The organism is Prevotella sp. DNF00663 (assembly GCF_001553265.1).
Lineage (GTDB): Bacteria > Bacteroidota > Bacteroidia > Bacteroidales > Bacteroidaceae > Prevotella.
On record NZ_KQ960620.1, the window covers coordinates 1 to 57,671 of the forward strand.

General features: G+C 39.5%; 48 protein-coding genes, 7 tRNA genes, 1 other RNA gene and 2 pseudogenes (1 of these 58 running past the window's edge). 25 read left to right on the forward strand and 33 right to left on the reverse strand.

Translation table 11 applies throughout. From position 1 onward, the window contains the following. Positions 1-61: 61 nt before the first annotated feature. From HMPREF3034_RS06010 to HMPREF3034_RS06065, 10 genes and pseudogenes are all read right to left on the reverse strand, one after another. Positions 62-676, reverse strand: a complete 615-nt coding sequence (locus HMPREF3034_RS06010; protein ID WP_062434030.1) for a hypothetical protein — start codon at positions 674-676, stop codon at positions 62-64. Between the two features lie 58 nt (positions 677-734). Then, positions 735-1,965, reverse strand: a pseudogene (locus tag HMPREF3034_RS12275) (RHS repeat domain-containing protein); the annotation flags it as partial. Positions 1,966-2,152: 187 nt separating this feature from the next. After that, positions 2,153-2,602, reverse strand: coding sequence for a hypothetical protein (locus HMPREF3034_RS06020; protein WP_156431055.1), 450 nt, complete (start codon positions 2,600-2,602; stop codon positions 2,153-2,155). Next, a pseudogene (locus HMPREF3034_RS12280) lies at positions 2,586-4,124 on the reverse strand (RHS repeat domain-containing protein); the annotation flags it as partial. The gene HMPREF3034_RS06020 and the pseudogene HMPREF3034_RS12280, both read right to left, overlap by 17 nt. A gap of 14 nt (positions 4,125-4,138) precedes the next feature. Then, a complete protein-coding gene (locus tag HMPREF3034_RS06030; protein WP_036900505.1) occupies positions 4,139-4,690 on the reverse strand; it encodes a hypothetical protein in 552 nt (183 codons plus the stop codon). After that, positions 4,677-6,833 carry an RHS repeat domain-containing protein gene (locus HMPREF3034_RS06035; RefSeq protein ID WP_231725617.1) on the reverse strand — a complete coding sequence of 719 codons (2,157 nt, stop codon included), beginning with the start codon at positions 6,831-6,833 and terminating at the stop codon, positions 4,677-4,679. Before HMPREF3034_RS06035 ends, HMPREF3034_RS06030 begins: the two co-directional genes overlap by 14 nt. After that, positions 6,814-7,257, reverse strand: a complete 444-nt coding sequence (locus HMPREF3034_RS06040; RefSeq protein WP_231725618.1) for a DUF6078 family protein — start codon at positions 7,255-7,257, stop codon at positions 6,814-6,816. The genes HMPREF3034_RS06035 and HMPREF3034_RS06040 overlap by 20 nt, the downstream gene beginning before the upstream one ends. A gap of 405 nt (positions 7,258-7,662) precedes the next feature. Continuing rightward, positions 7,663-8,010 (reverse strand): DUF2019 domain-containing protein, encoded by a 348-nt coding sequence (locus HMPREF3034_RS06050; protein WP_062434034.1) that lies wholly within the window; start codon positions 8,008-8,010, stop codon positions 7,663-7,665. Further along, on the reverse strand, positions 7,998-8,255 hold the full coding sequence (locus tag HMPREF3034_RS06055; RefSeq protein ID WP_197421738.1) for a hypothetical protein: 258 nt from the start codon (positions 8,253-8,255) through the stop codon (positions 7,998-8,000). Before HMPREF3034_RS06055 ends, HMPREF3034_RS06050 begins: the two co-directional genes overlap by 13 nt. 875 nt (positions 8,256-9,130) lie before the next feature. Continuing rightward, a complete protein-coding gene (locus tag HMPREF3034_RS06065; protein ID WP_062434040.1) occupies positions 9,131-10,750 on the reverse strand; it encodes a family 10 glycosylhydrolase in 1,620 nt (539 codons plus the stop codon). Between the two features lie 103 nt (positions 10,751-10,853). Here HMPREF3034_RS06065 and HMPREF3034_RS06070 point away from each other — a divergent pair, with 103 nt between their 5' ends. From HMPREF3034_RS06070 to HMPREF3034_RS06105, 8 genes are all read left to right on the forward strand, one after another. Continuing rightward, positions 10,854-12,371: a carbon starvation CstA family protein gene (locus HMPREF3034_RS06070; protein ID WP_036900525.1), complete on the forward strand. Its 1,518-nt coding sequence runs from the start codon at positions 10,854-10,856 to the stop codon at positions 12,369-12,371. A 12-nt stretch (positions 12,372-12,383) separates the two neighbouring features. Then, complete coding sequence (locus HMPREF3034_RS06075) at positions 12,384-12,869, forward strand: outer membrane beta-barrel protein (RefSeq protein ID WP_036900527.1); 486 nt, start codon at positions 12,384-12,386, stop codon at positions 12,867-12,869. Then, positions 12,869-13,480, forward strand: coding sequence for a recombination mediator RecR (recR, locus tag HMPREF3034_RS06080; protein WP_036900529.1), 612 nt, complete (start codon positions 12,869-12,871; stop codon positions 13,478-13,480). Before HMPREF3034_RS06075 ends, recR begins: the two co-directional genes overlap by 1 nt. A gap of 8 nt (positions 13,481-13,488) precedes the next feature. Next, positions 13,489-13,920 carry a hypothetical protein gene (locus HMPREF3034_RS06085; RefSeq protein WP_036900531.1) on the forward strand — a complete coding sequence of 144 codons (432 nt, stop codon included), beginning with the start codon at positions 13,489-13,491 and terminating at the stop codon, positions 13,918-13,920. Beyond that, positions 13,917-15,110: a glycosyltransferase family 2 protein gene (locus HMPREF3034_RS06090; protein ID WP_036900533.1), complete on the forward strand. Its 1,194-nt coding sequence runs from the start codon at positions 13,917-13,919 to the stop codon at positions 15,108-15,110. The genes HMPREF3034_RS06085 and HMPREF3034_RS06090 overlap by 4 nt, the downstream gene beginning before the upstream one ends. After that, entirely contained in the window at positions 15,103-15,606 is a 504-nt protein-coding gene (locus HMPREF3034_RS06095) for a GNAT family N-acetyltransferase (RefSeq protein ID WP_062434042.1), read from the forward strand. The genes HMPREF3034_RS06090 and HMPREF3034_RS06095 overlap by 8 nt, the downstream gene beginning before the upstream one ends. A 75-nt stretch (positions 15,607-15,681) precedes the next feature. Beyond that, a tRNA-Asp gene (locus tag HMPREF3034_RS06100) sits at positions 15,682-15,755 on the forward strand. A 27-nt stretch (positions 15,756-15,782) separates the two neighbouring features. Next, positions 15,783-15,856 (forward strand) — tRNA-Asp (locus tag HMPREF3034_RS06105). A gap of 44 nt (positions 15,857-15,900) precedes the next feature. Here HMPREF3034_RS06105 and HMPREF3034_RS06110 read toward each other — a convergent pair. From HMPREF3034_RS06110 to lon, 6 genes are all read right to left on the reverse strand, one after another. Next, positions 15,901-16,719, reverse strand: a complete 819-nt coding sequence (locus tag HMPREF3034_RS06110) for a FimB/Mfa2 family fimbrial subunit (RefSeq protein ID WP_062434046.1) — start codon at positions 16,717-16,719, stop codon at positions 15,901-15,903. A gap of 231 nt (positions 16,720-16,950) precedes the next feature. Then, the gene (locus HMPREF3034_RS06115; RefSeq protein ID WP_036900712.1) at positions 16,951-18,285 is read right to left on the reverse strand and encodes an NADP-specific glutamate dehydrogenase; all 1,335 of its coding nucleotides are present in this window, start codon (positions 18,283-18,285) and stop codon (positions 16,951-16,953) included. Positions 18,286-18,759: 474 nt separating this feature from the next. Beyond that, positions 18,760-20,349, reverse strand: a complete 1,590-nt coding sequence (locus HMPREF3034_RS06120) for a DEAD/DEAH box helicase (RefSeq protein WP_062434049.1) — start codon at positions 20,347-20,349, stop codon at positions 18,760-18,762. 8 nt (positions 20,350-20,357) lie between these two features. Next, positions 20,358-21,629 (reverse strand): LptF/LptG family permease, encoded by a 1,272-nt coding sequence (locus HMPREF3034_RS06125; RefSeq protein ID WP_036900714.1) that lies wholly within the window; start codon positions 21,627-21,629, stop codon positions 20,358-20,360. 13 nt (positions 21,630-21,642) lie between these two features. Then, positions 21,643-22,770, reverse strand: coding sequence for a tRNA guanosine(34) transglycosylase Tgt (gene tgt, locus HMPREF3034_RS06130; protein ID WP_062434052.1), 1,128 nt, complete (start codon positions 22,768-22,770; stop codon positions 21,643-21,645). Position 22,771: 1 nt separating this feature from the next. After that, on the reverse strand, positions 22,772-25,243 hold the full coding sequence (gene lon / locus HMPREF3034_RS06135) for an endopeptidase La (RefSeq protein ID WP_062434055.1): 2,472 nt from the start codon (positions 25,241-25,243) through the stop codon (positions 22,772-22,774). 171 nt (positions 25,244-25,414) lie between these two features. Between lon and HMPREF3034_RS06140 the strand changes: the two genes are divergently transcribed. Next, positions 25,415-26,113 (forward strand): tRNA1(Val) (adenine(37)-N6)-methyltransferase, encoded by a 699-nt coding sequence (locus tag HMPREF3034_RS06140; protein WP_062434058.1) that lies wholly within the window; start codon positions 25,415-25,417, stop codon positions 26,111-26,113. 3 nt (positions 26,114-26,116) lie between these two features. On the opposite strand, the gene HMPREF3034_RS06145 is transcribed toward HMPREF3034_RS06140, so the two are convergent. Beyond that, positions 26,117-27,148, reverse strand: a complete 1,032-nt coding sequence (locus HMPREF3034_RS06145; protein WP_036900297.1) for a diacylglycerol/lipid kinase family protein — start codon at positions 27,146-27,148, stop codon at positions 26,117-26,119. Positions 27,149-27,335: 187 nt separating this feature from the next. Between HMPREF3034_RS06145 and HMPREF3034_RS06150 the strand changes: the two genes are divergently transcribed. The 6 genes from HMPREF3034_RS06150 to HMPREF3034_RS06175 all read left to right on the forward strand — a co-directional run bounded on the left by HMPREF3034_RS06150 (position 27,336) and on the right by HMPREF3034_RS06175 (position 35,801). Beyond that, on the forward strand, positions 27,336-28,523 hold the full coding sequence (locus HMPREF3034_RS06150) for a serine palmitoyltransferase (protein WP_062434061.1): 1,188 nt from the start codon (positions 27,336-27,338) through the stop codon (positions 28,521-28,523). Positions 28,524-28,951: 428 nt separating this feature from the next. Continuing rightward, on the forward strand, positions 28,952-32,155 hold the full coding sequence (locus tag HMPREF3034_RS06155) for a TonB-dependent receptor (RefSeq protein WP_036900288.1): 3,204 nt from the start codon (positions 28,952-28,954) through the stop codon (positions 32,153-32,155). Between the two features lie 214 nt (positions 32,156-32,369). Next, positions 32,370-32,444, forward strand: a tRNA-Arg gene (locus tag HMPREF3034_RS06160). A gap of 82 nt (positions 32,445-32,526) precedes the next feature. After that, positions 32,527-33,873, forward strand: coding sequence for a tRNA (N(6)-L-threonylcarbamoyladenosine(37)-C(2))-methylthiotransferase MtaB (gene mtaB / locus HMPREF3034_RS06165; RefSeq protein ID WP_062434063.1), 1,347 nt, complete (start codon positions 32,527-32,529; stop codon positions 33,871-33,873). Next, a complete protein-coding gene (locus HMPREF3034_RS06170; RefSeq protein ID WP_062434066.1) occupies positions 33,870-34,880 on the forward strand; it encodes a glycosyltransferase family 2 protein in 1,011 nt (336 codons plus the stop codon). The genes mtaB and HMPREF3034_RS06170 overlap by 4 nt, the downstream gene beginning before the upstream one ends. Before the next feature lie 285 nt (positions 34,881-35,165). Continuing rightward, positions 35,166-35,801 (forward strand): gliding motility protein GldB-related protein, encoded by a 636-nt coding sequence (locus HMPREF3034_RS06175; RefSeq protein ID WP_369793992.1) that lies wholly within the window; start codon positions 35,166-35,168, stop codon positions 35,799-35,801. Here HMPREF3034_RS06175 and HMPREF3034_RS06180 read toward each other — a convergent pair. Then, entirely contained in the window at positions 35,791-36,729 is a 939-nt protein-coding gene (locus tag HMPREF3034_RS06180; RefSeq protein ID WP_036900275.1) for a tRNA modification radical SAM protein MnmL/YtqA, read from the reverse strand. The genes HMPREF3034_RS06175 and HMPREF3034_RS06180 overlap by 11 nt on opposite strands. Before the next feature lie 71 nt (positions 36,730-36,800). Between HMPREF3034_RS06180 and HMPREF3034_RS06185 the strand changes: the two genes are divergently transcribed. Next, positions 36,801-39,005 carry a S9 family peptidase gene (locus tag HMPREF3034_RS06185; RefSeq protein WP_062434070.1) on the forward strand — a complete coding sequence of 735 codons (2,205 nt, stop codon included), beginning with the start codon at positions 36,801-36,803 and terminating at the stop codon, positions 39,003-39,005. A gap of 88 nt (positions 39,006-39,093) precedes the next feature. On the opposite strand, the gene HMPREF3034_RS06190 is transcribed toward HMPREF3034_RS06185, so the two are convergent. The 9 genes from HMPREF3034_RS06190 to rnpB form a co-directional block, all read right to left on the reverse strand. Continuing rightward, positions 39,094-39,360 (reverse strand): PqqD family protein, encoded by a 267-nt coding sequence (locus HMPREF3034_RS06190; protein ID WP_036900300.1) that lies wholly within the window; start codon positions 39,358-39,360, stop codon positions 39,094-39,096. A 5-nt stretch (positions 39,361-39,365) separates the two neighbouring features. Further along, on the reverse strand, positions 39,366-39,851 hold the full coding sequence (locus HMPREF3034_RS06195; RefSeq protein ID WP_062434073.1) for a S24/S26 family peptidase: 486 nt from the start codon (positions 39,849-39,851) through the stop codon (positions 39,366-39,368). After that, the gene (locus tag HMPREF3034_RS06200; protein WP_231725619.1) at positions 39,818-40,645 is read right to left on the reverse strand and encodes a hypothetical protein; all 828 of its coding nucleotides are present in this window, start codon (positions 40,643-40,645) and stop codon (positions 39,818-39,820) included. The genes HMPREF3034_RS06195 and HMPREF3034_RS06200 overlap by 34 nt, the downstream gene beginning before the upstream one ends. 144 nt (positions 40,646-40,789) lie before the next feature. Next, complete coding sequence (locus HMPREF3034_RS06205; protein ID WP_062434076.1) at positions 40,790-41,278, reverse strand: hypothetical protein; 489 nt, start codon at positions 41,276-41,278, stop codon at positions 40,790-40,792. A 22-nt stretch (positions 41,279-41,300) separates the two neighbouring features. Further along, positions 41,301-42,164 carry a sigma-70 family RNA polymerase sigma factor gene (locus tag HMPREF3034_RS06210; protein WP_062434079.1) on the reverse strand — a complete coding sequence of 288 codons (864 nt, stop codon included), beginning with the start codon at positions 42,162-42,164 and terminating at the stop codon, positions 41,301-41,303. Positions 42,165-42,336: 172 nt separating this feature from the next. Continuing rightward, positions 42,337-43,803 carry a Do family serine endopeptidase gene (locus tag HMPREF3034_RS06215; RefSeq protein WP_036900257.1) on the reverse strand — a complete coding sequence of 489 codons (1,467 nt, stop codon included), beginning with the start codon at positions 43,801-43,803 and terminating at the stop codon, positions 42,337-42,339. Between the two features lie 197 nt (positions 43,804-44,000). Next, positions 44,001-44,408 carry a YkvA family protein gene (locus HMPREF3034_RS06220; protein ID WP_036900255.1) on the reverse strand — a complete coding sequence of 136 codons (408 nt, stop codon included), beginning with the start codon at positions 44,406-44,408 and terminating at the stop codon, positions 44,001-44,003. A 27-nt stretch (positions 44,409-44,435) separates the two neighbouring features. Next, positions 44,436-44,861, reverse strand: coding sequence for a hypothetical protein (locus HMPREF3034_RS06225; protein ID WP_036900252.1), 426 nt, complete (start codon positions 44,859-44,861; stop codon positions 44,436-44,438). Positions 44,862-44,902: 41 nt separating this feature from the next. Continuing rightward, an RNA gene (gene rnpB / locus HMPREF3034_RS06230) (RNase P RNA component class A) lies at positions 44,903-45,267 on the reverse strand. 270 nt (positions 45,268-45,537) lie between these two features. Here rnpB and HMPREF3034_RS06235 point away from each other — a divergent pair. From HMPREF3034_RS06235 to HMPREF3034_RS06275, 9 genes are all read left to right on the forward strand, one after another. Continuing rightward, a complete protein-coding gene (locus HMPREF3034_RS06235) occupies positions 45,538-46,182 on the forward strand; it encodes an HAD family hydrolase (RefSeq protein ID WP_062434081.1) in 645 nt (214 codons plus the stop codon). Between the two features lie 115 nt (positions 46,183-46,297). Beyond that, a tRNA-Gly gene (locus tag HMPREF3034_RS06240) sits at positions 46,298-46,370 on the forward strand. Positions 46,371-46,411: 41 nt separating this feature from the next. Continuing rightward, positions 46,412-46,493, forward strand: a tRNA-Leu gene (locus HMPREF3034_RS06245). A 28-nt stretch (positions 46,494-46,521) separates the two neighbouring features. After that, positions 46,522-46,608: transfer RNA gene (locus HMPREF3034_RS06250), tRNA-Leu, on the forward strand. A gap of 9 nt (positions 46,609-46,617) precedes the next feature. Then, a tRNA-Gly gene (locus tag HMPREF3034_RS06255) sits at positions 46,618-46,690 on the forward strand. 30 nt (positions 46,691-46,720) lie between these two features. Then, positions 46,721-47,272 carry a hypothetical protein gene (locus HMPREF3034_RS06260; RefSeq protein ID WP_062434088.1) on the forward strand — a complete coding sequence of 184 codons (552 nt, stop codon included), beginning with the start codon at positions 46,721-46,723 and terminating at the stop codon, positions 47,270-47,272. Between the two features lie 31 nt (positions 47,273-47,303). Continuing rightward, positions 47,304-47,717 (forward strand): single-stranded DNA-binding protein, encoded by a 414-nt coding sequence (locus tag HMPREF3034_RS06265; RefSeq protein WP_036900893.1) that lies wholly within the window; start codon positions 47,304-47,306, stop codon positions 47,715-47,717. Between the two features lie 16 nt (positions 47,718-47,733). Then, positions 47,734-49,059, forward strand: a complete 1,326-nt coding sequence (gldE, locus tag HMPREF3034_RS06270) for a gliding motility-associated protein GldE (RefSeq protein WP_082721713.1) — start codon at positions 47,734-47,736, stop codon at positions 49,057-49,059. 4 nt (positions 49,060-49,063) lie between these two features. After that, complete coding sequence (locus HMPREF3034_RS06275) at positions 49,064-49,687, forward strand: 4'-phosphopantetheinyl transferase family protein (protein WP_036900891.1); 624 nt, start codon at positions 49,064-49,066, stop codon at positions 49,685-49,687. 40 nt (positions 49,688-49,727) lie between these two features. Here the strand turns inward: HMPREF3034_RS06275 and pgk are convergent, their stop codons facing one another. The 6 genes from pgk to HMPREF3034_RS06305 form a co-directional block, all read right to left on the reverse strand. Continuing rightward, positions 49,728-50,981 (reverse strand): phosphoglycerate kinase, encoded by a 1,254-nt coding sequence (pgk, locus tag HMPREF3034_RS06280; protein WP_036900889.1) that lies wholly within the window; start codon positions 50,979-50,981, stop codon positions 49,728-49,730. Between the two features lie 263 nt (positions 50,982-51,244). Further along, the gene (locus tag HMPREF3034_RS06285) at positions 51,245-51,763 is read right to left on the reverse strand and encodes a hypothetical protein (protein WP_156431056.1); all 519 of its coding nucleotides are present in this window, start codon (positions 51,761-51,763) and stop codon (positions 51,245-51,247) included. A gap of 105 nt (positions 51,764-51,868) precedes the next feature. Further along, complete coding sequence (locus tag HMPREF3034_RS06290) at positions 51,869-53,242, reverse strand: nucleobase:cation symporter-2 family protein (protein ID WP_231725620.1); 1,374 nt, start codon at positions 53,240-53,242, stop codon at positions 51,869-51,871. Continuing rightward, entirely contained in the window at positions 53,235-53,807 is a 573-nt protein-coding gene (gene xpt / locus HMPREF3034_RS06295) for a xanthine phosphoribosyltransferase (RefSeq protein ID WP_036899830.1), read from the reverse strand. Before xpt ends, HMPREF3034_RS06290 begins: the two co-directional genes overlap by 8 nt. Before the next feature lie 52 nt (positions 53,808-53,859). After that, positions 53,860-56,733 (reverse strand): PD-(D/E)XK nuclease family protein, encoded by a 2,874-nt coding sequence (locus HMPREF3034_RS06300; protein WP_036899827.1) that lies wholly within the window; start codon positions 56,731-56,733, stop codon positions 53,860-53,862. Positions 56,734-56,738: 5 nt separating this feature from the next. Next, positions 56,739-57,671, reverse strand: the final stretch of a protein-coding gene (locus HMPREF3034_RS06305) for a UvrD-helicase domain-containing protein (RefSeq protein WP_062434109.1). It continues 2,271 nt past the right edge of the window; only the last 933 of its 3,204 coding nucleotides appear in the window; its start codon lies beyond the right edge, outside the window; its stop codon occupies positions 56,739-56,741.

Sequence of the window (57,671 nt, forward strand, 5' to 3'; positions counted from 1 at the left end):
TCTATAAATGAAGGTTTTGCAGAGGTCTCAATATGATTACTACAGATCTTCTCATTCTCATTTATGGTCTAGTCATTGTACTCATTTTTATTTGTAGATATTCCCAATATAAATCATTATTTTTTTTAATGCTGCTTTTTGATTCCGTCCACATATACGTTTGATATGTATTGCCATAACCGAATCCGCTTTCCCCCCTTTCTTTATTATTAATGAATGGAAGATGGTAAAATAGTGAAATATTTGATTTTGAATCCACCATCATAAACAAAACTTTATTTCCTAAATCGTACCAAGAAATATTTGCCTCGCCTATCATTTGTTCCCACATATCAAGCCCTGCTGTAAGAGGATTAGCATACAAACTAGTTACCACAACTGAATTTTTGCTTTTATTCGATTTCAACACATCAGAACGAGCTGCTAAGCCATATACAGAATTGAATTTAGATAAAGAGGAAAATACTCCTTCTTTACTTTCAGAAAAGTCACTTAAAAGACTCTTCTTCGGTCCTTCTTCTTTAACGAATTCCTTTGTTATATCCTTCCATGAAATAGAATTGTTACGATGTGTATAATTGTATATAAATTTTTTACCTTTGCTTATAGTATTTGTATGCCCATTCTCTTTGTTTACTATTTTAACATCTCCATTTTTTTTGATGTATAAAATCAATTTTGTTACCCCCTAAATCACTAATTACAGTTCCGTCTGTATCATATTCTTTCATACTTTTCCCATTGGGATCAATATATTTAGTTGGATTGTTTGAGGTATAACAATAACTGCTTATACTCGGGTATTTTTCTTGCAACGGATCTGTATCCATCCACAAACTAAGCCTCGGCTCATAGTATCTCGCACCATAGTAGTACATACCTGTCTCCTCGTCAAATTCTTTCGCATTGAAGAGATAGGGCGTATTCCAAGTGTTGTTTCTTTCCTCAATGAACACCTCGCCGAACGGTACATACTCAATGTGCTGCATGACCTCACCGTCCAAGTTGGTGATGTAGCTTGAGCTACCCAAGTGGTCAGGGTGGTAGTAGAACTGCAACTTTTCGTTAGTGCCACCAGCTTCACTTGCTCTTGTTCTGACCATCGCCCTTGCCTGTGCAGCCTCAGGGGTATTGTCATCACAACAGAATCCCTTCCCGTTCACATAGTCGGTATTATCCAGACCGTTGTAGGCGATGTCAAAGGTACGATAATTATCCTTAATAACCTGCAATTGCTGACCATATTTTGTCTTATAATCAACTTTTAGACCGTCAGCCTCATTACCTGCGTATGGAATTCTTCGTGGGTCGGCACCGTAAGATGACAAGTCACCCAACATAGATACAATGCGCTGGCTACCGATGTAGATGTGCTTGGTATACTTACCACCCTGTCCTGCAACAAGATATGGACTGACATACAGTGAGAAGCGTGAGGTAGCGGTGTTGCCACCGGAGAATTCTGAAGTTAGTTACTCTGATTATCGGCTGCGCCTCGGCAATGTTTAAACAAGTTTGTCATTGCGCTCGACTTGCACGATAATTGACAAAGATAGCTTCGTTTTCGCCCGAGGTCTTCACCGTGCGCTCGCCATCAGCATCATACCAATAGTTGCTTACAAAGCCGTTCTCATCGGCTGCCAACAAGCGGTTTCCCTCGTCCCAACGGTACTTCTGCTCGCTTGCCTTGTCATTTTCCTTGCCGTCCTTTTTCACACGGCTGGTATTGATGTAGACAAGATTACCGTTAGCATCATACTCATACTTATGACCGTTGTTGATGGTCGTGCTGTCCGTAGGAGTCTCCTCTGTGCGGTAGTTCATATCACGAACATTGTCAAGCTGGAACTTGTGACCGTCTTCCTTCTGATATGCATAGGTCAAGTCGTAACCTGCATGGAGTGTTCCCTCGAACTGGATGGCACTCTGCGTCACCTGTTGTTTCTTGCTAGTGATACGATGCATGTTGTCATACCCCATGGCAAGCGTGTAGGTAGCCGACTTGTTGTCTGCACCCTGATAAAGTCCCAAAACATTCTTGCTGGTTCATGATTTCGTTGTTTTTTCTTGTAAAGATAGCAAAAGGCAGAGACTTTATCCCTGCCTTTATGCATATTATTAAAGAAATCTTTTGAAAATCAAGTGATTATTTTTACAACTCCCTTTTTGGAGCATTACCCACATAAAAGACTGTTGAATATCTAACAAGAGATAATCGATCTGGAGAAGTTCCTACATGAAATAAAAATCTATATAAATTTTTATTTTTCTTATGATACATATTATTTTTAATTTTCCAATATTCATTTCTTTTCTCTAAGCTATTCAAATATAAAATATTCTTTACCATAAAAATACTATCTTTTTGAAAAATATCAGATAAATATAACTTCCACTCCCTTCCCCTTTTTTTCTCTAAAGAAATCAACATATAAATTTTTTCACTGCTCTTATTATAAAGGGAAAGTGAAATAGTGTCTGAAATAGAATAAACTTTGTTGATAGGTTTAATCTTTATACTATCTAAATCTACTTGTGAATAAGAACTATTGAAATTAAACAATAATAATAACAATAACAATAAATTATTTGTTTTTCTCATTTTTCTTTGTTCCTCCATTTGTTGAATGATTTGGACCAAGGTATTTCACTATTACATCAATTCTATCATGTCCTGCTTTTCGATAATCATTAAGCTTATTAAACAACTCTGTTTCTACTTCTGTACAACCATGCGAATATCCTTTTTGAGAATCATGAAAATAATATGAGTTATTATCTCTTTCTTCATTTGTAGCACCTGTTACTTTGTCTGGAGTTAACGAGGCTCTATTCTTTCCCCATTCTTCATATGTCCAGCCATATCCACGTTTATTGGGATTTTCTACAAAATCAGGAATTTTCTCTATGCCACCACTAGGATTCTTTTTTAATGCACCAGTCTTAGTATCAGTTTCTGCTACTCGATTAGGATCTGGTTTGAGGTTTATGTGATATGTACCTTCAGCTGTAGGCCCCCCATTCCTAACATTTTGATATTTGGCTTTTTGAAGATTCCAATAAGTTCCTTTCGTATCTAACCCCTTATATCCAGATGTGGCTTTAAAAGTGTACATTAAATGTTTTTTATTTCCAACTTTTCCTCCATACCAATAAACTCTGTTACCTACTGATAGTATCCAGTCTCTTCCATCCAAATCCACAAATTTCACAGGATTATTTACACAATATACATATCCTCCAATATTGGGATATTTTTCTTCCATCGGATCCACACTTATCCAAAGACTCAACCTCGGCTCATAGTACCTTGCACCATAATAGTACATTCCCGTCTCCTCGTCAAACTCCTTGGCATTGAAGAGGTAAGGTGTGTTCCAAGTGTTGTTGCGCTCTTCGATAAATATTTCGCCGAATGGCACATATTCGATATGCTGAGCCACCTCACCGTCAAGATTGGTGATGAAGCTTGAACTGCCTAAGTGGTCAGGATGATAGAAAAACTGGAGGTTCTCGTAGTTATCGGGGTCTTTGAAGGACTTGGCAACCGCGCGGCTCTGGGCCTTCCTCATTGCCTTGGCCTGTGCAGCCTCCAATGTGCCGTCGTTGCAGCAGAATCCCTCACCGTCGGCATAGTTGTTATTGTCCGATCCGTTGTAGGGAACATCAAAGAACTGGTAGTGGTCTTTGATAACCAATTGCTGTGCGGCGTACTTGGACTTGTAGTCAACTGACAGTCCGTCAGTCTCGCTTCCGGCATACTCTATGCGGCGCGGGTCTGAACCGTAGGAGGCGAAATCGCCTACTTTCGACACGATTCGCTGCGAACCTGCGTAGATATGTTTGGTATAGCGGCCACCCTGATTTGCGACAAGGTAAGGACTGACGTAGAGCGAGAACTTGGCTGTGTTGGTCGAGCCGCCGGAGAATACTCCGTTGACATATACCTGGTCGCTTTCGCCGGAGGTCTTTACGGTACGCTCACCGTCGGCGTCATACCAATAGTTGGACACGAAGCCGTTGTCGTCCACTGAAAGCAGGCGGTTCTCCTCGTCCCAGATGAGCTTGCGCTCACCGACGCTGTTGTCCCTATGTCCGTCGTTCATCATACGGCTCGTGTTTATTGCCTCATCATCGTTCATACAATGGGATAAGCAATTAAAACATACGTATTTAATGGCGAATCAGATCGAATGAATTGCAGTGCATCTATTGAAGAATGTTTTTTGTTATAATAAGCTATATTTAAGGCGACTAAGATAAAGCGTTTTGGATGCGTCTTGAAATATAATATATTATAATTTTTTCTATTTGAATCAATGACATACTCACAGACTTCATCATTATAAAACTTAATGACTTTGTCATATAGAAAGTTTGGAAGATCATAAAATATATTATCTCCTAACAAGTAATGGAAGGTAGAGTCTAAATAGGCATATATATCCTTTTGAGGTATAGAGTCTACGTTTGGAGTGTCAACAACATATCGAATATTGTTATATTCAATAATGACTGGATTATTAATATGAATCGTATCTAAAACAAAAGCACATGCTTCTTTGGGTGGGATGTTTTGATTGATGTTGTATTGAGTAGATACACATGAGTTTAATATGATGGCACTGAAAAGTGCCATCATATTAATAAGTGCATTGGAGAAGCCTTGCATAATATTATTTTTTTTCATTAACTTTTCCTTTTTTTAGCTGCTGGACAGTAAATTTGGAATTATTTATAAGAGTACCTTTACCAGTTGGGATATCTGCTCCTTTATGTGGGTCATACTCACTGTTAACCTTCCCTTTTAGGGGATAGCTAATCATATCCTTAACACTGCCTCTGTCTAAATTTCTGCTTCGTGAAGGATTAGACGATTCTGCTGTCATAAGACCTTTTGAAGAGTGTTTAAGGCCCATAGCATGACCTATTTCATGAGCACCTGTTTCAGTCCCTTGTCTGGATTCCTTTACTTCTATATAATTTCCTCCCATAGTACTTCCATTGACAAGTTCTTTTAGTTTATCATCGGAAACTACTTGGAATGCATTCAGGCAAGTTCTATCCGAACTTGTCAATGCACTTTGAAGCGCAGCTTTCGCAGGATAGCCCTCTTGTGGCTCAACTAATTCCACAGTAACATCAAATTTAATATCAAGGCTATGCTCCTCTTTAACAGATCCGTTCTTTACAGTAAAATCATATGTCCACTTACCACTTTGGTTATTGAGAATCCCAGCCGAAACTTGCGCTTCTTTATATGAATCCTTTGTGGCAAAAATTACCGCTCTTAGGGTGATAGAGTTATCATCAACTACTTCATCATATTCCTTCCCATTTGGATCAGAGTAACGAATTGGATTATTTGTTGTGTAACAATAACTCGAAATCCAAGAATATATCAACTCCATCGGATCTGTTGACATCCAAAGGCTTAGACGTGGATCATAGTAGCGAGCACCGTAGTAGTACAGACCTGTTTCCTCATCAAACTCTTTTGCATTGAAGAGATAGGGCGTGTTCCATACACTGTTGCGCTCCTCGATGAAGACCTCGCCGAAAGGAACATACTCTATATGCTGCACCACCTCACCGTCAAGGTTGGTAATGTAACTACTGCTACCCAAGTGGTCTGGGTGGTAGTAGAACTGCATCTTCTCGTATGCATCGCCTTCTTGGAAGTTGTTCTTCGCTGCTCGTGCCATAACACGTGCCTGCGCCGCCTCCAAACTGCCGTCATTGCAGCAGAAGCCTTTGCCATCGACATAGTCGTTGTTGTCCTCGCCATTGTACGGCACTGCAAAGGTTGCATAATTATCCTTGATAACCTGCAACTGTTGAGTATATTTAACCTTATAATCAACAGACAGGCCATCAGTCTCACTACCTGCATACAGGATGCGGCGTGGATCAGAGCCGTAAGAGTCGAAGTCGCCAATCTTGGAAACGACACGCTGACTACCGATGTAGATGTGCTTGGTGTACTTGCCGCCCTGTCCTGCAACGAGGTAAGGGCTGACGTACAATGAGAACTTTGCCGTATTGGTGCGTCCGCCTGAGAAGTCGGAGTTCACGTAAATCTCTTCGTTCTCACCGCTTGACTTCACCGTGCGCTCACCATCTGCATCATACCAATAGTTAGCTACAAAACCGTTCTCATCAGTAGCAAGAAGACGATTCTCTTCATCCCAGCGGTACTTCTGTTCGCTGGCCTTTTCGTCTTCCTTGCCGTCCTTCTTCACACGGCTCGTGTTGATATAGACGAGGTTGCCGTTGGCATCGTACTCGTACTTGTGACCGTTGTTGATGGTCGTACTGTCGGTAGGTGTTGCTTCCGTGCGGTAGTTCAGATCACGCACGTTATCCAATTGGAACTTCTTGCCCTCACTGCTACCGTAGATATAGGTCAGGTCATAGCCTGCATTGAGCGTGCCCTCGAACTGCACACCTGTCTGTGAGAGATGTTGCTTCTTGCTCGTGATACGGTGCATATTGTCGTAGCCCATAGATAACGTATAAGAAGCGGCTTTATTGTCCGTTCCCTTATAAGTACCTGTTGCGCTTGCCAAACGATACAATGGGTCATACGTATAGCTGTAGCTCATCTGTCCGCCAGCCTTGCCGCTCTGTGGGAGTGGAGCATTGTTCTTTACGCCAAGCATGTTACTCGCTATGTCGGTTACTTTGACGAGACGGTCGATACTGTCATTATGAGTACCAAGATACGGTACTGTTACTACCGCAATGTGGTACTGGTAATATAACAATACGGTATCGACAGTACCAGGGTGCGGTAGTCTATCTCGGAAATAGTTAGGAGAAATCGTAAACATCCTCGTAGTGATCAAATGTGAGATTGTCCGTATATCCATAGTTGCGGAAAAGACTGATAATCCACTCCTGCTGTTCGGGAGTGAGCAGGCGGCTGCCATTGTAGTAGCGATAATAGGTGCCATGTCCGCCCAAGAACTGCTTGATGTCGTTGCGCAGCCTCGTGCTGTCTTTTTGTTTCACTTCAGCAAAGATGGTATCAAATCCCCATGCTCCGCGCATGATCCGCAACGGTTTGAACTCGGCGCATTTTCCAGTGTTCAATGCTGTGGGATAGACGGCAGAACCCGTGTGAATGACACTGGGTATGAATGTTCCTGCAAAATGTCTTAGGCAGGTGGGCGCCTGCGGACAGCCTTCGATGAAGCAGACTGCAAAAAGGGGCGGTACCATGTTGTATGTAAAACTCTTGTATTCCATTGTCATTTGTCTTTCATTTCCTGACAGTTGCTTTGCAAGCGTTTATTTATATTTGCCGATACCGGCAAGGATATTGATGTGATTTCCGACTTATCCATAGACCTCCATATTGATGGTTATCAACTATTTAACGTCATCCTTTCCGATTTATTGCTCTCATCTTTTTTGTTCATGCTATTCTTCGTACTTTTGATAATTTCCGTTGAACTGCAATGCGGACATAGGAACTCGACTCCCAATCTGGCGCATAAAGTGCCGAAGCGTTCTCGTAAGGTCATTTCTTCTTTGTATTGGGTTACAAATATTGCAAAAGGCAGAGAATCTTATCCCTACCTTTATACCTAATTATTTAGAACCAAATTGATTATCGAGTAGTTATTCTGACAACTCCCAATTTGGAGCATTACTGGGTTATAATACTAGGGTCCCTTTTTCCCACTCATCTATAGTCATTTTAGCTGTTAGCGAGTGAATATTATTACTACTTGCAATACTTTGCAATATTTGCATAGCATTGCGTTCAAAAATAGCCAAAAGATATGTTGCAGCCCACATGCGAGCACCAACAGATTCGCTATATAGAAGTTTAGACAATTGCTTTAGGCTATTTGTCTCTTTTAAATAACGAGCACTTTTAGCTATTACCTGATAGCTTTTGTTTGCTTGTGCGTAATTACCTGTTTCTGTTGCTTCAGCATGCTTTATTGCAGCTTCTTCAAACTTCCTATAAGCCGTTTCTATTTTTTTTAAGGATTCCATCCAAATTTCTTTAATGTTTCAATTCCAAATTTATATTGAGCATCATAACTTTGAGTACTTAGCCATTGGCGTACCGTTTTACCACCAGTAAATGGCTGGATAGAAGAATAATACCCTGAAACTTTTGCATGAATGCTGCCTGCACCATGTGGAAGTTTTATTAAGTTATTGGTATTATGTATCTTATTTTCAGGGTAAGACAATGTCAAGGGGGCTGAAATTGGTAAAATCAACGTTGTCTTCATAAGCATGAACGTTTAAGTTGTTTTTTCCTAAGCGCTAATATAGGTTATTCTTCTTTAATTTGCAAGGAATTGCACAGAAAAATTTTATTTTTAACACACAAAAGGATGATGAAGACAATAAAAAGGAAGTTTTTAACAGCAAATTCACGATGAGATGGGCTTTGGGCATAAAACGGCAATTCAAGTGCGGAAAAATGAAACGGACTGATAAAAGTGTGGATTTCTCTTGTTTTCATCGAAAATAAAGACTACCTTTGCAATGTTAGGTAAGTGGTCTTTGAGGCATTGCAGAATAAAGAGAGGGAAAGAAACTCGCTCGTTTCCAAATCGTTCACCTTTTATTATTCTATATTATGTTTTCCTTTTGTAATCAGCCGATTACATTCGCTCCTATTACTTTTATGCGGAAGGTTGGGAGATGTTTCTTATCCACGGACTTTCGAAAGAATATTTCCCATGTTATATCAACTCTTGGACAGAATTCAATAGGGATTTATATTTTTCAGTGTTATTTATTCATTGTAGTCCATAGGTTAACAGCAGGATTAGATTATTCTTTACCGAGAAGTGTAGGATGCTGTATTGTGGTTATATCGGTATGTATGCTTTGCACTTCTATCACAAAACGGTCAAAGTATTTAAGTATTTTAATCTTAGGTGTCTAGAGACATAAACAAACAGATAAACTTATAACCTTCATTTGCTGCAAAAGCTTGTCAACATTGCTGTTGGTGCTTTTCAGTATTACTGCGGAGTCGGGGCAGCGATGTTGCCAGGCCATTGCAGTTTTGAGGTTAACAGGTAAATGGGTAAATAAATAGGTGAGAGGCTATCTCATATCTGTGGGATTGGGAGGATAGAAATGTATCTGCCGATTATCTATTAATCGTAAAATAACCGATACGATGGCTTTGACCGTTGGCACTAAGGGTACGTAAGATGTATGAACCATTAGCGAGTTGATGCACATCAACATTGTTGGTACGCACTGTGGCAGTTGAGAGGATGACACCAGTGAGGCTTGTAATTGCCACGGTGAGATTAGGGGAGTCTTGTAAATAGAGTGCAGGAATGGTCACTTTCCGCCCATCGCATGGTAGCGAAACGTTTATATCTTGTTTGGGAGAAACTTGTCTTATGGTACTTGGCCGACTCTCTATGCCGTATCTATCCATTGCTGTGACAGCATAATACATGTTTGTATCTTCTATTTCCAAGTAGTCGGTGGCTATCTTTGCGGCTAAAAGATTGTCTCCATTCTGTATGTCTATAGGCCAAGTGCTACTGCTATATATATTATAATAGGTGTCGTCGGCTTTCTCCCATTTTAGTATCTGTTTCTCCAATCGGAGATTTTGAGGTGCCGGGGGAGTTTGTTTGGAGGCCCATGTCATTGGCGGAACCAAAGCCGGATGTCGGTTGAATTTCGCTGTGAAGTCGTAAATATCTTTCAGATTGTCGGTGAAAAACTTGCTACGGAAAAAGGCGTAGCCCAATTTATAGCTGCGTAACATGTGCATTTCACGTTCAATGACGCTGGAATCCCAGTTTTTTTCTGCCGGAGACATGAAGTAGATGCCTAGTCCGGATACAATTATTCGACCACTAGCTTGTTCAGACCAATCGATAGCAAAAGGGTAGAACTGGTTTCCACGGAAGTACATCATGGGGAAAAGTTCGTCCATCAGGCCGTCGCGTAGCCATCCTTGTGCATTTTGACATACCTTATTATAAGCATTCCAGTCGTAGCTATAGTATCTTGTCAAGTCGTCGGCTTTTCCCACAGGAGAACAACTGAGTTTCACCCAAGGTTTTCGGCTTTTGACGGCATCGTGTATGCGACTTACAATATCGGTGATATATTGACGTGCACGGTCTTTGGGAATCTTGATATTCCATGTCTCCGGATAGCGAATGTAGTCGAGGTGGATACCGTCAACATCGTAGTTCTCTACTATCTCGCTACATATCCGACTCAGGTACTCGCCTGTACGGGCATCCTCAGGACTCATGTATCCATCGGCACCTATCTTTTTGAGTGTCGTTACTCTTTGATTTTTAAGGTTCTTGATACCCAGTCCATTCCACTTCCCGATGGGTATTGTCACGACCCATGCTTGCAATTCCATGCCGCGTTTATGGCATTCGGAGATGGCAAATTGTAATGGATCGTAGCCCGGAGAGCGCCCCGGAATGCCACTCATGCACCCATCCCAAGGCTCATAGCGTGATGGATAGATGACGGTTCCGCGAATACGAGTTTGCAACAATACCGTATTGATACCTGCTTCTTGCAACTTGTCAAGGATTTGAATGAGTTCTTGTTTTTGTGCTTCGATAGAGGTAGATGAACGAGCATAGCGATGTGGCCAGTCTAGACCGCCAATGGTGGTAAGCCATACGGCTCGAACCTCGTATTTACTTTTTTGAGCCACGATCGTGCTGTCGAAACATAAGAGAAACAGCGTTATAATGATTGCTATTATTCTATTCATTTATTGGGTGTTTATTGTTGCAAATTAGTCACAAAGGTACTTATATTTTTTCTCTTTTCAAATTTAATGTTTACTTTTGCAATAGGCTTAAATTCATATTATAATGATATCTTTTACACTTAGTCTATTGGCTTTAATAGTGGGTTATCTCATTTATGGGCGTTTTGTAGAGCATGTTTTCGGACCGGATAATCGGCCGACGCCTGCTGTAGCAAAGGCCGATGGAGTGGACTATGTGGTGCTTCCGGGGTGGAAGGTATTCATGATTCAATTTTTAAATATTGCCGGTACCGGTCCTATTTTCGGTGCTATCATGGGAGCATGGTATGGTCCTTATGCCTATTTGTGGATAGTGTTGGGATGTATATTTGCCGGAGCTATGCATGATTATTTTTGTGGTATGTTGTCGGTTCGGCATGATGGTACAGGTTTGCCCGACTTGGTTGGAAGATATTTGGGATTAAGGACGCAGAAGGTCATGCTTGTCTTCTCAGTATTACTATTGATGATGGTGGGCGTGGTATTCGTATATAGCCCGGCTATCGTTCTGTCTAATATTGTGGGTAGCAAACTTCTTTGGATTCTGCTTATCTTCATTTATTATATCATAGCGACGTTGTTGCCTATAGATAAGATTATAGGTAAGATATATCCACTTTTTGCTTTCTCGCTTCTTTTTATGGCTGTAGCTCTCTTGATAGGTCTGTTTTTGAAGATGCCTACACTGCCAGAGCTATGGAGCGACTTGCCTACGAGCAATTTGAATGCTGTCCCGGCTTGGTTGGGCGTATCTCAATTTGCCGAAACCAACCCTATATTCCCCTGTTTATTTATAACGATTGCATGTGGAGCTATTAGTGGATTCCATGCGACTCAGAGTCCATTGATGGCTCGTTGTATGAAGAGCGAGAAGCAAGGGCGTCCAATCTTCTATGGTGCAATGATAACCGAGGGGATCGTAGCATTGATTTGGGCTACGGTATCTATCTACTTTTTCTATCATGGAGGATGGAAAGAGGTGGTTTCACCGGAAGTTGCCAATCAGTTTATTGCCCAGTTTGAAGGTGGTAAGACGCTTGTACAATATTTCGATGCACCTTCCGTTGTCAAGTATATCTGTGAAGGATGGCTGGGTGTTGCCGGTGGTATATTGGCTTTGTTGGGTGTCGTGGCTGCACCGATTACGAGTGGTGATACGGCTTTTAGAAGTGCTCGACTTATCGTAGCAGAGTCTTTAGGGCTTGAACAGAAGGCCCTGCATAAGCGTCTGTATATTGCTGTGCCGATGTTTGTGTTAGCTCTTGGGCTGCTCATTTGGCAGATGGAGAATCCTAATGGATTCAATGTCATTTGGCAATATTTTGGCTGGGCAAACCAAACACTGGCAGTATTCGCTCTTTGGACGACGACGGTGTATCTAGTTCAACGTAAGAAACCCTTTGTCATTAGTTTGGTTCCGGCTGTCTTTATGACAGTAGTGTGCTCGACGTTTTTGCTGGTTTCAAAGCAAGCGTTCGGACTAAGCCAGTCAAAATCTTATGTAGGGAGCATTGTAGTATTGGTTGCTTCGTTGGTATGGTTCTTCGTATGGTATAGGAAACAGTATAATATTAATCAATAATATCAATTTGTAATGAGAAAAAAAATAGTTTTAATGATTGCTGCTTTGCTTATGACGGTAGCAGCAAATGCCCAGTTTGAAGGTGGCAAGACGTATATAGGAGGTTCATTGACAGGCTTGAATATGAGTTATAATGGCTTGAGTCATTTCAGTTATGGCCTTCAGGCACAGGCCGGATATATGATTGTCGATGATTTGATGGCTTATGGTACGGTCGGATATTCGCACATTGGTAATGACGGGATAGGCGATAGCTACAGTTTGGGTGTAGGTGGTCGCTATTATATTGAGCAGAATGGTATCTTCCTCGGAGTAAATTGTAAGTATAAACATGCACCTCATTACAATGATTTGATGCCGGGTGTAGAGGTTGGATACGCTTTCTTTTTAAGTCGTACGGTGACAATTGAGCCTGCCATTTATTATGACCAGTCGTTCAAGAAGCACAGTGATTATTCCACGATTGGTCTTAAAATCGGTATAGGAGTCTATCTGTAATGTACGAATCATACCCATCTTCGCTACTTGAAAAAGCAGTAGATGAGTTCTCTAAGTTGCCGGGCATAGGGCGTAGAACGGCTCTACGTCTGGTTTTGTATCAGCTTAGACAATCTTCACAGTCGGTGGATAGCTTTGTTGAAGCGATTCATCGACTGCGTCATGAGGTGAAATATTGTACCGTATGCCATAATATCAGCGATACGGATATTTGCTCTATATGTGGAGATCCTAAACGAGATGCCTCCATGGTTTGCGTCGTTGAGAATGTACAAGATGTGTTGGCTATAGAGAATACACAACAATATCGAGGGTTATATCATGTATTGGGTGGTGTTATATCACCCATGGATGGTGTCGGTCCTAGCGATTTGGAGATTGATTCATTGGTAGATAGGGTACAACAAGGCGATGTAGAGGAGGTGATTTTGGCTTTGGGGTCGACCATGGAAGGCGATACCACCAATTTCTATATATCGAAGAAGCTCGCACCTTTCGATATTCATATCTCTGTTATTGCGCGTGGTATCTCGGTAGGAAATGAATTGGAGTATACGGACGAAGTAACATTGGGGCGTTCTATCGTGAATCGTATACCGTTTAAAAGTTAGTTTATAGCATGAGAAGAACCTGTAATATATTATTAGGATTGTTCTGGGGAAGTATCGTACTGTCTCTGCTGATGGTTGTTTTGTTTGAGAGCGACTTGTTGTTACCGGGTGATTGGACTACAGATAAGAGTGCTGAATTTCTTTGGGCGGTTGTGATGGAGTTGCTAACCATCTGCGTGATTCCACTAGCATTGAGATTGTTTCATTTCACAAAAGTAGAGAAGCAGATTATTTCTAGCTCTTCTGAGACATCGGGCGCTTATAGGCGATTGGCTATCCTTCGCCTATTGTTATTAATGATTCCGCTAGTTGCTAATACATTCTTATATTATATGTTTATGAATGTAGCTTTCGGATATATGGGAATCATCCTCTTATTGAGTGCTTGTTTTATTTATCCATCTTTGTCGCGTTGTCTCTCTGAAACCCAAGAAGTTTGAAATTATCGGTTATTATCGTCAGTTATCAAGTCAAATACTATCTTGCGCAGTGCCTTCTATCATTGTCTAAGGCTTTGCAAGAGATAGAGGCAGAGGTGTTTGTGGTGGACAATCATTCTACAGATGGTACTGTTTCATTGCTGAAAAAAAACTTTCCTTGGGTTAAAATCATACAGAATAGTGATAACTTAGGATTTTCCAGAGCCAATAATATAGCTTTTAGACAAGCTGTGGGAGAGTATGTCTTATTGCTCAATCCCGATACAATCGTAGGGGAGGACGTACTTCGTGAAGCCTTGAAGAAGATGGACGAAGATCCGAAAATAGGTGGTGCTGGTGTCAGAATGGTATCAGAAACCGGACAAAAGGCGCCAGAATCGCGACGTGGAATTCCTACCCCCATGACTGCGTTCTATAAGTTGATTGGACTATGTAGTCGTTTTCCGGCGCATCATCGGTTCGGACATTATTACATGGGGTATCTTTCTTGGGATGAAGTTTGCGAAATAGAGATTGTCAGTGGGGCTTTCTTTTTGGTAAGAAATGGTGCCATCAAAGATAAAGACTTGCTAGATGAAGCCTTCTTTATGTATGGTGAAGACATTGATTTGTCCTATCGACTGTTGCAGAATGGCTGGAAGAACAATTATTTGCCATTGTCTATCTTGCATTATAAAGGTGAGAGTACGAAGAAATCTTCTTTTCGTTATGTCCACGTATTCTACAAAGCAATGCTTATCTTCTTTCGAAAATACAACCAAAATCTTTGCTTTTTGGTATTCTGGGCTATACAATTAGCCATTGGACTGAAAGCCGGGCAGGCTTTAGTAGGGCTATTGATTGAACAGTTGAAAAAGAAGTTGGGATTGTTGCCGAGCATTGTTGCGCCTATGACATATTATTATTGGGGTGATGAGGAACAAATATTGCTTTTCGAGAAGTTTGCACAAGGGCATGGATTAGATCTTCATCCGAAGGTGTTAAATGAAAATGAGCAGCTTGATATTGATAAATTGTGTTCTGAAAATCTCACAGGAGAGTTATGTATCGTATTTGATACCGATAGATTTAGATATGATACTATCATAGATACGCTTTCGGAGAATCCTAAAGATAATATTCATTTAGGACTATTCTATCCACAATATCATTGGTTAATAACAGCAAAGGAGGTGCTGACAGATGAGTAAAGTAACTTTGAGGGCTTTAGAACCGGAGGATTTGGATATACTTTATAAGATAGAGAACGATAAATCTGTATGGAATGTAGGGGCGACTAGTGTGCCTTATTCTAAGTATTTGCTACATGATTATATTGCGAATTCTACTTGTGATATCTATACTGATAAGCAAGTTCGACTGATGATACTCAATGAAGATGGTTATGGAGTAGGGGTAGTTGATGTAGTTGACTTCAGTCCTCGGCATCTTCGAGCAGAGATAGGCTTTGTTATTATGAGTCAATATCGTCGAAAGGGCTATGCCGGAGCTGCCATCAAGCAAGTCATGGCCTATTGTAAGAAGACATTGAATATGCATCAATTATATGCAATTGTCGATAAACGGAACACAGTATCAATCAAACTGTTGGAGAAGTGTGGCTTTCATGCCTCTTCAGAGCTTAAAGATTGGCTCTTGGAAGATGGATGTGCTCATTCTGCATTATTATTGCAAACTTTTCTATAAAAAAGTTGTTTGATTCTTGGTGGAATAAAATATAATCGTTACCTTTGCACTCGCAATTGACAAGATGGTCTATAAGGTGCGTTAGTTCAGTTGGTTAGAATGCCTGCCTGTCACGCAGGAGGTCACGAGTTCGAGTCTCGTACGCACCGCCTGAAACCTCTTCGATAAAGCACTTTGGTGCGTTAGTTCAGTTGGTTAGAATGCCTGCCTGTCACGCAGGAGGTCACGAGTTCGAGTCTCGTACGCACCGCTCCAACTTAAGGGTTATTTGTTGAAGCTTTCATTATTTCGTATTTAGAAAGTTACATTATAATAGCTTGAATCCCAACTATCATCTATTGAAATTTTAATTCCTGCTGGTGAGTTGGCTTGAATGCCACTAAAAAACTGTCCGGTGTATTGTGTAATTCGGTTGGTTGTTACAGGTACGAGTGGAAATTCAGCTCCCTGAATGCTATTCCCTGCTACGTCTATTGCATCTATTTTCATTTTTAATTCTTTGCCATCTGCATGTGGAAAGGTATAGACATCGAAGATATAGTATCCATCAGAAGATTTAGTCGGAATATCCCTATATTCCGTTTGGCGTGAGTTGACTTCTCCAAATCCTGTGACACAGTTCAATGTGCTACTTCCACCGGTATAATAGAATTTAAACTGTTTGACTTCTGCCGGTATTTGGTCGTCGTTGATGCGTAGCCGGAACTTGGCAACAGCTCTTTTTAACTCAATATTGTAGTCAGAGGATTGGTCACCCACCGTTATGTTAGCTACATAATTAAACGTATCTGTTACTTTGTTTTTGTAGAAACTAACCTTTGTAGGGCTGGATAAGGTTGCATTACCTAATCCACTATGGGCGACTATCACTATTGTATAGTTGCCTTTGGGGAGTTTGATTTTAAGAGTCCCAAAGCCCGGAGTATCCGAAGTCTGGTCAAAAGAAGTAACTTTGTTTTCGCCTTCAAATACAGCAAGATTAATTCTTGAGCATACTTTTGATAGATCGTTGACCGCTCTTGAAGTGATATTTGACGTTTCAAAGGGGATTTGTTCTAGTTTATCAACTCTAAAGGTGATGTCGACTCCATCTCCACTTGCATATTTCTCCATGTCAACATGTTCACATGCGCAGAGGCAACAGGCAAGTACTAGGAGAAACGCATAAGTCAATCGGTTTGTTTTCATGGTGATGTATAAGTTTGTGTTTAATAGATTTGAACACAAATATAAGAATTATTCAAATATGCTCAAAATAATTCTTACTAATAATTTTGTACAGTAAAGGGGAAGCTAGAATAAAACTAGCTTCCCCTTTCTCATTTATTTTAATCGCAATATCGTTTATACAATACCTTGAGCCATCATAGCTTTCGCTACTTTCATAAATCCTGCTACGTTTGCACCCTTTACATAATTGATGTAACCATCGGGTTGTGTACCATACTTCACACAATTCTCATGAATGTCTTTCATAATGTTGAAGAGTTTGGCATCAACCTCTTCGCGTGTCCAATGGATTCTTTCAGAGTTTTGAGACATCTCAAGGCCTGATACAGCTACGCCTCCTGCGTTAGATGCCTTACCCGGACAGTAGAGAATTTTTGCATCTTGGAATACCTGAATAGCCTCCGGTGTGCTGGGCATATTGGCTCCTTCGCTCACTGCAATCACTCCGTTGGCAACCAAAGTTTTGGCAGCTTCCTCGTTGATTTCGTTTTGCGTAGCGCATGGAGTAGCGATGTCGGCTTTCTCTGCCCAAGGTTTTGCGCCTGCAACATATTTACAGCCATATTTCTCTGCGTACTCTTTGATGCGGCCACGCTCAACGTTTTTCAGTTCCATCACATATGCTAACTTCTCAGCTGTGATTCCATCCGGATCATAAATATATCCATCTGAGTCGGAGAGTGTAACAGGCTTAGCACCTAGTTGAATCAATTTTTCCACCGTATATTGAGCTACGTTGCCGGAACCGGAAACCAATACAACTTTGTTTTTTAAATTTTCATTGCGTGTAGCAAGCATGCTTTGCAAGAAGTATACATTTCCATATCCTGTTGCTTCAGGGCGAATCAATGAGCCACCGAATTCTAAACCTTTACCGGTCAGGATGCCTTGGAACTGATGGGTGAGCTTCTTGTACATGCCAAACATATAACCTACTTCGCGTCCACCAACTCCAATGTCGCCAGCAGGCACGTCTTCGTCGGGGCCAATGTGGCGGTACAGTTCACTCATAAAAGCTTGACAGAAGCGCATTACTTCGGCATTTGATTTGCCACGTGGCGAGAAATCAGAACCACCTTTGGCTCCACCCATGGGAAGAGTGGTCAGTGAGTTTTTGAATGTCTGCTCGAAAGCAAGGAATTTAAGAATAGAAAGGTTTACAGATTTATGGAAACGAAGACCACCTTTGTACGGACCAATTACGTTGTTGTGCTGAATACGGTATCCCATATTGGTTTGTACGTTGCCCTTATCGTCTACCCATGTGACGCGGAATTGTACCAAACGATCTGGAATGCAAAGACGTTCTATCAGATTAGCTTTCTCGTATTCAGGATGTTTATTGTACTCATCCTCAATACTTACTAATACTTCGTGCACAGCCTGAATGTACTCCGGTTCATTCGGGAATCTCCTTTTTAGAGTCTCTAATACTTCTGTTGCTTTCATCTTCTTGTCTTTTATTTAATTGTAAAACGAATCCTGCATGATGATGGAGCTTTTATTGCCCTACATAAACATTCTCTTATCTATTGATATTGCAAAGATAAATCATTTCTATCAAATTAAAAAACAAAAAGAAAGAATATTTTATGAAAAAGTAGAAAAAAGATAGTTCTGTGCTCAAAAACGTATATCAATTTACATATATACCTTATTATATATACATTTCTGTTTTTTCCAATTGCATATAAAGACTGTTACCTTTATTTAAAATGTGCGTGATAGAAATTTAATATAGTTATGATGGAAATGGCATATCGAAGTACTTGGATTGCTGCTGAGGCTTTGCAAAATTGCTGCTGGGGCTTTGCTAGATTGTTGGCGAAACTTTGCAGCGATGCTGGAAAGGCGTTGCAGTAAATTAAAAATGAAAAAGGCAGAAGCCAATAGTATGGATTTCTGCCTTGATAAATTAATCTATTATTTCTTGATACCAAAGATACGTTTAAAGAATTTCTTCAGTCCGCCCTCTTGTTTTACTGGTTGTTGGGCAGTAACTTGCTTCTTTTGTGGACGTTGCTTTTTGTTTTGACGATAATTCTTTTTATGTTCTTTGAATTCGGAACCACTGTCATTTCTCCTTGCTTTATTGGGTCTATCTTTCTTGGAACGGTATTCTTTGCTTTGACTAGCAGCATCGCCTTGCCCTTGTTTTGGGGCTGATTGAGGGGTAGGATTGTTGTTGTCGCGACGGTTACGATTCCTTTTAGGATGATGAGAACGCTTTTCTGCCTGCTCTACATTAGGTGTGGTATCGTTAGTTTTGCGACTTGGTTTCCGCTTGTGTGCCGTAACCTCACGGTCTTTTCTTCGCCTATTCTTCGCCTTATCGCCTTGACGCCTATTTTGATAGTCTGCTTTATATTCCGGTCCATTGCCTAATTCCTTTGGCAATTCGTTCTTGACGATCTCTTTTTCTAAGAATTTCTCAATCTGCTGGAAGTAAGATATATCCATATCATTGACCAATGTAATAGCTTGGCCATCTCGGTCGGCACGTGCCGTACGTCCAATACGGTGAACATAGTCTTCTGCATCATGGGGCACATCATAGTTGATGACCATGGCAATATCGTCGATGTCGATACCGCGAGAGACAATGTCTGTGGCTACGAGTACGTCCAGCTGACCGCTCTTGAATTTGAACATGATGTCGTCGCGTTCTGCTTGGTCTAGGTCGGAATGCATCTCTCCTGAGTTGATGTGCTTATCTTGTAGCGCACCGTTGACTTGCTTTACCTTCATCTTGCTGCCACAGAAAATGATGACACGCTTCAAGTCGCCACTCTTGAAGATGCTCTTGATGATACCAAGCTTCTGTGTTTCGTGACAGATGTAGGCACTTTGCTTGATTTTCTCGGCAGGCTTGCTGACCGCCAATTTGATTTCTGTAGGATTCTTCAGCAGCGTTTTGGCCAGTTCTTCTATCTTTGTAGGCATCGTAGCCGAGAACATAATGGTCTGACATGTTTTGGGTAGGCCTTTGGCTATGGTCATAATATCTTCAGAAAATCCCATATCCAGCATTCTATCGGCTTCATCAAGCACAAAGAATGATACTTTGCTAAGGTCTACATTGCCTAGACTGATGTGAGAGATGAGGCGTCCCGGTGTAGCGATAACGACATCGGCACCTAGTCGCAGACTCTTGAGTTCCTGATCATATCTGTTACCATCGTTGCCACCATAGACTGCAACGCTACTTACACTTTGCAGATAATACCCGAAACCTTGCATGGCTTGGTCTATCTGTTGGGCGAGTTCGCGGGTCGGGCTCATTATGATACAGTTGATGGCATCGCTAGGATAACCGCCATCATCAAGTTTACTAAGGATTGGTAATAAGTAGGCTGCCGTCTTTCCGGTTCCCGTTTGTGCTACGCCTAGCACATCGTTACCCTTTAATATTTCCGGTATACAGTTTTCTTGTACGGGTGTACATGTGTCGAAATGCATATCGTATAAGGCATCCAATACATTCTCATTTAATTTTAATTCGTCGAAATTCATATTCTAATTTAATTCGGTGCATGTCGATAGCAGAAATATGCCACGACAGCAAATATAACATTGGGTATCCATGCTGCAATGATGGGGGGCGTGTTAGCCTGAATAGCAAATGTCGCAGAGACAGTTTGCAGCATGATATAAATAAAACTTAATGCCAGTCCGATACCTAAATACATACCCATACCGCCTTTGCGTTTCTTGGAAGAGAGCGAAAGACCGATGATGGTGAGGATAAAGGAGGCGAAACTAGAGGCAATACGCTTGTGATATTCTACCTGATATTGAACTACATTGCCCGATCCACGGTTGATTTGCTTGGATATGTACTCCTTTAATTCCGGACTGGTAAACGTTTCTTGCTGACCTTTGGAGTAGACGAGATCGGTGGGTTCCATTTGGATGAGCGTATCTTTTTCTGTACCACTTGTGATGTGCTCACGCAATCCTTTGAGTTGTCTAATTTTCCAATTGGACACTGTCCAGTGGTATTTGGACTCCGAGATGGTGTCGTATTGTATTTCTACGGCTGTCATGTGGCTGACTAGTTTTTTGTTTTCAAACTTATCAAGCGAGAAGCCGTAGCCACGTTTAGCATTGTTGTCGTAATGTTGAATGTAGGCTATCGTACCTTTGTCCACTTGGAGTTGTACATTATCGGCAGAGGTATTCTTCTTTTTGTTCTTGTACATTGACTCGAAATTCTGACGGATGACGGTTCCGTGCGGAATGACATATGCCGTAAGATAGAAAGAAAGCGCTGAAATGAGTACACAGGAAATCATATATGGACGCATGAGACGCTTGAAAGAGATACCTGCGGCCAGCATAGAGATAATCTCGGAGTTTCCGGCTAACTTGGATGTAAAGAAGATGACGGCTATGAAAACGAACAGCGGACTGAACAAATTGGCGAAGTAGGGCACAAAGTTCAGATAATAATCGAAAACAATAGCACGTAGGGGGGCATGGTATTCCGCAAATTTGGCCAAATTCTCATTGACGTCGAAGACGATGGAGATGGATATAATCAGCAGAATGGAATATATATAGGTACCAATAAACTTCTTGATGATATACCAATCCAAGCGTTTGATATATTTGAAAACATTCAAGACACTCAGCCATTGCAACTGATGGGCAAGCCATCGGAGGGCTTGTCTCTGTCGCGAAGTATGAGCATAACACCATTTAAGCATCCTATGGAACCATGTCGGATGCTTGCTGAGCCATCGTGCTACGCGATAACGCTGGTGATGTTTTCTGAGTTTATAATATTCCATAGATACTCTGTCTTTATACACGGCGACCTAGTTGGTCGATGATAGAGTTCTTCCAAGCCACAAAGTCGCCTTTTTCTATGTGGAATCTAGCATCGGTTACCAGTCGAAGATAGAATGCTAGATTGTGGATGCTAGCTATTTGCATGGCCAACAATTCCTGAGCTTTAAACAAATGGTGAAGATATGCCTTGGTATATATCTTATCTACCTCGCATCCGCTGGCATCGATAGGGGAGAAATCCATTTCCCATTTCTTATTACGGATATTGATAGTGCCTTCGTAAGTGAACAACATGGCATTGCGCCCATTGCGTGTCGGCATGACACAGTCGAACATATCTACTCCACGTTCTATGGCTTCGAGGATGTTTTGTGGGGTTCCAACTCCCATTAGGTAGCGTGGCTTGTCGGTTGGAAGAATCTCATTGACCACTTCTATCATCTCATACATGACTTCGGTAGGTTCACCAACGGCCAGTCCACCAATAGCATTGCCATCAGCACCTTTATCAGCTACATATTTAGCAGCTTCACTTCGTAAGTCCCTGAAGGTGCATCCTTGAACGATAGGGAACAGAGTTTGTTCGTAACCATATATAGGTTGGGTCTCATTGAAGCGTTTGATACAACGGTCAAGCCATCGTTGTGTCATTTCAAGACTCTTTTTTGCGTAAGAATAATCGCTTTGCCCGGGTGGACATTCATCGAAAGCCATCATGATGTCTGCACCAATAATACGCTCGGTATCCATGACACTCTCAGGCGTGAAGATATGTTTCGAGCCGTCAATGTGTGAGCGAAACTCGCAGCCTTCTTCTGTTAGCTTGCGTATTCCGGTCAATGAAAATACTTGAAAGCCACCGGAATCGGTGAGGATAGGGCGTTGCCAACCGTTGAAACCATGCAATCCGCCGGCTGCTTTAAGAATCTCTAAGCCCGGTCGTAGGTAGAGATGATAGGTGTTACCTAATATGATTTGAGCTTGAACTTGCTCTATTAATTCGGAGAAATGTACTCCCTTGACAGAGCCACAAGTACCCACGGGCATAAAGATAGGAGTCTTTATTTGCCCATGTGCAGTTGTGATAAGTCCGGTTCTTGCGTTGCTGGCGTTGTCGGTGTGTTGTAGTTCAAACTTCATCTTACTTGTCTATCGTTGTTTCTATGTCTTTGACAGTCAGGTCTATTGGGTTCTTAACCATCTCATCTGTCAATGCAAAATCCCATACATCTTGTACATTCTCCACATAGTGGAACTCTACTCCTGTTCTATACTTCTCCGGTATCTCTTCTATATCCTTTCGATTGTCTTTGCACATGACGATGTCTGTGATGCCGGCACGCTTAGCTGCAAGGATTTTTTCTTTGATACCACCAACAGGAAGAACCTTTCCACGGAGGGTAATCTCGCCAGTCATGGCTGCATTTTTTCTGACCTTACGCTGGGTGAGAGCTGAAGCAATAGATGTAGCAATGGTAATTCCGGCTGAAGGACCGTCTTTTGGCGTGGCTCCTTCCGGTACATGGATGTGAATATTCCACTGGTCAAAGATTCTGTAATCTACTCCAAGACTGTCTACGTGGGCCTTTACGTACTCCAAAGCAATGACAGCACTCTCTTTCATTACATCGCCAAGGTTTCCTGTTAATGTTAGTTTTCCGGCCTTACCTTTGCTCAATGAGGTCTCGATGAAGAGTATTTCGCCTCCTACACTAGTCCATGCCAATCCCGTAACAACTCCGGCATAATCGTTACCTTGGTATATATCGCGATAGAAAGGAGGATTCCCTAACAAGTCTTTAGCTATTGTTGGAGTGACATTAGGGGAGATAATACTGCCATGAACAGCCTTCTCATAAGCCATTTTTCTTAAGGCTTTGTTGATTTGCTTCTCTAGTTGGCGTACTCCACTTTCACGAGTATACTGTTCAATAATGGTCTCCAAAGACGGTTTGTTGAACTTGATTGCAGTGTGATAGTTTATCAATCCTGTATTCTCTAGTTCCTTTGGAATGAGGTGTCTCTTTGCTATTTCTATCTTTTCCTCTGTGATATAACCACTCACTTCTATGATTTCCATGCGGTCGAGTAGTGGGCGTGGAATCGTATTTAAGTCGTTGGCAGTGGCTATGAACATAACTTTAGACAGGTCATAGTCAACATCTAGATAGTTGTCATGGAATGCATTGTTTTGTTCTGGGTCCAAAACTTCGAGCAAAGCTGATGACGGATCGCCATTGATAGTGTTTTGAGTGACTTTGTCAATCTCATCAAGAATGAAGACAGGATTGCTAGAACCGGCCTTTTGAATACTCTTGATGATGCGTCCGGGCATTGCTCCGACATAGGTACGACGATGTCCTCTAATCTCACTTTCATCGTGTAAGCCACCTAATGACATTCTAACATATTTGCGATTAAGGGCAGATGCGATGCTTTTACCAAGACTTGTCTTGCCCACTCCGGGAGGACCATAAAGGCAAATGATTGGAGATTTCAAGTCACCACGTAGTTGTAAGACGGATATGTATTCGAGAATACGCTCCTTAACCTTTTCCATTCCATAGTGGTCATGGTTCAAAATACGCTCTGCACGAGTCAATCTAAGGTCGTCTTCTGTATATTCTCCCCATGGCAAATTGACCATATTTTGCAGATAATTCACCTGAACGCTGTATTCTGGACTTTGGGGATTGTACATATCCAACTTGTCCAATTCCTTATAGAAGACCTCGGCTACTTCTTCAGGCCACTTCTTTGACTTCGCCTTTTCTTCGAGTTCATGTCGCTCAGGAGAACCATCACCATTGCCTAGTTCTTCTTTGATATTTTTGATTTGCTGTTGGAGGAAGTATTCTTTCTGCTGTTCGTCTAGGTCTTCACGAGTTTTGCTACGGATGTTTTGCTTCAGTTGAAGAAGTTGAATTTCTCTATTCAATACTTTCAATGCAATATATATGCGATCCATCAGGCTATTTGCCTCTAGCATTTTGATCTTGTCAGAGACTGCAAATGGCATATTGGAACAAATGAAATCCACTACGATAGTATCATTCTGAATGTTACTTAGCGCATATTGGGTTTCATCTGCGATGTCGTCATTCAGTTGAATGTATTCTATTGTGCTTTTCTTTAAGTCTTCTACGGCAGCTTTAAACTCCTTATCATTGTCTGCTGGAAGTTGTTCGGGCATAGGAATGACGGTGCCGGCATAGTATGGTTTCTTTTTGGTTACGGCTTGTAACTGACAACGTCCAAAGCCCTGTACGAGTGCAGTAAGATTATTGCCCGGCCCCGGCATCTCTAAGACGCGTAGTAATTTTGCAAATACACCATACTCGTATAAGTCGTCTTTTGATGGCTCGTCAATGTCCGGGTCTTGCTGACTGAATACTCCAAAGAATTGATCGGGATTCTTTTTGAGTCTATTTATGAGTTGTAGACTCGTTTCACGACCAATTAAAATAGGGGTAACAACACCGGGGAAGAGTACAAGATTGCGCGTGGCTAGAATGGGAATTTGCCCAGTAACATCGGTTTCGAATAGTTTGCTAATATCTCCATCGTAGTCAGCTATCATCTGAATAGATGCGTTTTGTTTCTTATTGTTCATTGTCTGTCTTAATAAAATCCCTTATGGGCAATTTTCGAAGTGCAAAGGTACTAATTAAAATTGACATACTCTTCGTTGTCTCTATAAAATAAGTAAAGTACATGCGAATCCATTATATGGAGATAATGGAGTGATACAATAATTTTAGAAAGTTGTCGTTTCATAGGTTGTATGAAGCATGAAGAATTTACATTTAAGCAGTTTATCGTACGTCAAGAGCGTTGTGCTATGAAAGTTGGTACGGATGGAGTCCTTTTGGGGGCTTGGAGTGCTGGTGGAAAACGCATCTTAGATATCGGAACGGGTACCGGACTGATAGCTTTGATGATGGCACAGCGGTTTCCGGAAAGCACTGTTGATGGAGTGGAAATAGACGAAAGCGCCTATACCCAAGCTTTGGAGAATGTAGATGAAAGTTCTTTTTGTGAGCGTATAAAGTTATTTCATGCATCATTGCAGGAATTTCAAGCGAGATATAAGTATAATGCTATAGTTTCAAATCCTCCATTCTTTGTCGATTCTTTAAAGGCTCCAAGTCCTTCTCGCAATATGGCTCGCCATACCGATACATTGACCTATGAAGACTTGTTTGTCGGTGTAAGAAAGCTCTTGTGTGAAGATGGAAAGTTTTCTGTTATTATCCCTGTGGAAAATATAGAGCATTTCCTTGCAATATCTTCTTTATCAGGCTTTTATGTCTCTAGAGAAGTCTCTATAAAAACAGTGCTGAGGAAAACTCCAAAGCGTTGTCTTTTAGAGTTCGTTTTGTGTCAGCCAAAGACAGTAGAGAAGTTTATGGTAACCCTGATGGATGGGATGGGAGGTCGTTCGGAATGGTATAACAACTTGACAGCGGATTTTTATTTGTAGCTGTTAGATGTTAAGCTTGCGTTGCAAAACCTTGCTTAGGGCTTGGGCACGCCTACCTTGTTTGCTAATATCACTACGAATGACGTTGATTTCGTTAAAAAGTTCTGCGGCAGCAGCTTGTAATGCATTCGGTTTTCTTAAATCTCGATTTGCCTCGGGATTGATAAGCATCTTTATGCCTTTCTCTTGTAACGATATATTTATGTCTTCACCAGTCATGACAGGGTCTCCGTCGTAGTGTATGAATCCCGGTTTACTTCTATGTATTTGTAGTTGTTTGCAACGAAACGACTTGATTTTGGAATTTTTATCAAGTGTTTTGTTAAACATATCGATACTAATTTGAGGAGCTTCCAATACGTCGAATGGTTCCATAATCACAATATCCATCAGTCCATCACTCATAGAAGCCTGAGGTGCGATATAGGCGTTGTTGCCATATTGAGAGGCATTGGCACACGAAATAAGAAATGCTTTGTATTTAGCAGAACTTCCCTTGATGTTGATTTCGTATGTCTCCGGTTGATAGCTGAGCCCTTCAAGCAATATATTCTCAACATAAGTGATAGGGCCTCGTTTTCCCGATTCTGCAAATTTATGGCTGACGAATGCGTCAAAGCCCATGCCGCAAGTACAGAAGAAAGGATAACCGTTGATGATACCATAGTCTAAATCCCGAATCTCACACTTGTTAATGACAGCCATAGCTTTCTTGAGATTCATCGGAAGCATGAGATGTCGAGCCAATCCGTTGCCTGAACCGCAAGGTATTATTCCTAAAGCAGTGTTGGAATGTACGATGGAACGGGCTACTTCGTTAACCGTTCCATCGCCCCCGATAGCTACAACAATGTGTACACCATCATTTTTAGCTTTGTTGGCTAGTTCTGCTGCATGACCGGCATGTTCTGTTGTTTTGATGTCATAGTCAAAGAGTTCTTTGTCTAGACATTTGTCTATCAGTTCAGGAATGCCTGCTTTGTTGGTCGTTCCTGAAATAGGATTCATGATGAAAACAATTTTTTTCTTGCCCATTTCCTCTCTGATAGTGTTATTATAAATTCTTTGCAAAAGTAGTAAAAAAACGCTTATATACTGATTTGTTCCTATGATAAAATTACATAAAAGACATATTTCCGGTAAAAAAGAATGATATATAACATCTTTTTCGTATCTTTGCAGCCTATAAAAAATAATGTAGTTCTCTACACCTATTATTAAAATGGGACAGTTACAAGAAAGATACAGAAATTATCGTGAGCCTCAAAAGTTTATGGAGGCAGGAGTGTATCCCTATTTCCGTGCGATAACGAGCAAACAAGGAACAGAAGTTGAAATGGGTGGCCATAAGGTCTTGATGTTTGGATCTAATGCATATACAGGCTTGACAGGTGACCAACGAGTAGTAGATGCGGCAAAGGCTGCACTTGATCGTTATGGTTCGGGCTGTGCAGGAAGCCGTTTCCTTAATGGGACTCTGGACATTCACATCCAACTGGAAAAAGAATTGGCAACCTTTATGGGCAAAGACGAAACTCTTTGCTTTTCTACTGGCTTCTCTGTAAACCAAGGTGTGTTGGCTATGGTCGTTGGAAAAGGCGACTATATCATCTGTGATGATCGCGACCATGCTAGTATTGTGGATGGTAGACGCCTTTCTTTCGCTCGCCAGTTGCATTACAAGCATAATGACATGGAAGACTTGGAGCGTGTGCTGAAAGCGCTTCCGTATGAGGCTGTGAAGTTGATTGTCGTTGATGGTGTGTTCTCAATGGAGGGTGACTTGGCTAAACTTCCTGAGATTGTTGAGCTGAAACACAAATACAACTGTTCTATCATGGTTGACGAGGCGCATGGTTTAGGAGTTTTCGGTAAGCAGGGTAGAGGTGTTTGTGACTATTTCGGATTGACAGATGAAGTTGACTTGATAATGGGAACGTTCTCAAAGAGTTTGGCTTCTATTGGTGGATTTATTGCATCTGATGCTGATACCATCAATTATTTGCGCCATACTTGTCGCACTTATATCTTCAGTGCATCTAATACACCGGCTGCTACTGCGGCCGCACTTGAAGCTCTTCATATACTCCAAGCAGAACCTGAGCGTTTAGACCATTTATGGGCTGTGACTCGTTTTGCATTGAAGCGTTTCCGCGAAGAGGGATTTGAGATTGGTGAAACCGAAAGTCCTATCATTCCGTTATATGTACGTGATATTGATAAAACATTCTTGGTAACCAAGATGGCTTTCGATGCCGGAGTGTTTATCAATCCGGTTATACCGCCAGCTTGTGCTCCTCAAGATACTTTGGTACGCTTTGCTCTGATGGCAACTCATACCGAAGAGCAGGTAGAACGTGGTGTTCAAATCTTGAAGAAGATATTTGTTGACTTAGGTCTTATTAAATAAGACTTTATAAAAGAGACTGTAAATACAGATGGGGATATGTTTTTTGCATATCCCCATTTTTTGTTTCGTTTGGTTGCAACGCCTCGGCAAGGTTGCTGAATAGGCCTGTCAGCAAATCTGTTTGATATAAGCAGGATTGCTGTTAAGCGCTTGCAGCAATTTGATGTCGGATACTCGGTGAGATGATATTATTTATGTGGAATGGTAATTAACGATATTATGAATCTCCTTATAGATAAAATTTTTTGTGGTTTGAAATTAACTTGTTTTCTAGAATGATTTTGTGTTTCTCGGATTTAATGTGGAACTACTTTGTCATTTTAACGTTATTGTAACACTCATTTGGATAAAATTATTTAAATTTGCAGTGAATTATTTATTTAGGGGGATTCCTCATAGGTCTAAATTAAATTTAATTAATCAAAGTTATGCAGAAAAGATTGCTCTTTCTGATGATGCTCCTGTTATTGACAACATCATCTTTAATGGCTCAAGTAACAACATCTAGCATCAATGGTAAAGTCGTGGCTGATGGTCAAGATGTTATCGGTGCTACAATTACAGCCGTACACGTGCCGTCTGGTACACGGTATAATGCTGTTACTAATGACAAGGGACGTTATGTAATCCAAGGTATGCGTGTTGGTGGTCCTTACACAGTCTCTATTTCCTATATAGGTTATAAAGATGATGTAAGAAAGAACATTAGTTTGACTTTAGGTGAAGCTACTGCTATTAATGCCGATTTGAAAGAAGATGCGCAGGTATTGGGTGAAGTAACAGTTACCGGAGTTGCAGGAAGAGGTGGTATGGGTGCTTCTTCAAATTTCTCACAACAGAATATTGATAATGCGCCTACGATTAATCGAAATGTGTATGATGTAGCAAAATTGTCTCCACTGGTAAATTCAAATAAGTTTGGTGGTATCACGATTGCGGGTAGCAATAATCGTTACAATTCGTTCCAGATAGACGGTGTAGTAAGCAATGACGTGTTTGGTCTTGCTTCTAGCGGTACAAACGGAGGTCAGACCGGTGCTAATCCTATATCAATGGATGCCATAGAACAGATTCAGGTTGTAGCATCTCCATTCGATGTTCGTCAGAGTGGATTTACCGGTGGCGCTATCAATGCCATTACCAAGTCGGGTACCAACGTGTTCCATGCTACTGCATACGGATATTATACCGATCAAAACATGTATTCTAGTTGGAGCCAACAATATGGTAAGAAACAGAAACTTACTGATGAAAGCACCAAGACTTTGGGCTTTACTGTGGGTGGTCCTATCATCAAAGATAAATTATTCTTCTTTGGAAGTGTAGAATATAAGAAGGATTCACATCCGGCAACATACTATCCCGGAGCAGAAGGTTACTTCATCTCAGAAGCTACAGCAGCAGCTATCTTGGACAGATATGCTAAAATAACAGGACTTACAGATACTTATAATCCAAGAAATATTGATACTCAATCATGGTCTGTACTTGGTCGTTTGGACTGGAACATCAATGCCAATAACAAGTTTGCCTTGAGATACCAGATGAACGATTCTTATAAAGACGTATATGCTACTTCTTCAAAATCTTATTTCTTTAATAATAGCGGATATAGAATGAAGGATAAGACTAATTCGTTTGTAGCAGAGTTGAACTCACATTTGAGCGCTTCACTATATAATGAGTTGCGTGCAGGTGTAAGTTTTATCAGAGATAAGCGTGGTATAGCTTATTCTGGTCCTAGTATTTATATTTCCGGTGCGGGTAATTACGATGTTAAGACCGGAGCAGAAACAGGCTCTGCTAAATATTCTATATATTTGGGAACAGAATATTCTTCAGGTGTAAACCGTTTGAATCAAGATATTTGGACTTTAGAGGACAATCTTTCTTGGTACAGAGGAAACCATACATTCACCTTTGGTACTCATAACGAGATTTATAACATGGAGAATGCTTTTATTCAAGCGGCTAATGGGCAATATGTGTATAATACTATTACCGACTTCATGAATGATAAAGCAAAGAGTTTTGCTTGGAAGTATTCTGATAAAGATATCACTGGTACAACAAGATGGGCAACTCCTTTCAAGGCTGGACAGTTTGGCCTCTATGCACAAGACAAGTGGGATATATCTACTTTGCTGCAGTTGACTTATGGTATTCGTTTCGATATTCCGGTGTACTTTAATTCTCCATCGACAAACGAAGAGTTTAATGCTTCGGAATATGCAACTACTTATGGCGTGAAAGTTGGTCGTAAGCCCAGTTCTAGTGTGATGGTATCTCCACGTGCAGGCTTCCGCTGGTTCTTAGACGAGAGTCACAAATCACAACTTCGTGGTGGTTTGGGTATCTTCAATGGTCGGGCTCCATTTGTTTGGATTGAAAATGCGTGGGCTAATACAGGTATAGAGATGAAAGGTGTAACTTTCTATAGTCCCAATGTTCCTAGCTTTGCTACTTACGGTACAGATACAGAAAAGGCTGCAAACTCTGCAAAAGGAAAGGCCAATAAACCGGATATCAATACGGTTGATCGTCATTTTAAATTTCCACAAGTATTCCGTACCAATCTTGCTTGGGAGCAAGTATTGCCTTATGATTTCAAGTTGACCTTGGAAGGATTGTACTCTAAGAATATGAACAATGTGTGGTTCGAAAATCTCGCATTGAAACCAAATGGTAAGGTTTATGCGGTTAATAGCGACTTTGAGAATTCTGCTACAACATATTATAATAGTGTAAGAGGTAGTTATAACCAAATTATTAATATGAAGAATACGAATAAGGGTTATAGCTATAGCTTGAGTGCAAAAGTAGAGAAGAGTTTCAAGTTTGGCTTAGATTTGATGGCTAGCTACACATTCGGTCACTCTTATTCCGTAAATGATGGTACTTCCTCGGTAGCGGCATCTAACTGGGGATATTTCTATTGTACAGATCCCAATGTACAAGAAGTTGAATATTCTATGTTTGATACACCTCACCGTGTATTGGCAATGGCTAACTATAATTCGAAGCGTTATGGTAACGGCCGTTGGCAGACCCATATATCTCTTACATACAATGGATATAGCGGACAGCGTTATAGTTTTGTTATGTCTGATAAGTCATCTGCTTCTTTCAATGGCGATTATCGTAGTGGAAATTCGCTGTTGTATATCCCAACAGAACAAGAATTGGCTGTGATGTCATTTGCTGATGTTAAGGACAGTAAGGGAAAAGTAATTACTACGGCAGAGCAAGGGCGTGAAGCTTATGGTAACTGGATTGCTTCTAACAAATATGCACGTAATCACAGAGGACAATACGCTAGACGTAATGGAACTTCTGCTCCTTGGGAGAATCACTTTGATCTTCACCTTTCACAAGACTTCTACTACTTGAAGGATAGAGGAAGCAAGGTAGAGTTAGTACTTGATGTTATCAATGTAGCAAACATGCTCAATCATAATTGGGGTACATATTATGCTAATGTATATAGTGAGAATATCTTGCAAGTAGTTGGTACTTCAAAAGATGCGAAGGGCAATCAAGTAGCACAATACACCTATGTAGGCAATGCTCCTACTATCAGCGATTTCTATAGTAGATGGCATGCACAGATTGGTTTAAGAGTTACATTCTAATATGTAGAAAATCAAATCATAGCAAGTGGATAATCCTGAGAGGGTTATCCACTTTGTTTTTCGTAGATATGGAGGACTTATCAAGAGTTTAGAAGCAGCATTAATATTGTAAAACAAGATAGTGAATGCTCGTAAAATGCGAGGGTAAAATTTGGTGGTTTCACTTTAAATTACTAATTTTGCGGACGGTTTCAGACGGAACTTGTTGGTTAAAGGTTCCGTAGCTCAGTTGGATTAGAGCAACAGCCTTCTAAGCTGTGGGTCTTGGGTTCGAACCCCAACGGAATCACTTTCCAAATATTCGTCTGAAAAGAGGCTGATTAGTGTAATGCTGATTGGCCTTTTTATTTTTAAATTAGTAAAGTGTATCTATGATAGATAGTTCTGCATTTCAGGGTAAGAAAGCAGCTTATTATACATTAGGTTGCAAGCTCAATTATTCCGAGACCTCAACATTTGAACGTATGTTGGGCGAGATGGGCATTGTTCCGGCAGCAGAAAATGAGAATGCTGATATCTGTTTGGTGAATACTTGTTCTGTAACTGAAGTCGCAGACCATAAATGTCGTCAAGCAATTCATAAGCTAGTACGTAATAATCCCAGTGCTTTTGTCATTGTAACAGGATGTTATGCTCAATTGGAATCCGAAAAGGTGAGCCAGATAGATGGTGTTGATTTAGTACTTGGTAGTAATGAAAAAGCTAACTTGATACAGTATCTAAGTGATGCATGGAATACAGTTGGCGAAGGACAAAAAGAACATTTACATCGTTTTCACTCTGTAAAGACAAAGGATATAAAGACTTTCCAACCATCTTGTTCGCGTGGTAATAGGACCCGATATTTTCTGAAAGTACAAGATGGATGCAATTACTTTTGTACCTATTGTACGATACCTTATGCCAGAGGATTCTCCAGAAATCCATCAATTGCTTCGCTTGTGAAGCAAGTAGAAGATGCTGCGAAAGAGGGAGGAAAAGAAATTGTATTGACTGGAGTGAATATTGGAGATTTCGGAAGGACTACCAATGAATCATTCTTAGATTTGGTAAAAGCGTTAGATCAGGTAGAAGGAATAGAGCGTTTTCGCATCAGTAGTCTCGAACCGGATTTATGCAGTGATGAACTTATTGACTATTGTGCTTCTTCACGAGCATTTATGCCTCATTTCCATATTCCTCTTCAGAGTGGAAACAATGAAGTGTTGAGATTGATGCATAGACAATATAATAGAGAACTTTTTGCTCATAAGATTCAGTTGATTAGAGAAAAGATGCCTGATGCTTTTATAGGAGTGGATGTAATGGTGGGATGTCGTGGTGAAAAACCGGAATATTTTGAAGATTGTTATGATTTTCTTGCGTCTTTACCCATTGCGCAACTGCACGTCTTTCCATATTCGGAACGTCCCGGAACGAGTGCACTCTCTATACCTTATGTGGTAGATGATAAAGAAAAGAAGGTTCGTTCGCAGCGCTTATTGGAATTATCGGACTCTATGACTCATCATTTCTATAAGGAATATATTGGCAAAGAAGCCCTCGTTTTATTCGAGAAAGCATCAAAGGGTAAGGCGATGAACGGGTTTACAGAAAATTATATACGTGTAGAATTGCCGCCCTCGCAGTCTAAGGAAGAGTACGACAACCAAATCATGAAAGTTACTTTAGGCGATTTCAACCTAAAAAGAAATGCTTTAAAAGCCATACTTCAATGAAAATTGCTATCGTTATATTAAATTGGAATGGTGTAAACCTACTGAAAGAGTATCTTCCGTCTGTCATCAGATATTCTGTCGGAGCTGATGTTTGGGTTGCTGATAATGCATCTACGGATTCCTCCTTAGCACTCTTGAAGAGCGAATTTCCAATGGTGAGGCTTGTACAACTAGATAAGAATTATGGTTTTGCAGGTGGATATAATAATGCATTGAAGGAAATTTCAGCAGATTATTATGTCATCTTGAATTCTGATGTGGAGGTGACGGATGGTTGGCTTGCACCATTAATAAAGTATATGGAGTCTCATCCGGATGTAGCTGCTTGCCAACCCAAATTACTTTCCATTCTAGATAAGGGGCTGTTTGAGTATGCAGGGGCTTCTGGTGGTTTCTTAGATAGCTTAGGGTATCCTTATTGTAGAGGTCGTATCTTTGATGTAGTGGAGGCTGATAGAGGGCAATACGATGATATTTGTGAAATCATGTGGGCTACAGGGGCCTGTTTGGTTATCCGATCCAAGGATTTTTGGAATATCCAAGGATTTGATGAACGTTTCTTTGCCCACAACGAGGAAATTGATCTTTGTTGGCGTTTGCGAAATCTTGGCCGAAAGATAGTTGTGATTCCACAAAGCGTAGTGTACCATTTTGGTGGTGCCACCTTGCCTCAAGGGAATCCTCAAAAGACTTTCCTCAATTTTAGAAATAATCTCTTAATGCTTTATAAGAATCTTCCGAATAAAGAATTAGGCAAGGTGATGAGTTGGAGATGGCTTTTGGATTATCTAGCAGCATGGCAAACTCTGCTCGTTAACAGGAATGTTGGTGACTTTAAAGCTATTTATCGGGCACGGTGGGCATTTAAGAGAATGCTCAGTGAGTTCAAGTCTGATAGAGAGCAAATTCAAGCAACAAGAAAAGTAACGAGTCGAGATATTGAAGTGTTACCATCTATATTGTGTAAGTACTATTTTTGCAAAAAGAAGTTTTTTTCAAATCTTTGAACTAGCGGATAGTCCGCATAATAATTAAATTTTCAACACAAATTTAATTATTTTAGCTTAAAATTTTGTGAAAAACATAAAAAACACTATATTTGCAGAGAGATATTATATTTGTTTTTGAGGTACTTGTGTTACATATTACTTCCACTCATGTGGCTTTGTTCGGCGTGTGAGTTTAAGTTTAACAATACTGATGAGAAAGATCATCGTAGTATTGCTATACATCGTTTTGACAGATTGGAAAGTAGATATTTAACTACGGGGGATTTTTCTGCGCTTCAACAAATGAATACTGACTACCCAATAGAGACACGTACGTTGATAGAGAATGTGTTGAATCTGGGCGATGTGAATGAATCGGACATTAATAGCAGGTTGTTGAACTATTTTCAGGATGCTCTGTTACAAGATGTTATTTTGGCTGTTGATTCGCAATATGTAGATATGTCAGATATTAGTAAACTTATGTATAAGGCTTTTAGGAGACTTGGGCATGCAATTCCTAGTATACCTATTCCTGAAATTTATACTCAAATAGGAGCATTCAATCAGAGTATTGTTGTTGGCGATGGAATGATAGGTATTTCCTTAGATAAATATTTGGGTAATGATTTTGGTCCTTATGCCAAGTTCTATAATCAGCAGCAACGTGCTACAATGACACGCGAAAATATTGTTCCTGATTGTATTAGTTTCTATCTACTCAGTTATTATCCTGCACCTATGGGGAAAAATGAGAAGGAAACACTTAGATTGAAAGCTGTGCACATGGGGAAAGTGATGTGGGCTGCCAATAAATTAACTGATAGCCATATCTTTCAAACAGCCTATGTAGATAGGGTAGAGCAATTTATGAAGAAGCATAAAAACTTACCTATCAAGCAATTGATGGAGTTGGAAGATGGAGGATTTATGAATTAATATGCTCAAAGGAGCAATATTTTTGTCCTTGATATATGCCTTTCTGTTGCAAATAATTGTTGAATAAGTTCGTAAATTGGTAGTTTTTAAGCCCCCATCTAGGAGCTATTAATTTGTTTTCAGGCGATTGGCTGACAAATCGATCCAGTGTAATTGTGGGATTTAATCGGGTGATATATTCTGCTAACAATTCTATATATTCTTCAACATTAAACAGATGAAAAGGGTGTTCTTGGTATTCTCGTGCCATTTCTGTTCCTGTTATGATCTGTAGTTGATGTATTTTTAGCAGGTCTAAGGGAAGTCTAGAAATGTCATCAGCTTGTTTGAGCATGCTATTTCTATCTTCGCCGGGGAGTCCAAGAATGACGTGTCCTCCTGTGAGGATTCCATAATCATGAGTCAGTTGAACAATATCTTTGCTACATTGATAAGTATGGCCACGGTTGATGCGCTTTAGTGTCGTTTCATTGGTACTTTCAATTCCATATTCTATTAACACAAATCTCTCTCGGCCTAGTTGTTGGAGATATTGTAATAGCGATTCATCGATACAATCGGGTCTAGTTCCAATTACAATACCAACGACATCTTCTACAGAAAGGGCTTGTTCGTATTTGAATTTGAGTGTATCTACAGATTCGTATGTGTTGGTATAGGCTTGAAAGTAGGCTAGATATTTCATTTCAGGATATTTTTTTGAGAAAAACATCTTACCTTCTTGCAGTTGTTCTTTAATAGATTTGTTGTTGCTACAATATGCCGGACTGAATGTACTATTGTCACAAAAAGTACATCCACCATAACTAATTCTACCATCTCTGTTTGGACATGTGAAACCTGCATTGATAGAAATCTTTTGGACTTTGAATGGTAGCTTGGCCTTTATCCAGCTTCCAAAGTCGTTATAGTGTAGTTCTTGAGCCATAAATACGAGTAATAGATTGCAAAATTAGTGATTTTTCAGTAATTTTGCAGTTAAACCGAAACATTATTCAAATGAGAAAATTACTAACCATGCTCGTTTCTAGTCTATTGTTAACAACTAGTCTTTATGCGGTAGAAGAGATTACGATACCTGATATAACTAGTGGCATGTTTGCCGGCAAACGCTTGAATGGCCTTAATCCGATAGCGGGAACAGACTCTTATGCTAGTATCAGTGCTGATAGGAAACAAATATTGAAGTATTCGTTTGCGACCGGTAAACGGCAAGAAATACTGTTTGATGTTTTCAATACGATTGGTCATAAGATTACTGAAGTGGATGGATATCAGTTTTCGCCCAATGGAAAATTCATCCTTATTCAAACAAATACAAAACGTATTTATAGAAGATCGTATAGTGCAGTGTACTATATATATACGATAGCTTCAAAGAAATTGGTACCATTATCGGATGGTGGATCTCAGCAGATGCCCGTTTGGTCGCCCGATGGGTACCAAGTGGCATTTGTAAGAGAGAATAATATCTATCTTATAAAGCTGTTGTACGATAATGCCGAGTCGCAAGTGACGAAAGATGGAAAGCCGAATTTTATTATAAATGGAGTTCCGGATTGGGTAAACGAAGAAGAATTCTCAACGAATTGTTCATTGAGTTTTAATGCTGATGGTTCTATGTTATGTTGGATAAAATATGATGAATCTAAGGTTAAAACCTATGATTTGCAGATGTTTAAAGGTGATACACCTGTAAAAGAAGAGAACTCGGACTATCCTTCTCATTATTCCTACAAATATCCTAAAGCCGGATATGACAACTCGGTAGTGTCTGTATGGAGTTATGATATAAAATCTCATCAAACCAAACAGCTTCAAATTCCGGTTGATCAAGATGGCTATATTCCACGTCTCAAGGTTGGGAATGAGCCTAACAGTATGATTGTGTTTACCATGAATAGACATCAAGATGAGTTATGTCTTTATTCTGTAAATCCTAGAACAACTCTTTCGCAACTCCTTATCAAGGAGAAATCTGATAAATATGTGAAAGAAGAAGTATTGGAAAATGTAATTATCGGAAAGAATAGTATACTACTTCCTAGTGATAGAGATGGGTATATGAAGCTATATTTGTATACGCTGTCTGGTCAATTCAAGCGAAAGATAGGTGCAGGTGACTTTGATATTACCGATATTTACGGATATGATGAGAGTACTGGAGACATTTATTGCCAAGCAGCGTTACAAAATCCACACGATAGACAGGTTTTGATCTTTCACCAAAATGGTAAAATGGAATCATTAACCAATCAAGCAGGTTGGAACTCTGCAATATTTTCTGGAGATTATAAGTATTTTGTGAATACCTGGAGTGATGCAAATCATCCTTATGTGTATACTATACGAACTAGTTCTGGGAAAGTGTTAGATACTCCAATTGATAATGCTGAGTTGGCAAATAAAATTTCTAACTATGGGTTTACGGCTAAAGAGTTCTTTACGTTTACAACCTCTGAGGGAGTCAAACTAGATGGTTGGATGGTTAAGCCTATTGATTTTAATCCATCAAAGAAATACCCCGTCATTTTATATCAGTATAGTGGACCGGGCAGTCAACAAGTAGTTAACTCTTGGAATATTGGTTCTATGGGGAATGGAGGAGCCTTTGATTACTTCTTGGTACAGCAAGGTTTTATAGTCGTTTGTGTGGATGGACGTGGGACTGGAGCCCGAGGATCGGAATGGGAGAAGTGTACTTATTTGAATCTTGGAGCTTTGGAAGCTAAAGATCAAGTTGAAACTGCATTGTGGTTATCTAAACAAAGTTATGTTGATGGGAAACATATTGGAATATGGGGATGGAGTTATGGAGGATTCAATACACTTATGAGTATGAGCGAGGGACGTCCTGTGTTTTATGCCGGAGTTGCTGTTGCTCCTCCAACAAGTTGGAAGTATTATGATACCGTATATACTGAGCGCTATATGCGTACCCCTAAGGAGAATCCTAATGGATATAATGAAAATCCAATATCACGGGTAAAAGCTTTAAATGGAGATCTATTGATTTGCCATGGTGTTGCGGATGATAATGTTCATATACAAAATTCATTTGAATACTCAGAGGCATTGATTCAAGCAGGGAAGGATTTTAAAGAGAATTTCTACGTAAATCGAAATCATAGCATATATGGCGGAGAGACGCGTAATCACTTGTTAAAGCAAATTACTTCTTGGTTTAAAGACCATCTGAAGTAAAAGATAATACATAGTTAAGGCTCGGCTACTTTCACTAGTAGCCGAGCCTTAACTGTTATAGAGATAAATGATTGAACGTAACGTTGTGTTATATGATAATCTTCATGTCTTGTAAGTGATTGATAAACACTTGGGCATCGTTCTTTGCAACTTCGTAAGTAACCTCATATTCATTGGTTAACAAGGATGCTAAAGTATCCACGGTGAAATCTTTATCTTTGATGTTCTCCCATAGGAAACAAGCACTCTCGCTCAAACTGAGTATATTATTGAAGTCAATATTTGTTTCCCCTTCTGCAACTACGATACTCTCTCCACAAACATTCAATAATGTAAATCCTTCTTTTATTCTCATAATCATTATTTTTTTCTAGTTATTGGAATCCAAATTCTACGATATACTGCAAGTAGATATCTTCGTAATGGAATATGCATCCATATCCAAGAATAGATTTTCCATTTATAACCATCGGTACTGTCTAGTATTTTACGTCCTTTTCTATAGAAGCCAATACCGATGGCCTTTATATTTTCTACTTTACAATATTCTTTACTAATATTCCCATCTCCTTGTAAAGTTACATCATCTCCGTCAATTTTAATGATACGATGAAATACATACTTCTTAGGACTTATCTCTGCTAAGACGGCATCGCCCACATGTAATGACGTGACTTTGGCTAATAGGGCTATATCACGGTTATTATCCAAGAATGGTTGCATACTCCAACCGCTCATACGAAGTGTGACAGTGTGGTGCCCCTCCTCTATTAATGAAATGATTTTGGGAATCAAAACAGAGTTTGGAAGTACTATTCTGTTTGGCTTTTGACCGTCTTGTAACATAATAAAGCAGATTCTTTATTGGGTAGACAATGTAGAATATAGCTAACTCTTGCTTCAATAAGAAGAGATAACGTTTTGCATAAATCAGTAAATAATGTATGATCCCATTTCATAGCAGAACAAGAGGGAAGTATGGAAGCAAATGCTTCTGTTGGCTTCAATTTGTCAATACTATTTTCACTTGCTCTATCTATTCTGACAATTGCTCCTAATTTCATCCGTATATTGCGATAGCAGGCTGTCTTTCCACTCCAAGGGCTGCCATATATATATGGTGTATTATCAATGATTCGAACGATAGGGTTATCATCATTGATAAGTTCGCATCCAGAAATACTTTGTAGCCACATACTAGATTGCGTACTTTTTCCTGTACCACTTTTTGCAATGAAAGCGTAAGCATAATTATCTTTTCCCACAACAGAGGCATGTATCAATAGTGTTTGATACTTGCATGAAGCGAAAGCAAAAATGAGCATAAGTGCATTATTCAGACCAAAGCACCAATTCATATAGCTCCCATTCAAGGCACAATGACAGTTGCTAAAATCCTTATTGGTTTGTAGTAAGCAACACTGCACCTTATTGATATTGGCAATGATATATTGATAGCCTCCATTGTCTATATGGAATACAGCAGTATCACCATTACCAGTATCAAATTTTCTTATGAGCTTTAGCTTTGTTTTTTCTATCGGGGATAGTTCCTCGTCAATAGTAAGAGTGAATAAAAAACTTTCGTTAGTAGGTGTATTTTCAATCTTAAATGGTGTAAATGAGGGTATCAAGTCCATTATATCATATTTGTTGTTATCAAATATGATACGAATGTAGAATCCGGCGATTGCAAAATAGTATGTCACGAAAAAATCTTTTGCTTAAAATAATGAGTTATTATTATTTTGCTTGTGGCTACATGAGTCTGCCGCACATCAAGCTTATTCTCCTTGTTTCTGCTTACGTGCTTTTTTCTTATTGGCTTTCTTATTTGCCTTTTCTATTTCTTGCTCATCTGGAACAATTGGCTTGTAGGCAAAGCCTGAAGATGTAATGTATTTGACAGTGTAATGGTTTTTATCTTTACCCTTTCCTTTTACTGTGGTATATTTCTTTTTAGTCTTTAAATATTTCTTCTCTATATCTTTTCTATTATCACTATAAGTGGTAATACAAGTAGCATGACTGAATCCTAATTTGGCAAGATAGTCTTTTAATTGGTAGGAATAGTTGTCTCTACTATATAAGAATCCTTCATGGTCTATCCAAGCTGAACTCAGTTGTTGAATATCTGTGAAATATACAGTAGAATCATTGAACGATGCTGCTACCCCGTACATGTATACTTGATTACTATTCTTCTTGCTGGCATATACATGTGATGTAAAAAATACACCGGCAAGCAGCATGACAAAAAATCTTAGTTTCATTATTATCTTATTGTATTTAATATTATTGACCTAGATATGGCTTCAGAAGTTTGTTTTGTCCATGATGACGTAATCTTCTTATAGCCTTTTCCTTTATTTGTCTAACCCGTTCTCTAGTCAGATCATATTTGTTACCTATTTCTTCAAGTGTCATCTCAGGTTGTCCTATACCGAAGAATGCTACAATGATGTTTTTTTCACGTTCATTGAGCAATTGCAAAGCATGAGAGATTTCATCTTGCAAAGATTCTTGGACGAGTTGACTATCAGCTTGAGGAGCATCAGTATTAGTTAATACATCAAGCAAGCTGTTGCCTTCTCCTTCAGCAATTGGTGCATCCATTGATAAATGCCTGTTATTGACTTTCATGGCGTCCGCAATCTTATCTTCCGGAATATCTATCTTCTCGGCAATCTCTTCGATGCTAGGACGCCTCTCATGCTCTTGTTCGAATTTGTTTAAGATTTGATTAATCTTATTGACCGAACCAACTTGGTTAAGTGGTAGTCTCACTATTCTGCTTTGCTCGGCTATAGCTTGAAGAATACTTTGTCTAATCCACCATACGGCATACGATATGAATTTAAATCCTCTAGTCTCATCGAACTTTTCTGCAGCTTTAATTAATCCTACATTACCTTCATTGATTAAGTCTGGTAGACTTAGTCCCTGATTTTGGTATTGTTTTGCTACTGATACGACAAATCTTAGATTCGCTTTAGTTAAGCGTTCTAATGCACGTCTGTCTCCCTTACGGATGCGTCGCGCCAATTCAATTTCCTCATCTACCGAAATAAGGTCTTCGTGCCCAATCTCCTGTAAATATTTATCTAGAGAAGCACTCTCTCGATTGGTAATAGATTTTGTGATTTTCAGTTGTCGCATTAGCCGTTAATTTTAAGCTAAATGCAAAGTTAAGTGTTTCTTATAGAATGTGCAAATGTTTTACTCTTTTTTGCATAGTATGATATTAGCATATAAAACTAAAACAAAAAAGGACTTGATTTCTTTGAAAATGAAAATCAAGTCCTTCCTTTATTTGTAGTAGAGTTGTTTATTAATTAATCTTCACTACCTTATAATCTTTCTTTCCTGTGGGCCATATACCTTTGATAATGAGTACAGGGTCTTTACTTGTTGAAGCTGCTTTGACAGCATCTTGTAAATCGCTAATCGATTTAATTGGAGTGTCATTAGCGTATTGTATGATGAAGCCCGGAGTAATTCCACCTTCTTTGATAGCACCATTTGAGACCTTAGTAACTTCAAGTCCGAAGTTGATGTCAAGTTGCTCTTTAGTCGAGTTGCCTACAGGTCGGAAGCTAGCACCAAGTACATCAAGATCGGCAGTCTTCATTACTTTTGTATTGCCCTGAGCATTTTTCAGTGTAACAGTCTTTGTTGATTTAACCTTGTTGCGTAAATAGGTGATGCTAACTTTCTCGCCGGGGCGCTTCTTGGCCAATACTTCTTGTAGCTCAGCCATCTTAGTTACCTCTTTACCATCGACATTCGTGATTACATCACCGGCTTTAAGCCCTGCAGTTGCTGCCGAACCTCCTTCTTCAACTTCTGCTACATAGATACCGTCATTTGTTCCTAAATCAACTTCCTTATTTTGTTCTTTCTGTGCATTGATATAGTTTAATACATCTTGTCCTTTGATACCCAAAATAGCTCTTTGGACTGTCCCGTATTGTTTCAGATCGGCTACTACCTTATTCATAATAGTTGTAGGTATGGCAAAGCCGTAACCACTGTATGAACCTGTCTGAGAATATAGCATCGCATTGATTCCTACCAATTCACCACGAGCATTGACAAGCGCACCACCAGAGTTTCCGGGATTGATGGCAGCATCAGTTTGAATAAAGCTCTCAACACCATTTGCATACAATGAGCGTGCTTTCGCACTGACGATACCTGCCGTAACGGTGTTGTTAAGGCCATAAGGATTACCTACGGCAATCACCCATTCTCCTACTTTCAGGTCGTCCGAGTTTCCTATAGGCAGGGTAGGGAGGTTTTTGCCATTGACTTTGATGAGAGCTAAATCTGTTGTTTTGTCTGTTCCAATGATTCTTGCAGAGTATTCTCTGTTATCATTCAGTGTAATGGTTAACTCGTCTGCACCTTCTACCACATGGTTATTGGTTACAATGTAACCATCTGAACTGATGATGACTCCACTTCCGGTAGCTTCTTTTTTGGGAGTTTGAATCTTTCTTCTCTGCCTACCACCGTTGCTACCATCGTTTGGATTACCGAAAAAACCAAAGGGATCAAAGAATCCGCCAAATGGGTCGCTTGGTACATCGACTGTTTGGGTCTTTGAATTTTGGACATATTTTATATGGACAACTGCTGGAAGAGCTTTCTCCGATGCGTAAGTAAGGTCAATAGGCTGACCTGCTATCGCTGCATTTGTGCTACTGGTTGCATTTGCTTTGATGAATGAGCCTGCTGAAAGGCCAATGGCTACTATGCACATTGTGCCTAATACATACTTTGAATAATTCTTCATATTTATATTTGTTTTGAAACTTATTCTATATTCGCTGTTGAATTTATGCTTGCAAATATAGACGCAAAAAATCGAAAACTGCCATTATGTCGCAGTTCTTTATTCGATTTTAACAGTTGAATTTAACACTTTAACGGCTCTTAAATCCGTTACGAGATAAATTTACTTTGTTTTATAAATGTCTAGATGTAAGTTGCTTAAACCGGAGACTGTGTTGGGTCTTCTTTGAAGAGCTCGTCCATATTTGGAATCTCATCTTTATCAAACCATTGACAGAGCTTGTTTTGTGCCTTTAACTTTATTTCATCGGAGACCTCATTCCAAACTTTGTGTAAGACGAAGAACAATACAGCAAGGTCATCACCTAGTCCGGCGATAGGGATTGCGTCTGGAACTACGTCCAAAGGGGTGATAAGATAGCCCAAGGCGCCAAGGATGATGGCTTTGTCTTTTACGCTCACCTTATCATTATCCAAGGTGTAGTAGAGTAGGAGGGCTGCATATACCAATTTGGCACCGGCTCGTTTGGCTATTTGAGATATTTTGTCTAAGAAGCCTTTAGGGCTGAATTTGTCTTTATAACGCAGAATGTCTGATAATTCCATAGTCTGATTTTTATAGGAGTGTAATAATTACTTCTGATAGGACAATACTAGGCTTATGTATTCCTCTATTTTTGGGTTGTTCAGTTTCTTCAATCGGTAATAAATATATAATTTGGATATAGCTTTGTATAATAAGTACAGGCAGAAGCCTATAGCTATACCTACAAAGATGGAGTTTCGCCCCCAAGGTAAACTATCTTGCGGATATAGCGACATAGCCAAAATTGGTAAAACAATGAGAAAGCCCGAAACTGTCAGTTTGGTCCGTTCGCTTCCTAGGCTGTCCAAGATGGCTTGCTTGTCGAAAAGATAGTCGGTTAATTGTTCATCGCAGAGTTGGTAATCTTCCAGCTTGGGGAAGCCTGCTTCGCCTTGATGTGCTTTTATTTTGTTTGAAACTTGTTGCTGGATGTCATCAACAGCCTTGTCCAGCTGGTTTAATTGAAAAGCCATATAGCAATGTGTTTGTGATTTTAATACATTAGATAAAAAATGAAAGCAGTATCCCTGTAAGCCGGGTTCTGTTAAACTGTAAAAACAGCTACTGTCATTTATCTACTATGCAGGTCGCCCTACATCTCTAGCATCCTACCCTCCGTAGTTAGCATATGCTATTGAGCGAGTAACTCTTTGACTACGGTTTACATGGACTTGCAGCTTCCAGAAAGTACAGCCTGTTGATCACCCAACAGCTGGTAGGCTCTTACCCTGCCTTCTCACCCTTACCACCGAAGTGGCGGTTGTTCTCTTCTACTTATTCCTACTGTCACCAATAGCTTCTGTTTCAGAAGTGGAATACTCTGTGCTGCCCGGACTTTCCTCTTGCAATATATTGCCAGCGACAGTACCGAGACACTGCTTTCACGTGCAAAGATAGTCTAAATTCTCTTACTAATCAAAATTTATGTTCTAAAAACTCTTGCTCTTCTATTTGAAAAATTACTTTCGTGCCTTATCTGTTGCTGCAAAAAAATTACAGCATTTCTGATAACTTGTTTCAGCAATGCTGTTGTGGCTGTTCAATAACTTTGCTTGGCCTTTGCAGTATTTTATGATTTCTTGTTCGGACGTACTTTTAAGTCGTCAAAAATATCTACTTTTGCAATGTTTAGAAATGGAAATGTAGATTATGGCAAAATATCAGGCATATATATTTGATTTAGATGGTACGTTGTTGGACACTTTGGCCGATTTGGCAAACAGCTGTAATTATGCGTTGAGAAAACATGGAATGCCTGAACGAACGATAGAGGAAGTTCGCCAATTTGTTGGAAATGGAGTTCGGAAATTGATGGAACGCGCTATTCCCAATGGAGATAAGAATCCAAAATTCAATGAAACTTATCAGGCTTTCAGGGAACATTACCTCATACACAACCTTGACACGACCCGTCCTTATCCCGGTATCATAGAACTATTGCACCGGCTTCAAGCAGAAGGTGTTGCTATGGCGGTTGTCAGTAATAAATTTTATGCGGCTACAAGCGAACTTTGTGCGCACTTTTTCGGCGATTATATCAAGGTTGCTATCGGTGAACGTGAAGATATTCGTAAGAAACCGGCTCCGGATACTGTCATCGAAGCTTTGCACCAACTGCATGTAGAAGCAAGTAAAGCTGTCTATGTAGGTGATAGTGAAGTGGATGTACAAACTGCTCTTAATTGTCAAATGCCATGTATCAGTGTGTTATGGGGATTCCGTAGTAAGGATTTCCTTCTAGAGAAAGGTGCCTCGAAATTCGTTCAAACGCCGTTAGAAATCTTGGAAAAGTAATATATATAATAGGTGGTGTACAAAAAGAAAGTAAGAATGAAAAAAAATAAGCGAAAAATTTGTTGGCTCGGAAAAAAGCACTACCTTTGCAACCGCATTTAGAGAAGTGCTTAACGCGGAAATAGCTCAGTTGGTAGAGCACGACCTTGCCAAGGTCGGGGTCGCGGGTTCGAGTCCCGTTTTCCGCTCAACATTCTGAATAAATCCAATTGAAACAAATGTTTCAGAGGCCCAGGTGGCGGAATTGGTAGACGCGCACGTTTCAGGTGCGTGTGTTTCACGACGTGCAGGTTCGAGTCCTGTTCTGGGCACTTATTTGTTTAGAATGCTTTTTATGTTGGAGAGGTGGCGGAATTGGTAGACGCGCTACTTTGAGGGGGTAGTGATAATTGCATCGTGGGAGTTCGAGTCTCCTCCTCTTCACCAGTTTTTTTCGCGGAAATAGCTCAGTTGGTAGAGCACGACCTTGCCAAGGTCGGGGTCGCGGGTTCGAGTCCCGTTTTCCGCTCAGTTTTTAAGGAAAACATACTAATCCACAATGAATTTATATTTAAGATATTTCGATAAAGAACTATTGGCTACCAGTGTTGATGAGGCTATTGATTTTTTAAGTTCCATCCGCGAAATAGGGATGAATGAGGAATTGGAGGCTGATATCCGTGATTATGCAGCAAGTGATGTTTTCTATCCTAAACGTTATAAGGTTCGTCAACGCGTTTATTTCATTATCATTAAGACTACAGCGGCAACGATGGCTGATTTCAAACAGAAGAAAGCTTTACGTCCGATACCTGCCGGCCCGGTTGCTGAAAAGAGAGATTTAGCAGCTACGGCAATGACACGTTTGACAGAAGAGCGTCTAGGATGGTATGAAGGAGAATTAGATTTTAAACGCGTTGTGATGATACCCACTACCGGTAAACATGAATATCGTGATACTCATTTTGTGGTTCAATGCAAAGCTGTTTCCGGACAAGATTGTTACAATCGTATAATAGATCATCTTCGTGCCCGTGTAGATGGGAGATCTCAATTCCCATCAGCTAAAGGGAAAAACTTCCGTTTTCGTTATTTAGGTCTTTGGAAATAAATATTCATTCATTGTAAAGAGGCTATCCTATATGAATAAAGTAATGCTTATTGGTAATGTCGGTAAAGAGCCGGATGTTAGATATTATGATTCTGATCAAGCTGTAGCACAATTTCCTCTAGCTACAACAGAGAAAGGCTATGTCTTGCAGAATGGCACTCAAGTACCTGATCATACCGATTGGCACAATATAATCATGTGGAAAGGCCTTGCCAAAGTTGCGGAGAAGTATGTACATAAAGGAGATAAACTCTATATAGAAGGTCGTATTCGCTATCGTTCTTATGATGACCAAAAGGGACAACGTCGTTATGTAACAGAGATTATGGCCGAAAATATGGAATTGCTTACGCCAAAGTCTCAATCTGTAACGAGTACTGAATCGGCTTCAGGGCAGAAAACGAAGACGGAACAAACGGAGTCGCACGAGCCACTTCCCTTTTAACTAGCTATTTATTACATTGGATATATCTTTCATATTAGATTCCTTTCATGCGGTAACTTTTGTCCCGCCAACATTTGGTGTGCTGATTGCAGCCGGATTAGCTTTCTTGCTCTTGTTGCTTTCTGGTTTTGCCAGCTCATCAGAAATTGCTTTTTTCAGTTTGTCACCGACTGAACTTTCTCAGTTGGATGAGAAGAACCATAGAGACCGTTTAATACAAATATTGCGTGACGACAGTGAGCGTACTTTGGCAACTATTCTTATTACCAATAATTTTGTCAATGTAACGATTATCATGCTTTGCAATTATGTCTTTGGGGCTATACTTCATTTTGGACCTGAGGCATATTGGTTACAGTTTGTTTGCATCACGGTGATTTTGACATTTCTCTTATTGCTTTTTGGAGAAATCATGCCTAAAGTATATAGTCGTCAGAACTCTTTGCGCTTTTGCCGATTTAGTGTAAATGGAATATTGTTTTTCCGAAAGCTATTTTGGCCATTGGAATCGATACTCCTACGTAGTGGTGTGTTAGCCGAGAAAATAATTCAAAGTCATGACCATGTACTGAGTGTCGATGATTTGGAGCAGGCTTTGGAACTTACGAATAAGAATGATATCAAGAATGAAAAGAGTATGCTTCAAGGTATTATTCGTTTTGGCGATGAAACGGCAAAAGAAATCATGACGAGTAGACAAGACATTGTTGATTTGGATATTCGTTGTACTTATACAGATGTATTAAAGAGCATCGTAGAAAATAACTATAGTAGAATTCCTGTTTATCAAGATAATACAGACAATATTCGAGGTATACTCTATATTAAGGATTTGTTGCCTCACTTGTCGAAACCTGCTAATTTTCGCTGGCAAAGCTTGATACGACCACCTTATTTTGTTCCTGAAACGAAGAAGATAGATGATTTGTTGCGTGATTTCCAAGAAAATAAAGTGCATATTGCCATTGTCGTCGACGAATTTGGTGGTACGAGCGGTCTTGTGACAATGGAAGATATATTGGAAGAAATTGTCGGTGAAATCAATGACGAATATGATGAAGAGCAATCTATCTATTCAAAATTGAATTACAACACCTACATCTTTGAGGGTAAGACTTTGTTGAGCGATTTTTGCAAAATACTTCAAATTAGCGACGATGAATTTGCCGAAGTTGAAGGTGATGCTGATTCGTTGGCAGGTTTACTCTTGGAAATCAAAGGAGATTTCCCTAGTATTCATGAAAAGATAATCTATCGGAATTATTCTTTTGAAATTTTGTCTATTGAAGATAGAAGAATCAGCAGGATAAAGGTTGTTATTCTGCCAACAGAAATAAAATAGGCTTATGGCTTTGATGAGTGTGGAGACACTTGCTCCGGACGTTTTACTGGGCTTGTGGAAAATAGATGAGTTGCGTGTTGAGGACTTCTTGACTGCAAAACCCCAACTACATCCTATTTATGAGCAACAAATAAGTCTACATAAGAGTATTGCTCGCCAGATAGAGAAGTTAGCTATTTACTCCTTGTTAGACGAGATGACATACTCAACTTCGTTTTCTTTGATTCAATATAACGAAGATGGTAAGCCTTTTTATGAAGGATATAAGATAAGTATAAGTCATACAAAAGGTTATGCCGCTTTAATTTTGTCTAAAGAGCGAGAAGTCTCTATAGATATAGAGTATTTTAGTAGGCGTGTTGAAAGGATATTTAGTAGGTTTATTCGTCCAGACGAACAGTCGCATACTCTTAATGAAAAACTCATTAATTGGAGTGCTAAAGAAACAGTCTATAAATATTACTCCGCCCAGCATCTTGGTTTCTTTGCTATACGTTTGCTTCCCTATGAGGTTAAGAAATCTGGGATGGTTATTGTAGACAACTTAAAGACAGAAGAGCATTTAACGGTTTATTATCGAATGACACCGGACTATGTCCTTACATATACATACAAAGAAAGGGAATAGAGTAGAACTCCATTCCCTTTTATATTTAGAACGTATTTTATTATTCGCCCTTAATAGCTGCTACACCGGGAAGTACTTTGCCTTCAATAGCTTCAAGCATAGCACCACCACCTGTAGAAACATAAGAAACCTTGTCAGCCAAGCCAAACTTGTTAACAGCAGCTACAGAGTCGCCACCACCAACAAGTGAGAAAGCGCCATTCTCTTGTGTTGCTTGAGCAACATATTTTGCGATTTCGCCAGTACCGTGTGCAAAGTTCTCCAACTCGAATACACCAACAGGGCCATTCCACAAAATAGTCTTAGATGAAAGAATAATCTTCTTCCACTCTTCCAAACTTTGTTCTGCAGCATCCATACCTTCCCACTCATCTGGAATCTCGTTGATAGGGAATGTCTGGCGTTCTGTATCGTTAGAGAATTCTTTACCACATACGGTGTGGGTAGAAAGAGAAAGCGTAACGCCTTTTTCCTTGGCAGCAGCCATCACGTTTAATGCTTCTGGAATCAAATCATCCTCGTGTAGAGATTGTCCAATCTTACCACCTTGAGCTTTGATGAATGTGTAACCCATACCACCACCGATGATGAGGTTGTCTACCTTGTCAAGCAGATTCTTGATGACACCAAGTTTAGAACTAACTTTTGAACCACCAATGATTGCTGTGAAAGGATGCTGAGCATTCTTCAGAACGTTGTCAATAGCAGTTACTTCTTTTTCCATCAAGAAACCGAGCATCTTAGCATCTGCATCGAAGAAGTCGGCAATAACAGCTGTAGAAGCATGGCGACGGTGTGCAGTACCGAATGCGTCGTTTACATATACATCTGCATAAGAAGCTAATTTCTTAGCAAAATCTTTCTGACGAACTTTCATTTCTTTCTTAGCTTCGTCGAATTCTGGAGTACCTTTCTCTACACCTACAGGTTTACCCTCCTCTTCAGGATAGTAACGCAGATTTTCAAGGAGAAGAGCCTCGCCTGGTTTCAAAGCTGCGGCAGCTTCATCTGCTTTTCCACAATCTTCTGCAAATTTAACGTCTACACCAAGAGCTGCAGATACATTTTTAACAATCTGACCTAATGACAGTTCAGGCTTCACCTTGCCTTTAGGCTTACCCATGTGGCTCATCATAATCAACGCACCACCGTCTGCCAAAACTTTCTTCAAAGTGGGAAGAGCACCACGGATACGTGTGTCGTCAGTTACATTTCCATTCTCATCCAATGGTACATTGAAGTCCACACGGACGATTGCCTTTTTGCCGGCAAAGTTGAATTGTTCGATTTTCATTTTACCTTAATTATTTTGATAAGTTTAGAATTTCAATCTTGACGCAAAGATAATAATAATTCCTAAGACAGAAGAATACAAAATTGATAATTAATAGTTTTTATTGCTGTGTGTATTGAAAAGTTCATAATAGAGTAAAGCTGAACACAACAGTTCAGCTTTACTCTATTATTGAGAGGGATAATGCTTAGTACAATATAAACTTTATACTAATCTTCAAAGGTGATTTGGATGCGTCAACACTGGTTAACATACCATCCAAGTTACCTTCGATACCCGGCCCATCTATGCCCGGTAAAATTCAATTTGTATTCATACTGTTTTGTTGAATTTTTATAGCCTTTATCGACCGTCATCATAAATGTTTTCCACACAATTTTTATAGGTGATGAATGTGTAGGATGGTAGATAGATGTCGTATTATTCTTTAAATCTTTGACCGTAGCGTAGCAAGTAGTTTTGGTCTTAATAGGTTCTTTATCGTTTGGAGAATATATTACATCGTAGGTCTTCTTTACATCTTCAACATGCAGATGTAGTGTGATGACCGAGTCTTTTGTCTCAATCAACTTCACTTCCCAATCAAACCATGCGGGAATATCTGTTTGCTTTCCAGAACTGAAGTCAAAATTAGATCTGTCAATCAGTATATTAGCATTGATATCGTTCATCACAATATTCTGATTGTTGAGTTTCCCTTGAACGTAGCTCTGATGTAAAACGGCTTCTTCTGTATCATTGTCATTGCTACATGAAGTTACAGACGTTATTACCACTAACATGAGCAAAATTCCTATTTTTAATTTTTGAAGATATGCCATTTTACTCTGATTTTATCAGAGTCTTTACGGTGCAATCACAATATCTATTGCATCGCGACAAATCTATTATTCCTGTTCTTCTTTGATATGGATGAAAGCATTTGCAAGAATAGCAGTAAGACCACCGGTTGTAATACCAGAAGAGAATATATTCTTGATAGTTTCAGGCATTTGGTCAAGTATTCCCGGCACCATTTCAACACTGAGTCCCATAGCAAAGCTAAGTGCAATCACTAATATAGCTTTTCTATTGAGCCTAGTAGACGCAATAATCTTAATACCTGCGGCAGCTACTGTTCCGAACATGAGGAGGGTAGCACCACCAAGAACCGGATCGGGAATTAACGAGAAGATCAATCCTACAATAGGGAACAGGCCTAGTACAACCAATGCGGCTGCAATAAAGTATCCAACATATCTTGATGCAACACCCGTAAGTTGAATCATACCATTATTTTGTGCAAAGATGGAGTTAGGGAAAGAATTAAATATAGCTGCAAGGAAAGAATTAAAACCATCGGCGAGGATACCACCGGAGGCTCTTTTTATAAAAACAGGACCTTCTACCGGTTCTCCGGAAATCATAGAGTTGGCAGTGATGTCACCATAAGCCTCGATGGCTGTAATTAAGTAAATAAGTCCCAGTGAAATGATTGCTGAAATATCAAAATTTAGTCCATATTTAAATGGGATAGGAATGTTAAAATGGTTGTATGAACTTATCTCACTAAAATTAATCATATTGAGTCCAATAGCTACTCCACATCCTATCAATAGTCCCAAAACTATAGATGACATACGAAGAAATCTATTGCTACTTCTGTTGAATAGTATAATAGAGACAAGAACCAATGTGGCGAGTGCAAGATTGGTAAGGCTTCCAAAGGTACCATTAGCTTGGGCTGCAGCGCCACCACCGCAAGAATTAATACCGGCTTTAATAAGACTCATACCGATGAGCGTTACTACAATGCCAGATACTAAAGGAGTGATAATTTTACGTGTATATTTCAGTAAACGGCTGATAAGCATTTCTACAACAGAAGCAACCATACAAGCTCCAAAGATGTAGCTAAGGGCTAATTCCGTGTTTAGTTTACCAGAAACCATGCCTAAAGCTCCTGCTCCGATAATAGGACCAATAAAAGAGAAGCTAGTACCTTGAATACATAGTAAACCTGTACCGACAGGACCTAGCTTATGGCATTGTATAAATGTAGCGATACCTGATACAAATAATGACATGGAAACGAGGAAACCGGTAGTTCCAAGGTCAAATCCTAGAGCACTTGAAATAATCAAAGGTGGGGTAATGATTGCTACGAAGATAGCCAGTAGATGCTGTAGTGCTGCGAAAAGAGTTTCTTTGAGTGGTGGACGATCGTTAAGACCGTAGATAAGTTCTTTTGGTGAATAGTTGTTAGCCATGTTTTTATTCATCTCTTAATTTGATTTCACAATTATCAAGAGAGTCTACAATAGCCAAGGACTCGCATCTGACACCTTCGGCCTCAATGACATCACGTCCATGTTGGAAAGCTTTTTCGATTATAAATCCCATACCCACTAATTCGCATCCCGCTTGTCTACATAGAGCAATGACTCCTTTGGCAGCATTGCCATAAGCAAGGAAGTCGTCGACAAATAGTACCTTGTCGTCTTTTGTGAGATAATCTTTAGAAATGACAACATGGTATTCGCGCTGTTTAGTGAAAGAGAAAACTGTAGTTGAAAGCATGTTATTCATTGTTGATGGCATCTTTTTCTTGGCAAAAACTACAGGTAAATCCAATAGGAAGCCCATCATAATGGCCGGAGCTATACCAGAAGCTTCAACTGTGAGAATTTTATTAATTTCAGTAGAAGCATATCTTCTTATTAGTTCTATTGAAATTTGTTTCATCAGATTAGGATCCATCTGATGGTTAATAAACTTGTCTACTTTTAGAATTCCACCCGGAAAACATTGGCCATCTTTGAGAATTCTGTCTTTTAATGCTTTCATTGATTTTAAATTTGATGTGCAAAGGTACTCATAATATTTGAATGTATATAATTCAACACTTGCAAATTTTCAGATAAGGACAATTTATACACCGATTATTGTCGCTAGTAGGAGAAAATGGTATGTGCGAATTAAATAATTCTTCTAGCTTCTGTTTCAATAATTCTCTATATATATGGCTATAGTCTTGTATGTCCGAAATCCTATTACCATTGATTTTTAGAGTAGATTCAAAGTCTTCTTTGATTGCATGTTGGATGAATAACAGGGAAGGGGATACAGGCAAGTTTGAAGGATTTTCCTTATTGTCATTTCTAACAATTATGGCATAAAGCATTGCCTGCAGAAAGTAATCTGTATGATTTTTTAAATTCGTACCGGCAAAAATGCTTTCTACATCTTTAACACTCATCTTGTCATTGCTACCGGTCTTGTAATCTATGACACGGATAGAAGACTCTTGATTTATAGCTTCAATACGATCTAAGCGGTCGATACTCCCATAAAGTACCAAATTCTTTTTCCCTCTTTCTGTATTAAGTTCAATAGAAGTCTCAACTTTTTTTTCTAATCCCAAAATTCTAAAAGGAGTATGCTTTACATCCAATTTTAACAATTGTCTAAGATAGGTCAATAGTACTTCACGATTGATAAACTGTAAACCGCTATATTCTAATTTTACCTGATTCGACGTCTTAAAGAGTTCGGTTCTAAAGGCTTCATCTATATAGTATTCTAATTTTAGACGATCTTTTCCTTGAATAACCTGCTCCAAATCTGATTTCGTAACTAAACGCTGTTGCTCCAAGAATGGTTGATAAAATAATTCTGCTGCTTTATGAAAAATATTACCAAAGACGCGATTGTCTACTCCCTCATCATCGGCGTTATCTGGTTCTGCTATGCCGGCTATATATCTATAATAAAACCTTAATTGGCATCTGATGTAGGTGTTAATTGCCGTGGGTGATAAGCGTTCTATATTTGTTAGTATATCATAAGCTTCTCCTTCTTTTGAAATCTGTTTAGCTATCCCCGGACTAGGAGCTTTATCAGAATTCATGATGTAACGCTTAATATTATGGGGGCTTTCTACTAAGAGCTGGAGCATAAATCTACTCATCTCTCCAGTTTGTCCGTCTGTCGTAGAGTTATTATACGTGATGGTTATATCTTTAGCTCGCTGAAGTAGTCTATTGAAATAGTATGCATAAATAGACACCTTATTATCTATTGTAGTAAGGTTGAAAGCCTTTTTAATAGAATAAGGTATGAAAGATGTATCATGAATCCCCTTAGGCATATTACCTTCGTTGCATGAGAGTATCAATAGGTGGTCAAAGTCTAGATTTCTAGTTTCGAGGACTCCCATGACTTGGATACCTACTGCAGGTTCTCCATGGAAAGGAATGGTAGTGGTCTGTATAAGTTGATTTAACAGCTTTTGAAATGTTGTAAGGTCAACATCTAGATCACCATTTATAACAAGTCCAAACAAACGATTTACAAGGGTATAAGTTTTGAAAATCGATTCTTGAAAGAAAGGAGAAGTTTCCTCGACTCCCTCTTTGCTGTCTCTAGCATAGTTGATGCCTATTTGTTTGAGAATTTGAACTAGCCAAGTTGTTATTTCGCCAATGTTATCATGGAATGTAAAGAGGTGCTTTAAATCTTCGGTTATTGACAACTCATCAGTAGAAAAATAGAATTGTCTTTTTTGATGTATGTGATCTAATAATTCCCTTGTATATGATGTGATTAATCTTGCATGAGGATGTCGTAAGACTTTCTCTATCCAATGTGTTCGAAATTTTTGTGTATCTCTTCTGTATCCTTGTAGTTGGAGTACTACGAGTAATCGTATTAAGGAGGCTATGGGAGTAAGTTGCAAAGGATAACCTGTAGTAATATTTATCTGCTCTGCTTCTGCTGGTATGCTATGAATAATAGTTGGTAATAGATTCTCATTACATAAAACAATAGCACTCTTCTTGCCAGCTTTTATACGATTGCTATCGCGTAACCATTGACCAACATATCTAGCTTGCATATTCTCTGTAGGGGAAGCTATAAATGAAAAGTCCTTTGGGCTAGACATATTATTATATATTTCGGCAGAAATAGTATCCAACTCATTTGGGTAACGCATAAGATGCTGAGCAATATAGTATCCTGCTTCATTTTGATGAGAGATATAGCTATTGTCAAAATCCCAATAGAAGAATGCTTTTCCTTCTTTTTTTAGCCTGTCGCAGAGTTGTAATTCAACCTTTTGCATCATGTTGAATCCAACAAAAAGATAATAATCGTATTGAAAAACTATATTATTATCTTCAGCCACCTCTCTATATAATTGTCCTTCATAGGCTAACCCTTGCGACCGAAGAGTATCTCTAAATTGATTATAAATGGTATCAAGATGATTCCATAGGTTTTCAAATCTCTGCTTTAAGAGAGATTGGTGATCTGCAGGGAAATTGGAAAAAAACTTCTTTAAAGTTTGTATCTGTTCTTCATTTAAATAAGATGAATCGTCCAGCCTGTGTATATCTTTGAGATTGGTGAAAAGTGTTTGGGCTGATGCCATGTTTTTATCAATGTCATCAAAATCGTTTAATAATATTTGTCCCCAACTATAAAACTGATCTAATGTTTCTATTGATTGGGTACATGATACGAATACTTTATGTAAATCACAGACTAGCTTAATAGAATCGGCAATCTTTAATGTGGAATGTTTACAAAATAAATCGCTAATAGTAATGTAGTTAGGACTCCAAATGGGACTATCAACCATTCTAGCTACTTCTTCATTCAAGAATAAAGACGCTCTCTTATTTGGAAAAACCACTGCAATATGGGAGAGGTTGTTACCAAATTTCTGAATGATATTTTCTGCTACATGATGTAAAAAAGATGTTGCCATGATTCTTATTTAACTTCTTTAATTTGATTAGAGTACACAAACCAAAGATAACCTTTAACATAGGTATATCCCATATCAGTCAAAATTGTTATATATTCCCTTACCTGTTGTTCGTATTCTGGATGATAAATGCCAAACTTAAAATCAATTACAATAACCTGTCTGTCGTTAACCATGACACGATCGGGACGTCTAACTTCAACAATATTGGACAACTGATTGTAACGTAAGATGTTACATTCGTTGAAAAGTTGCCAGTTGCCAGAAAACCATTCTTTAATAATAGGATGCTCAAATCGCTTATTAATTAGATTGGATATTCTATCATAAGTAAAAGAGCTATCATTGTCATCAAATATTCCCTCCATTTCTAGTTTGCTAAGAATTTGAGGTATATCTTTTGAAGTGTTGATGGAAGAGAATATTTTGTGTAAAATATTGCCATGGAGAATATAGTTAGTTCTCTCCGTCAGAGAGATTTCTTTATCCATGTTGTTAATGAAATCGTTGCTACTATTGCTTTGCCTAAATGTAAGATTGATGGTAGGGCGATTTTGTATTTGTAAATCCATCTTAAGATAGTTTGGAGTAAATACATTGGCTTCATCTTGTTTGTGGCTTTTTTCCGTAGACTCAATATCAAGTTCACCTTCTTCAAATGAGTAACCTTCTATAAAGTCTTGAATAACTTTGGAACGACCAGATTCTTTATCGTCTTGTTTGCCATATACAAACAAATTTCTTTTGGCTCTTGTAAAAGCTACATACAATAAATTGATATTATCAACTACATTCTGTAGATATTCATGATAATAATCTTCTTCATAGATGGAACCAACCATCCATTTGGAAGAGTAATCAACAGGGACGATAGGTAGGAGATTGTATGGGTATTCTTTTGGGGAACACCAAATCTGCCTGTCGGTTCTGTCTAACTT

Coding starts and splice junctions, on each gene's coding strand:
- HMPREF3034_RS06020 (WP_156431055.1), bottom strand. CDS start 2,602: ATGAGAAAAACAAATAATTTATTGTTATTGTTATTATTATTGTTTAAT.
- HMPREF3034_RS06030 (WP_036900505.1), bottom strand. CDS start 4,690: ATGAAAAAAAATAATATTATGCAAGGCTTCTCCAATGCACTTATTAAT.
- HMPREF3034_RS06035 (WP_231725617.1), bottom strand. CDS start 6,833: ATGTTTACGATTTCTCCTAACTATTTCCGAGATAGACTACCGCACCCT.
- HMPREF3034_RS06040 (WP_231725618.1), bottom strand. CDS start 7,257: ATGACAATGGAATACAAGAGTTTTACATACAACATGGTACCGCCCCTT.
- HMPREF3034_RS06050 (WP_062434034.1), bottom strand. CDS start 8,010: ATGGAATCCTTAAAAAAAATAGAAACGGCTTATAGGAAGTTTGAAGAA.
- HMPREF3034_RS06055 (WP_197421738.1), bottom strand. CDS start 8,255: ATGAAGACAACGTTGATTTTACCAATTTCAGCCCCCTTGACATTGTCT.
- HMPREF3034_RS06065 (WP_062434040.1), bottom strand. CDS start 10,750: ATGAATAGAATAATAGCAATCATTATAACGCTGTTTCTCTTATGTTTC.
- HMPREF3034_RS06070 (WP_036900525.1), top strand. CDS start 10,854: ATGATATCTTTTACACTTAGTCTATTGGCTTTAATAGTGGGTTATCTC.
- HMPREF3034_RS06075 (WP_036900527.1), top strand. CDS start 12,384: ATGAGAAAAAAAATAGTTTTAATGATTGCTGCTTTGCTTATGACGGTA.
- recR (WP_036900529.1), top strand. CDS start 12,869: ATGTACGAATCATACCCATCTTCGCTACTTGAAAAAGCAGTAGATGAG.
- HMPREF3034_RS06085 (WP_036900531.1), top strand. CDS start 13,489: ATGAGAAGAACCTGTAATATATTATTAGGATTGTTCTGGGGAAGTATC.
- HMPREF3034_RS06095 (WP_062434042.1), top strand. CDS start 15,103: ATGAGTAAAGTAACTTTGAGGGCTTTAGAACCGGAGGATTTGGATATA.
- HMPREF3034_RS06110 (WP_062434046.1), bottom strand. CDS start 16,719: ATGGAGAAATATGCAAGTGGAGATGGAGTCGACATCACCTTTAGAGTT.
- HMPREF3034_RS06115 (WP_036900712.1), bottom strand. CDS start 18,285: ATGAAAGCAACAGAAGTATTAGAGACTCTAAAAAGGAGATTCCCGAAT.
- HMPREF3034_RS06120 (WP_062434049.1), bottom strand. CDS start 20,349: ATGAATTTCGACGAATTAAAATTAAATGAGAATGTATTGGATGCCTTA.
- HMPREF3034_RS06125 (WP_036900714.1), bottom strand. CDS start 21,629: ATGGAATATTATAAACTCAGAAAACATCACCAGCGTTATCGCGTAGCA.
- tgt (WP_062434052.1), bottom strand. CDS start 22,770: ATGAAGTTTGAACTACAACACACCGACAACGCCAGCAACGCAAGAACC.
- lon (WP_062434055.1), bottom strand. CDS start 25,243: ATGAACAATAAGAAACAAAACGCATCTATTCAGATGATAGCTGACTAC.
- HMPREF3034_RS06140 (WP_062434058.1), top strand. CDS start 25,415: ATGAAGCATGAAGAATTTACATTTAAGCAGTTTATCGTACGTCAAGAG.
- HMPREF3034_RS06145 (WP_036900297.1), bottom strand. CDS start 27,148: ATGGGCAAGAAAAAAATTGTTTTCATCATGAATCCTATTTCAGGAACG.
- HMPREF3034_RS06150 (WP_062434061.1), top strand. CDS start 27,336: ATGGGACAGTTACAAGAAAGATACAGAAATTATCGTGAGCCTCAAAAG.
- HMPREF3034_RS06155 (WP_036900288.1), top strand. CDS start 28,952: ATGCAGAAAAGATTGCTCTTTCTGATGATGCTCCTGTTATTGACAACA.
- mtaB (WP_062434063.1), top strand. CDS start 32,527: ATGATAGATAGTTCTGCATTTCAGGGTAAGAAAGCAGCTTATTATACA.
- HMPREF3034_RS06170 (WP_062434066.1), top strand. CDS start 33,870: ATGAAAATTGCTATCGTTATATTAAATTGGAATGGTGTAAACCTACTG.
- HMPREF3034_RS06175 (WP_369793992.1), top strand. CDS start 35,166: ATGAATACTGACTACCCAATAGAGACACGTACGTTGATAGAGAATGTG.
- HMPREF3034_RS06180 (WP_036900275.1), bottom strand. CDS start 36,729: ATGGCTCAAGAACTACACTATAACGACTTTGGAAGCTGGATAAAGGCC.
- HMPREF3034_RS06185 (WP_062434070.1), top strand. CDS start 36,801: ATGAGAAAATTACTAACCATGCTCGTTTCTAGTCTATTGTTAACAACT.
- HMPREF3034_RS06190 (WP_036900300.1), bottom strand. CDS start 39,360: ATGAGAATAAAAGAAGGATTTACATTATTGAATGTTTGTGGAGAGAGT.
- HMPREF3034_RS06195 (WP_062434073.1), bottom strand. CDS start 39,851: ATGTTACAAGACGGTCAAAAGCCAAACAGAATAGTACTTCCAAACTCT.
- HMPREF3034_RS06200 (WP_231725619.1), bottom strand. CDS start 40,645: ATGGACTTGATACCCTCATTTACACCATTTAAGATTGAAAATACACCT.
- HMPREF3034_RS06205 (WP_062434076.1), bottom strand. CDS start 41,278: ATGAAACTAAGATTTTTTGTCATGCTGCTTGCCGGTGTATTTTTTACA.
- HMPREF3034_RS06210 (WP_062434079.1), bottom strand. CDS start 42,164: ATGCGACAACTGAAAATCACAAAATCTATTACCAATCGAGAGAGTGCT.
- HMPREF3034_RS06215 (WP_036900257.1), bottom strand. CDS start 43,803: ATGAAGAATTATTCAAAGTATGTATTAGGCACAATGTGCATAGTAGCC.
- HMPREF3034_RS06220 (WP_036900255.1), bottom strand. CDS start 44,408: ATGGAATTATCAGACATTCTGCGTTATAAAGACAAATTCAGCCCTAAA.
- HMPREF3034_RS06225 (WP_036900252.1), bottom strand. CDS start 44,861: ATGGCTTTTCAATTAAACCAGCTGGACAAGGCTGTTGATGACATCCAG.
- HMPREF3034_RS06235 (WP_062434081.1), top strand. CDS start 45,538: ATGGCAAAATATCAGGCATATATATTTGATTTAGATGGTACGTTGTTG.
- HMPREF3034_RS06260 (WP_062434088.1), top strand. CDS start 46,721: ATGAATTTATATTTAAGATATTTCGATAAAGAACTATTGGCTACCAGT.
- HMPREF3034_RS06265 (WP_036900893.1), top strand. CDS start 47,304: ATGAATAAAGTAATGCTTATTGGTAATGTCGGTAAAGAGCCGGATGTT.
- HMPREF3034_RS06275 (WP_036900891.1), top strand. CDS start 49,064: ATGGCTTTGATGAGTGTGGAGACACTTGCTCCGGACGTTTTACTGGGC.
- pgk (WP_036900889.1), bottom strand. CDS start 50,981: ATGAAAATCGAACAATTCAACTTTGCCGGCAAAAAGGCAATCGTCCGT.
- HMPREF3034_RS06285 (WP_156431056.1), bottom strand. CDS start 51,763: ATGTTAGTGGTAATAACGTCTGTAACTTCATGTAGCAATGACAATGAT.
- HMPREF3034_RS06290 (WP_231725620.1), bottom strand. CDS start 53,242: ATGAATAAAAACATGGCTAACAACTATTCACCAAAAGAACTTATCTAC.
- xpt (WP_036899830.1), bottom strand. CDS start 53,807: ATGAAAGCATTAAAAGACAGAATTCTCAAAGATGGCCAATGTTTTCCG.
- HMPREF3034_RS06300 (WP_036899827.1), bottom strand. CDS start 56,733: ATGGCAACATCTTTTTTACATCATGTAGCAGAAAATATCATTCAGAAA.